Source organism: Kitasatospora sp. NPDC101801, from assembly GCF_044766665.1.
Classification (GTDB): Bacteria; Actinomycetota; Actinomycetes; order Streptomycetales; family Streptomycetaceae; genus Kitasatospora.
This window is the reverse complement of record NZ_JBIWML010000001.1, coordinates 339,757-396,045: the sequence shown is the minus strand read 5'-3', so window position 1 is coordinate 396,045 and position 56,289 is coordinate 339,757. Positions and strand designations below refer to the sequence as shown.

Below are 56,289 nucleotides of genomic sequence, written 5' to 3'. Positions count from 1 at the left end.
GCCGCTGCCGATCACCCTGGCGCACCGGCTCGCCAAGCGGCTGTCCGAGGTCCGCAAGAACGGTCAGATCCCGTACCTGCGCCCCGACGGCAAGACCCAGGTCACCATCGAGTACGACGGCGACAAGGCCGTCCGCCTCGACACCGTGGTGGTCTCCTCGCAGCACGCCAGTGACATCGACCTGGAGTCGCTGCTCACCCCGGACATCCGCGAGTTCGTCGTGGAGCCGGAGCTGAAGCGCCTCGCGGACGACGGCATCAAGCTGGTCACCGAGGGCTACCGCCTGCTGGTGAACCCGACCGGCCGCTTCGAGATCGGCGGCCCGATGGGTGACGCCGGGCTGACCGGCCGCAAGATCATCATCGACACCTACGGCGGCATGGCCCGCCACGGTGGCGGCGCCTTCTCCGGCAAGGACCCGTCCAAGGTGGACCGCTCCGCGGCGTACGCGATGCGCTGGGTGGCGAAGAACATCGTCGCCGCCGGCCTCGCCTCGCGCGCCGAGGTCCAGGTCGCGTACGCGATCGGCAAGGCCGAGCCGGTGGGCCTGTTCGTGGAGACGTTCGGGACCGAGACGGTGCCGGTCCTGAAGATCCAGGCCGCCGTGTCGGAGGTCTTCGACCTGCGTCCGGCCGCGATCATCCGGGACCTGGACCTGCTGCGGCCGATCTACTCGAAGACGGCCGCGTACGGTCACTTCGGCCGGGACGACGCCGACTTCACCTGGGAGCGCACCGACCGGGTCGAGCAGCTGAAGAAGGCCGTCAACGCCTGATCCACCGTGAGGCGGCGGTCATCCCGGACGGGGTGGCCGCCGCCTCTCGCGTCCCTGTCGGCCGGGTCTGGTAGATGTTGGAGCGATGAGCACAGACGACGCCGGTGAGCAGCTGGCCTTCATCCGGGACACGGTCCGCCGGGCCAAGCCCCGGACGTGGCGCGGTGCGCTGCTGGCCGAGGAGCTGCCGGTGGCCCGGGTGGTGGTCGACAAGGGGCTGCTCAGCCTGGACAAGTTCTTCGACTACGCGGTGCCCGCGAACCTCGCCGACGAGGCCAGGCCCGGGGTCCGGGTGCGGGTCCGGTTCGGCGCCCGGGTCGGGGCGGGCGGTCGGCGCGAGGGCGGCGAGCTGTACGACGGCTTCGTGGTCGCCCGGCTGGCCGCCTCGGACTTCCCCGGCGTGCTGGCCCCGCTGGCCCAGGTGCTGTCCCCGGAGCCGGTGCTGACGCCGGCTCTGCTGACGCTCTGCCGGACGGTCGCCGACCGGTACGCCGGGTCGCTGGCCGACGTGCTGCAGCTGGCGGTTCCGCCCCGGCACGCCAAGGCGGAGGCCGAGCCCTCGCCCGCGCCGCTGCCGGCGCCCGCCCCGCCGGCGGTCGGGAGCTGGGACCGCTACACCGACGGAGCGGAGTACTTGACGGCGCTCGGGGACGGTCGCGCGCCCCGGGCGGTCTGGACCGCGCTCCCCGGGCCGACCTGGCCGGAGGAGATCGCCCGCGCGGTGGCCGCCACCCTGGCCGGTGGCCGGGGCGCGCTGGTGGTGCTGCCCGAGGGCCGTTCGGTGGCCCGGTTGGACGCGGCGCTGACCGAGCTGCTCGGGGAGGGGCGGCACGTGGCACTGGCGGCCGACCTCGGGCCCAAGGAGCGGTACCGCCGCTGGCTGTCGGTGAGCCGGGGCTCGGTGCGGGCCGCGATCGGCACCCGGGCCGCGATGTTCGCCCCGGTCCGGGACCTTGGCCTGGTGGTGGTCTGGAACGACGGCGACGGCAGCCACAGCGACCCGCGCGCCCCGCACCCGCACGTCCGGGAGGTCGCGCTGCTGCGCGCCGCCGAGGAGGGCGCGGGGGTGCTGCTCGGCGGGCTGTCGGTGACGGTCGAGGGCGCCCAGCTGCTCCGTACCGGCTGGGCCCGGCCGCTGGCCGCCCCCCGGGAGACGGTCCGGGTGGTGGCCCCCAGGGTGCGTACCGTGACCGACCTGGACCAGGGGCGGGACGCCGCCGCCCAGTACGCCCGGCTGCCGCGCCCGGCCTGGGAGGCGGCGCGCGAGGCGCTCACCCGGGGCCCGGTGCTGATCCAGGTGCCCCGGCGCGGGTACGCGCCCCGGCTGGCCTGTGCCCAGTGTCGGACTCCCGCGCGCTGTCGGCACTGTGAGGGTCCGTTGGCGGCCGGTTCGGCCGGGGCGGTGCTGGAGTGTGCCTGGTGCGGCAAGCCCGAGCCCGAGTGGCACTGCCTGGAGTGCGGGTCGTTCCGGCTGCGGGCCCAGGTGGTGGGCGCCAAGCGGACGGCGGAGGAGCTGGGCAAGGCGTTCCCCCGGGTGCCGGTCCGGACGTCCGGGAGGGACTCGGTGCTGTCGGTGGTCTCCGGGGAGCCCGCCCTGGTGATCTCGACGCCGGGGGCCGAGCCGGTGGCCGAGGGCGGCTACGCGGCCGCCCTGCTGCTGGACGGCTGGGCGCTGCTGGGCCGGCCCGACCTGCGGGCCGGCGAGGAGGCGCTGCGGCTCTGGATGACGGCCGCGGGCCTGGTCCGGCCCGCCGGCGAGGGCGGCACGGTGGTGGTGGTCGCCGAGCCCACCGCACGGCCCGTGCAGGCGCTGGTGCGGTGGGATCCGGCGGGGCACGCCGCGGTCGAGCTGGAGGAGCGGGCGCAGCTGCACTTCCCGCCGGTGTCGCGGATGGCCTCGGTGACGGGGGCTCCGCAGGCGGTGCAGGATCTGCTGGCGCTGATCCGGCTGCCGGAGGGGGCCGACGTGCTCGGGCCGGTGCCCGCGCCCGGTGTACGGGGCCAGGAGTGGGAGCGGGCCCTGCTCCGGGTGGCGCCCGGTCAGGGGGCGGCCCTGGCCGCAGCGCTGAAGGCGGCTCAGATCGCCCGGGTCGCGCTGCGGTCGCCCGACCAGGTCCGCATCCGCATCGACCCCCCGGACATCGGCTGACGCTCCGGCACACGGTGCACGACCGGGGGGTCGGGGCTGTGCGGGTGTGCGGCTTCGCCGTGTGGGTGACGCCGGTAGTCGGGGCACATGGTTCGGAAGTCAGGGGCTCGGGGAACTGCGACGCCGGCCCCGGGGCGGGTTGAAGGTGCGGGTGTGGTTGACCCCGGGCGGGGCTGAGGTCTGCTTCAGGTGCGGGTTCAGGCGAAAGTGCCTGACCTTTCACGTGGTGATCACGCTCCGGAGGATGGCGTCGCAGTTCCCCGAGCCCCTGGGCCGTAGCCCTGAGCGCCCTGCTGAAAGGCCGGCGTCGCCCATGCGGCGGAGCTGCACAACAGCACAGCCCCGAGTCCCTTCAGGTGCGGAGGGGGAGGCCCGGGCGTTCGGGTTGGCGGGCCGGGGGGATGGCGCGGGTGAGGGGTGGGAGTTCGTCCTCGGGTTCCGGGCGGGGCTGGGTCGGGAGGGTGGTGGAGAGGAGTTCGCCGGTGGGGCGGCGCATACCGTAGCGGCGGTGGACGGCCTGCTTGGTGACGCCGAGGGCGGAGCCGACCGAGTCCCAGGAGAAGCCGAGCGCGCGGTCGAACTCGACGGCTGCGGCGACCAGGGTCTCGACGCTCTCCCGGAGTTCCTGGGCGAGCCGCACGGTGGGGGCGGGGGCCCGGCCGTAGACCACGAAGCCGGCCGAGGTGCTGGGCCGTCGTGGACGGTAGACGTTGCCCAGTTGGGCGGTCAGGGTACGGAGGGCGTCGACCTGTCGCCGGACCCGTTCGATGTCCCGCACCAGCAGGTGCAGGCTGGCCCGCGCCCGGGCGTCGTGGTTGATCTGCTCGGCCATGGCCTCTGGTGCCACCTTTCCCTCGTCTTTCCGGACCGGGTCGTCGTACGGCCCGGTCAATCCCACTTGACCAACGCCCGAGGGAGCGGGGGGTCACGCGCAAGGAGCAGACGGGATATGCCAGAAGCCCGGCCGAACGGGCAGGTGGGATTGCATAGACTGGGCCCCGGCCGTTGTCGATCGACCCTCAGGAGACCCTCGGTATGGCGATCCAGCCGATCCGGATGTTCGGTGACCCGGTGCTGCGGGCCACCGCCCGGCCGGTGACCACCTTCGACAAGGAGCTGCGGCGCCTGGTGAAGGACCTCACCGAGACCATGCTGGACGCGCCGGGTGCGGGTCTGGCGGCGCCTCAACTGGGCGTCTCGCTCCGGGTGTTCACGTACCACGTGGACGGGGTGGTCGGGCATCTGATCAATCCGGACCTGTCGCTCAGCGAGGAGGAGCAGGACGGCCCCGAGGGCTGCCTCTCGCTGCCCGGGCTGCGGTACGACACCAGGCGGGCGTTCGGCGTGGTGGCCAAGGGCTTCGACATGTACGGGGAGCCGGTGACCGTCGAGGGCACCCAGTTGCTGGCCCGCTGCATCCAGCACGAGACCGACCACCTGGACGGCATCATCTTCATCGACCGGCTGGACCGCGAGCAGCGCAAGGCCGCGCTGAAGGCGATCCGGGAGGCGGAGTGGGGCGAGCCGCCGGTGGTGAAGGTCTCCCCGCACTCCACCTTCGGCTCGGCCCGCTGACGCCGTCCGTCGGTCCCCGTTCAGACGCTGACACCCGTTCAGATCCACCGAAAGGCCCCGCCCCCATGCGCCTCGTCTTCGCCGGCACCCCCGAGGTCGCCGTTCCCGCCCTGGACGCCCTGCTGGCCTCGGACCGGCACGAGGTGGTCGCGGTGGTCACCCGCCCCGACGCGGTCTCGGGCCGGGGCCGCAAGCTGGTGGCCAGCCCGGTCGCGCAGCGGGCCGAGGCGGCCGGGATCGAGGTGCTCAAGCCGGCCAAGCCGAGCGACCCGGAGTTCCTGGCCCGGCTGACCGAACTCGCCCCGGACTGCTGCCCGGTGGTGGCGTACGGTGCGCTGATCCGCCCGGGCGCGCTGGAGATCCCCCAGCACGGCTGGGTGAACCTGCACTTCTCGCTGCTGCCCGCCTGGCGCGGTGCGGCGCCGGTGCAGCACGCGGTGCTGGCCGGGGACGAGGTGACCGGCGCGTCGACGTTCCTGATCGAGCAGGGCCTGGACTCCGGGCCGGTGTTCGGCATCCTGACCGAGGAGATCCGCCCGACCGACACCAGCGGCGAGCTGCTCGGCCGGCTGGCGCAGGCGGGCTCGCGGCTGCTGGTGGCGACCATGGACGGGATCGCGGACGGTGCGCTGCAGGCCGTCCCGCAGCCGACCGAGGGCATCACGGTGGCACCGAAGATCAACGTCGAGGACGCCCGGATCGAGTGGGCCCACCCGGCACTCCGGGTCGACCGGCTGGTGCGCGGCTGCGCGCCCGCGCCGGGTGCCTGGACCACCTTCCGGGGCGAGCGGCTCAAGCTCTCGGGCCCGGTCAAGCTGGTCACCGACAGTGCCGAGCTGCCGCCGGGCGAGCTGGCCGTGGTCGGCAAGAACAGCGTGCGGGTCGGCACCGGCAGCCACGAGATCGAGCTCGGCGAGGTGCAGCCGCAGGGCAAGAAGCCGATGCGGGCGGCCGACTGGGCCCGCGGCGTCCGGATCGAGCCCGGTGAGCTGCTGGGGCTCTGACGTCGCGGTGCCGGGGAGGTTTTCGGGGTCGGGCCGGTCCGGTCCTACACTGACGGTCTGACTCCGCAGCACATTCCGAGGCACCCGAGGCACCGCATGAGCACTCCCAGCAGCACCCCCAGCGCCAAGCGCCCCGCGCGTCCGCACCGCCGCCCGAAGAAGGACCCGGCCCGGATCGTCGCGTTCCGCGCCCTGCGGGCCGTCGACGAGCGGGACGCGTACGCCAACCTGATCCTGCCCTCGTTGCTCCGCGAGGCGGAGCAGAAGGGCATGGACCGCCGGGACGCGGCGCTGGCCACCGAGCTGGTGTACGGCACGCTGCGGCTCCAGGGCAGCTACGACGCGATCATCGAGGCCTGCATCGACCGGCCGCTGCGCGAGGTGGACCCGCCGGTGCTGGACGTGCTCGCGCTCGGCGCGCACCAGCTGCTGACCACCCGGATCCCGAGCCACGCGGCGGTCTCCGCCACGGTCGAGCTGGCCCGGGTGGTGCTCGGCGACGGCCGGGCCAAGTTCGTCAACGCGGTGCTGCGCAAGATCAGCGCGCAGGACCTGGACGCCTGGCTGGCCCAGGTCGCCCCGCCGTACGAGCAGGACGCCGAGGACCACCTCGCGGTGGTGCACTCGCACCCGCGCTGGGTGGTCTCCGCGCTCTGGGACTCGCTCGGCCGCTGGCAGCCGGACGCCTCCGGCCGGGCCGCGGTGGAGGACCTGCTGCGGGCCGACAACGAGCGCCCCGAGGTGACCCTGGTGGCCCGGCCAGGACGGTCCACGGCAGCCGAACTGCTGGACGCCAGGCCGGAGTCGGAGCCCGGCCGGTGGTCCCCGTACGCGGTCCGGCTCGCCGAGGGCGGCGAGCCCGGCGGGATCGAGGCGGTCAAGGAGAACCGGGCCGGGGTGCAGGACGAGGGCAGCCAGCTGGTCGCGCTCGCGCTGGCCGCCGCGCCGGTCGAGGGCCGGGACCGGCTCTGGCTGGACGGCTGCGCCGGGCCCGGCGGCAAGGCCGCGCTGCTCGCGGCGCTGGCCGCCGAGCGCGGCGCCGCGCTGGTCGCCTCGGAGAAGCAGCCGCACCGGGCCCGCCTGGTGGCCCGCGCGCTGGACGGCAACCCCGGCCCGTACACGGTGATCGCCGCCGACGGCACCAAGCCCGCCTGGGCCGACGGCACCTTCGACCGGACCCTGGTGGACGTGCCCTGCTCCGGTCTCGGCGCGCTGCGCCGCCGCCCGGAGGCACGCTGGCGCCGCCGTCCCGACGACCTGGCCGGGTTCGGCCCGCTCCAGCGCGACCTGCTGCGCGGGGCGGTCCGGGCCACCCGGATCGGCGGCGTGGTCGGCTACGCGACCTGCTCGCCGCACCTGGCCGAGACCCGCGCGGTGGTGGACGACGTGCTGCGCGACACCCCGGGCCTGGAGTGGATCGACGCCCGCCCGCTGCTGCCCGGGCTGCCCGGTCTCGGCGAGGGCCCGGACGTGCAGCTCTGGCCGCACCTGCACGGCACCGACGCGATGTACCTGGCGCTGTTCCGCCGCACGGTCTGACGAATTGACGGTCCGTCGGGAAGGAATGCTGGACAGACCGGTGGCGGCCGGGTGAGGGTGGCGGACATGGAGTTCACCCACCTCGGCCGTACCGGCCTGTCCGTGTCCCGACTCTGCTTGGGCACGATGAACTTCGGCCCGCACACGACGGAGCCGGACGCCCACGTCATCATGGACACCGCCCACGAACTGGGCATCAACTTCTTCGACACCGCCAACGTCTACGGCTGGGGTGAGAACAAGGGCCGTACCGAGGAGATCCTCGGCAGCTTCTTCGCCCGGGGCGGTGGCCGCCGTGAGAAGACCGTGCTGGCCACCAAGCTGTACGGCGACATGGGGGAGTGGCCCAACGAGGGCAAGCTCTCCGCGCTCAACATCCGCCGGGCGGTCGACGCCAGCCTCAAGCGGCTGAACACCGACTACATCGACCTGTACCAGATGCACCACGTCGACCGTGCGACGCCGTGGGAGGAGATCTGGCAGGCGATGGAGGTGCTGGTCGCCCAGGGCAAGATCATCTACGTCGGCTCCAGCAACTTCGCCGGCTGGCACCTGGCGCAGGCCCAGGAGACCGCCAAGGCGCGGAACTTCCTCGGCCTGGTCAGCGAGCAGTCGATCTACAACCTGCTGGAGCGCACCGTCGAGCTGGAGGTCGTCCCGGCCGCCCGGCACTACGGCCTCGGCCTGATCCCGTGGTCCCCGCTGCACGGCGGCATCCTCGGCGGCGTGCTGCGCAAGGAGCGCGAGGGCCTGCGCCGGCTGGAGGGCCGGGCCGCCGAGGCGGTGTCCGCCAAGCGCGAGCAGATCCAGGCGTACGAGGACCTGGCGGCCGAACTCGGCCAGGAGCCGGGCGACATCGCGCTCGCCTGGCTGCTCTCCCGCCCGGCGGTGACCGCCCCGATCGTCGGCCCGCGCACCCTGGAGCAGCTGCACGCGGCGGCCCGGGCGCTGGAGGTGACGTTGGACCAGAAGACCCTGGACCGGCTGGACGAGATCTTCCCCGGCCACCGGACGGCGCCGGAGGACTACGCCTGGTAGACCGCCGTTCCGGTCGGCCGGGCCCCTGCCCGGCCGACCGGACGGGGCGTCAGCTCCGTGCGGCGGTGAAGGCGGTGATCAGCTCGGCGAACGCGTCCGGTGCGGTCACGTTCACGAAGTGGTCGGCCCCGGCCACCGTCACCCGGTGCGCACCGGGGAGGCCCTGGGCCATCCGGTCCGCGCAGCGGTGGGTGAAGGCGAGATCGTGCTCGCCGACCGCGACCAGGGCCGGCCCGGCCAGCGCGGCGAGCTGCTCGATGCCCGGCCGGGCGGGCGTCAGTGGCTCGGCCGGGTGGCCGAGGTGGAAGCCCGGCGAGTCCGCGCAGATCCCGGCCAGCCAGGCGCGCTGCCCGGGGTCCAGCCGGGCGCCCCAGACCGCCAGGTCCGCAGGTCGGTGGCGCCCGTGTTGAGCAGCGCCAGGTCGGGCCCCGCGCCCTGCTGGGCGTACCGCAGCCGGCCGCCGGGCACCTCCGCGTACCGCACGTCCTGTTCCGTCATTCCCCGACCCTTCGTCAGCACCGTGTCCGTGACCCGGGCAGCAGAACACGGCGCGGTCGGCGTTCTCCACCGAATGGGCAGTGCGTCGCCCTGCGGGCGGACCGGTCCCCGGTCGTCCGGCGGGCGGCGCCGGCGCCGGGAGTGGGTGAGGATGACCGGATGAAGCCGATCACGCATCAGGTCCCGTACCACGCGCAGTGGGAGTCGCCCGAGCTGGTGCCCGGGATCCTGGCCGGGACGGCGCTGGCGGTGGACGACCCGCTCTGGGCGCGGTCCGGTGCGGCGGACCAGGAGGAGTACGAGTACTGGTCCTGGCGGCTGTGCGGGGTGGCCTGCCTGCGGATGGCGCTGGACTACTGGTGGGGCATCAGCCCGCCCGCCGTCCGGCTGGCCGAGGAGTGCCTCGCGGCCGGCGCGTACGTGCGCCACCCGGACGGCCGCCTGGACGGGCTGATCCACGTGCCGTTCGCGGCCTACGTGACGGGTCGCTGGGGACTGTCCGCCGAGGCGGTCGCCCCGTTGCCGACCGAGCGGATCAGGGCGGAACTGGCGGACGGGCGGTTGGTGATGCTCTCGGTCCACCCGTCCATCCGCACCCTGGACCCCGATCCGCCGCGTCCGGGCGGGCACCTGGTGCTCGCCGTCGGCGCGAGCGACGGCGAGCTGCTGATCCACAACCCCTCGGGCTTCCCGGACGGTTCGCAGAGCTTCGCGCCGGTGCCGTGGTCCGCGCTGCCGCGCTACTACGCCGACCGGGGGATCGTGCTCGGCGGGCCCGACACGCCCGGCTGAGGGGAGGTCAGAGTGCGGCGGGCAGGCTGCGCAGGACCAGCCCCACTCCGACGGTCAGTACCAGCAGCGCGGTGAGCAGTCCGCTCCACGGTGCCAGCCGGCGGAGCCGGGCGGTCAGGGTGCCCTCCGCCGCGCCGGCGATCCGCTCGCCGACCCGGACGAAGAGCAGGCCCGCCGCCGTCAGGGTGGCGGCCATGCCCAGGCCGTAGGCCAGCACCAGCGCGACCCCGAACATGGTCCGCCCGAGCGCGACGGCACCCAGCAGCACCACCAGCGCGGACGGGCTCGGCACCAGGCCGCCCGCAATGCCCAGGCCGATCAGACCGGTCCGGCCGAGCGGTTCGGCGTGGTGGTGGGATCCGAACAGGCCGTGCCGGTGGTGGTCGTCGTGGTGCTCGTGGTGCTCGTGGACGGGGGCCTCCAGTACCGCGAGGGCGCCGTGCTGCGCCGGGTCCTTCGGCGGGTGCGGGTGTGAATGCGGGTGCGGGTGGTCGTGGTCGTGGTCGTGCGGGTGGTGGTGGTCGTGAGGGTGCGGCCCTGCGGCGGCGGGTCGGGTCCGGCGGCGGACGTCGCGCAGCAGCAGCCCCCCGACCGCCGTCACCAACAGGCCGCTGAGCACGCCGAGCCGCCCGAGCAGCACGTCGCCCGCCAGCGTGGAGAACCCGGTCAGCAGCAGTCCGAGCCCGAGCACGCCCGCCGTGTGGGTGAAGGTGACGGTGGCTCCGACCGTGACCGCGTCCCTGACCCGACCGCGCCGGCCGGCCAGGTAGACGCCCATCGCCGCCTTGCCGTGCCCGGGGAGCAGCGCGTGGCCCGCGCCGAGGACGGTGGCCAGCAGGACGGCGAGCAGGCCGACCGGGACGGTGAGCCGTTGCACCGTGCCCAGGTCGGCCAGCCGGCGGTCGAGTGCGGCCAGCCACCCGGCCGGGCCGCCGGTGGGAGTGGCGGCGGACAGGCCGGCCACGGCCGAGCCGCTGCCGGGGGTCGCGGTGAACCGGGCTTCGAACACCCCGCTCGGGGCGTCGAGCAACTCCTGTGGATAGTCCCGGAGTTCACGCGAGGGGGAGACCTCCGGCACGTCCGTGGGGTCGAGCCGGACGTCGACGCCCCGGGCGGTGATCTCGTTCCACCCCACCCGGGCCGGGTCGGCGCCGCTGCGGACCCGGAGCTCGGTCCCGTCGGCGGCCACGGTGAGCGGACTGTCGAGCGTGCAGTCCAGCCGGGCGGTGCGCAGCCCGGCGGCACCGTCCGCGTAGCCGTAACGTGCCGAGCCGACCCGCCAGTTCAGCGGCGCACCGGCCGGGCCGGCCCGGACCTGGAGCCGGGCGGCGGTGGCCGCGCACTGCTCGGTGGCCCAGCTGCCGCGTTCGGCCTCGTCCACCGTGCCGTCGGCGTTCCGGTCCACCCGGCTCTGCTCCTGGAGGGTGGGGATCTCCGCCTGGTCGGTGACCGCCAGCACCTCGATCCGGTCCTGGTGCACGGTGAAGCCGAGGTGGTGGTTGACCGAGAAGTTGCCCAACGGGTGGGCGGCGGCGGTCGGTGCCGTCCCCGCCAGCAGCCAGAGCGCGCCGCCCAGGGCGCCACCGGCGCGGGCGAGCAATCGGGAAGGGGTCACGCACGGCCTCCGGGGGCGGGGGATGAGTGGGGTGACGGGCGGTCCGGGCAGCGGACTTGACGCTCCGTCGGCACCGGTACTCTGCCGCACCGCTCCGGCCGGGCCGGTCCTCGACAGACCGTCACCGGGGCCGAACGGGTGAGCCGGGTCGGCCGTGCGGGTGACCCGGCCGAGCCGCCCCGTGCCGGGGCACGAAGGAGTGGTGCGGAGCGGGCGACCGTGCCCGCAGTAGAGCTTCCGCTGATCCGTCCCGCCATCGAAAGCGAGTACCACAGCACCATGAAGTCCCAGTTCAGAACAGTCCGCGTGTCCTCCACGGCCCGAACGGCGGCCGTCCTGACGGTGCTCGGACTGGCCCTGGCCGGCACCGCCGTGACCGGTCCCGGCGCCGGGGTCGGCAGCGCGTCCAGCCACCGCGAGGCACCGCTGATTTCCGGTGACCCGCAGACCGACAACACCGACGTGTACGCGTTCACCAGCCCGGACAAGCCCGACACGGTGACGCTGATCGCCAACTGGCTGCCGTTCCAGGAGCCCAACGGCGGGCCGAACTTCTACCCGTTCGCGGACGGTGCGCACTACGACATCAACATCGACTCCCGGGGCACCGGCCGGCCGGACCTCACCTACCGCTGGACCTTCCGGACCGAGGACCAGCGGGGCACCGACACCTTCCTCTACAACACCGGCGTGGTGAACAACCTCACCGACCCGACCCTGAAGGTGCGGCAGTACTACACGCTCCAGGAGCTGCGCCCGGACTGCGATCCGGTCACCCTGATCGAGCGCGGGGTGGTCGCGCCGTCCCGGACCGGCGCCGCCTCGATGCCCGACTACGGCCGGCTGCGCGACCAGGCCACCGTCCAACTGCCGGGCGGCGGACAGACGGTGGCCACCCAGGCGGCCGACCCGTTCTTCCTCGACCTGCGGGTCTTCGACCTGCTCTACGGGGGCAACCTCAAGGAGACCGGGCAGAACACCCTGGCGGGCTACAACGTCAACTCGGTCGCCATCCAGCTACCCAAGAGCCGGCTCGCGCTCGGCGGCGACGCCACCCGCAACCCCGTCATCGGGGTCTGGAGCAGCACCGAGAAGCAGAGCATGAAGCTCACCCCCGGCGGCCGGCAGCCCGAGGGGCCGTTCGTGCAGGTGTCGCGGCTGGGCAACCCGCTGGTCAACGAGGCCGTGGTGCCGGCCGGGCTGAAGGACGCGTTCAACGCGCTGCCGCCGTCCGAGGACCACAACCAGCCGGCCGTGGTGGCCAAGGTGCTGGACCCGGAGGTGCCGAAGCTGGTCGAGGCGATCTACGGGATCAAGGCACCGGCGGCGCCGCGCACCGACCTCCAGGAGATCTTCCTGACCGGTATCGCCAAGGCCACCGGCGGTCCCTACCAGGTGGACCTCAACTCGCAGTTGCTGAACCAGGACATCGACCCGGGTGCCTTCGTCCCGGCCGAGGAACTGCGGCTGAACATGTCCACCCCGTCCACCCCCGTGCCGGACCGGCTCGGGGTGCTCAACGGTGACTTCCAGGGCTTCCCGAACGGCCGCCGCCTGAGCGACGACGTGATCGACATCGCGCTCCAGGTGCTGGAGGGCGCCACCCCCGGCAAGCTGATCGCCCCGCTCGCCGCCGGAGACGGTGTGAACGCGGCCGACCGTCCGTTCGGGACCAGCTTCCCGTACCTCGCGGTCCCGTACGCCAAGGCCGTCAACCAGGCCAACTGACCGCAGCGGGCGGGTGGTTCACGCCATCCGCCCGCCTCCCCGCAGGCTGCGCCCCGAGGACACCGATGCGACGACTTCCCCTGCTGCTCACCACGGTCGCGCTCTGCGGCGGTCTGGCCTTCGCCGCGCTGGGAACGGAGGACGGCGGCGCACCGTCCGCCGCGCCCAGGGGGGCCCTGCCCGCGCCGGGACCGGCCGGTGCGGACGGTTCGCCGGAGCGGGTGATCTCCGCCACCCAGCAGCGCCTGCGTCAGTTGCCCGGCGACTCGTCGGCCTGGGCCAGGCTCGGCGGTACGTACGTGGAACAGGCCAGGCTGACCTCGGACCCGTCCTACTACCCCAAGGCCGAGGAGGCGTTGCGGCGTTCACTGGCCCTGGCGCCCGAGGCCAACGCGGACGCGCTGACGGGTCTGGGCGCGCTGGCGAACGCCCGGCACCGGTTCGCCGAGGCCAAGGAGTTCGCCGACCGAGCGATCGCGGTCTCCGCCTACCACTGGCAGGCGTACGCCGTACTGGCCGACGCCCAGACCCAGTTGGGCAACGACACCGAGGCCACCGCCGCGGTGCAGGCACTGCTCGACCGGCGGCCGGGCACGGCCGCGTTCACCCGGGCCGCCTACGACCTGGAGCAGCACGGGCAGACCGATCGGGCCGGCCTGGCGCTCCGGCAGGCGCTGGCCGGGGCGGCCAACGACGCCGACCGCGCCTTCTGCCTCCACCAACTCGCCGAACTGGAGCAGGACTCGGGCCGCCCCGAGGCCGCGCTGGCCGGTTACCAGCGGGCGCAGGACGCCGACCCGCAGTACACGCCCGCGCTGGCCGGGCGGGCCAGGGCGGAGGCGGCGCTCGGCGACACCGAGGCCGCGCTCCGGGACTACGGCGCCGCCGTCGGCCGGGTGCCGCTGCCGCAGTACCTGCTGGACCTCGGGGAGCTGTACGAGTCCCTGGGTCGAACCGAGCAGGCCGGGCAGCAGTACGGACTGCTCGCCGCCGAGCACCGGTTGGCCGCCGAGAACGGGGTGGTGGACGATCTGGCGCTGGGTCAGTACCAGGCCGACCACGGGGACCCGGCGGAGGCGGTCCGTTTGCTGCGGGCGGAGTGGCAGCGCCGCCGGAGCGTGCTGGTCGCCGACGCGCTCGGCTGGGCGCTGCACCGGCAGGGCGCCGACCGGGAGGCGCTCGGGCTGGCCGAGCAGGCCGGCCGCACCGGGTGGCCGAACGCCCGGTTCCGCTACCACCAGGGCGAGATCGAACGGGCGCTCGGGCAGCGGGACGCCGCGCGGACCCACCTGGCGGAGGCGCTCCGGATCGACCCGCACTTCTCGCCGCTGTACGCCCCGCAGGCGCGGGCCGCGCTCGACTCGCTGGGCACGGCGGGCGGTGGCTGACGGACGGTCAGTGGACTGACGGTGGGCCAAGTCCCTGGTCAGGGCGGTACGGAGTACGCGTTTTCACTCGTGCGGGTGAACCCGGCCGAGTGCGCCAATCCGTGGTGCCGGTGGGGTCGAATGCTGCTCGCGTGGGCCCGTGAATCGTGCGGGCCCCAGAACCGGAGACGGGGAATGATGGGCGCACAGCACATCGACACCCGACTGCTCGAAGAACTCACCGAGCAGTCACAGGACTTGAACAGCGATGCGGTGAAGATCACCCGCAGCGCGCTGACCGACTTCGCCGCCGGCGCCGAGCCCCGGCCGGCCGGTTGGTGGCGGCGCGGCGGAGCGGTGGCCGGCCTGGCCGGCGCGTTCGCGCTGCTGGGCGGCACCCGGGCGTTCGCGGCGACCGCGACGGCGGACGACATCATGGCGCTGCAGACCGCGGCCTCGCTGGAGAACCTGGCGATCAGCGTCTACCAGACGGCGGCCACCCTGCCGTTCATCAAGGACGGCAACAAGACGGTGGCGGCCTTCATCGCCAAGACCACCGAGCAGCACCAGGCCCACGCCAAGGCGTTCAACGCCGCCGCGACGCAGGCCGGTGGCAAGGCGCAGACCAGCCCGGACCCGAAGTACAAGGCGGTGGTCGACCAGACCCTGCCGACCATCAAGACCCCGGCCGACGTGGTGAAGCTCGCCATCACGCTGGAGGACGTCGCCGCCCAGACGTACACCAAGAACGTCGGCCAGGTCAGCAACGGCGACCTGCGCAAGCTGTTCGCCTCGGTCGCCCCGGTGGAGGCCCAGCACCGGGCCACCCTGCTCGCGGTGCAGGCCCTGCTGGCCGGCAACGCCGCCGACCTGATCGCCATCCCGGTCGACCCGGCCAAGCTGCCCGCCGCGGCCGGCAGCGTCGGCTTCCCGGACGCGTTCTACCCGACCAAGGACGCCTCGCCGATCAGTGAAGGGGCCGTGAAGTGACCGCGACCAAGGGCGGCTGGGACCTCCCCATCAGCGAGCGCGAACTGACCTCCCTGACTGGGGAGATGGAGCAGGCACACCGCGAGACCCTGCCGCTGCTGCAGAGCAGTGCGGTCGACCTCGCGGCCGAGATCCGCAGCCGCCGGGCGGCCGGGCCCGAGGCGGTGAACCCGGACCGGCGCCGGTTCCTGTTCGGCACCGGCGGGGTGGCGGCGGCCCTGGTGCTGGCGGCCTGCTCCAGCGGGACGTCCGACTCGAAGAGCAGCTCCTCGCCGTCCATGAGCGGCTCCTCCGCCGCGGCGAGCGGGCAGTACACCGGCGACCTGAAGGTGGTCGCGCTGGCCACCGCGCTGGAGAACCAGGCGGTCGGGGCCTACCAGGCCGCCCTGGACGCGGCGGGCGCGGGCAAGCTCGGCACCGTCCCCCCGGCGGTGGGGAACTTCATCACCACCGCGATGGCCCAGCACGCCGACCACGCGAAGGCCTGGAACGCGGTGCTCACCGGTGCGGGCAAGGCCGCCATCACCACCGTCCCGCTCTCCAACCAGGCCGAGGTGACGGCCGCGCTGGGCAAGGCGACCGACGTCGGGGCGGTGGCCAAGCTGGCGCTCCAGCTGGAGGACCAGGCGGCCCAGACCTACCTGTTCGCCACCTACAACGTGACCAGCCCGGCGGGGATCGCCACCGCGGCCACCATCGCGCCGGTCGAGGCGATGCACGCGGCGATCCTCAACTACGTGCTCGGCCAGTACCCCGTCCCGAACGACTTCCTCCCGGTCGACAAGGCCGCCAGCCCCAGTCTGCTGACGGTCTGACCTTCAGGTGTGTGCCCGGAGCTGCTCCCCACGGCCGCTCCGGGCACACACCGGCCACCTCTGGAAAGGAACCCCCATGCACACTCCCCGGCTCCGTCCCGTCCTCGGCGTGCTCCTGCTCGCCCTGACGGCTGCCGCCTGTTCCAGCGGTTCGGGGGGTGGGTCGGCCTCCGGTACGCCGACGCCGGTGGTGAGTTCCTCCGCCGCGAGTCCCAGCGCCGCGAGCTCGTCCGGCGCAAGTGCGTCAGCGTCCACGTCCACGGTGAGTCCGTCCGCGAGCGGTTCGGCGCAGGCCGCGGTGCAGGTCACCATCAAGGAGTTCACCTTCGGCCCGGACAACTTCACGGTCGGCCCGGGCGCGAAGGTCACGGTCGTGAACCAGGACTCCACCGCGCACACGCTGACCGCCACCGGCCAGGGCGGCTTCGACAGCGGGACGATCGGCGCGGGCAAGACCGTGACCTTCACCGCCCCGACCAAGCCCGGGAGTTACCCCTTCATCTGCAGCCTGCACCAGTTCATGAAGGGCACCCTGACGGTCGCCTGAGGCCCGGGCGGCACCGGCAGCGGGAGCCGACCGGGCAGCCGAGCCCGGAGCGGGCCCGCGCGCCGAGGCCGGGCCGGCCCGGGGTCGCCGCATGATGGGAGGGTCCCGTACGCCGTGGAAGGAGCCCGCCCGTGCTGCTCGAACGTCTGGCCCTCACCTCCCGCGCGGTGGCGGCCGAGCCGGCCAGGAACGCCAAGACCGCCCTGATCGCGGAGTGCCTCGCCGAGCTCGGCCCGGCCGAGATCCCGGCGGCGGTGGCGCTGCTGTCGGGCGAGGGACGGCGGGCCGGGGTCGGCTGGGCGGGGGTCCGGGAGCTGCCGGAGCCGGCCGGGACCGCGACCCTGGGGGTGGCGGAGACCGAGGACCTGCTGACCCGACTGGGCGAGGTGCACGGCAAGGGCGCGCAGGCGGAGCGGAAGCGGCTGCTCGGCGAGCTGTTCGGGCGGGCCACGACGGTCGAGCAGGAGTTCCTCCGGGCGGTGCTGGTGGGCGAGTTGCGGCAGGGAGCGCTGGACGCGCTGATGGGTGACGCGGTGGCGAAGGCGGCGGGCGTCCCCGCGACGGTGGTCCGGCGGGCGCTGATGCTGCGTGGCTCGGCCCGGGTGGTGGCGGAGGCGGCGCTGACCGGCGGGGCACCGGCGCTGCGCGCGTTCGGGCTGCAACTCGGACGCCCCGTACGCCCGATGCTGGCCGCCTCGGCGCCGGAGCCGGCGGCCGCGCTGGAGAAGGTGAGCCCGGCCGCGCTGGAGTGGAAGCTCGACGGCATCCGGGTGCAGGTTCACCGGGACGGCGAGCAGGTCTCGGTCTTCACCCGCAGCCTGGACGAGATCACCGCCCGGGTCCCCGAGGTGGTCGCGGCGGCCCGGGCGCTGCCGGTCGAGCGGGCGGTGCTGGACGGTGAGGCGATCGCGCTGGGACCGGACGGCAGGCCACGCCCCTTCCAGGTCACGGCCGCGCGGACCGCCTCCCGGCAGGACCCGGAACGGCTGCGGGCCGAGACCCCGCTGAGCGTGTTCTTCTTCGACCTGCTGCACCGGGACGGCACCGACCTGATCGACCGTCCGGCCGCCGAGCGCTGGACCGCGCTGGCGGAGGTCGTACCGGAGCCGCTCCGGGTGCCCCGGCTGACCACGGATCAACTGCCGGAGGCGGAGCGGTTCTTCGCGGACGCGCTCGCCCACGGCCACGAGGGCGTGGTGGTCAAGGACCCGGCCGCGCCGTACGCGGCCGGCCGCCGGGGCGCGGGCTGGATCAAGGTCAAACCCCGGCACACCCTCGACCTGGTGGTCACCGCCGCCGAGTGGGGCAGCGGCCGCCGCCGGGGCTACCTGAGCAACCTGCACCTGGCCGCCCGGAACGAGGGCGAGCCCGGCCTCGACCCCTGGGTGATGCTGGGCAAGACCTTCAAGGGCCTGACCGACCAGCTGCTCGGCTGGCAGACCGAACAGCTGCTGGCCCGGGAGACCCACCGGGACGCGTACACCGTGTACGTGCGGCCGGAGTTGGTGGTGGAGATCGCCTTCGACGGGCTGCAGCGCAGCCCGCGCTACCCGGCCGGGCTGGCGCTGCGGTTCGCCCGGGTGCTGCGCTACCGCGAGGACAAGCCGGCCGGGGAGGCGGACACGGTGGCCACCGTCCGGGCGTTGGCGGGCCGGTAGTGGTCGGGGGTCGGTGGCCGGGGGTCAGCGGGCCGGGACGATGCCCGTCAGCCACTTGAACGACGGGACGACCAGCGGCTTCCAGGTCGAGGTCAGGTGCGCTCCGGTGGTCTCGACCGGGGTGACGGTGGTCGGGCTCTTCGCCGCCCGCTGGAGGGCGGTCGCGTCCTCCAGACCTTCGCCCTTCCTGCCGGACACCCAGAGCGCGACGTTCGGCGGGGTGGCCGCGTGCGCGAGCAGGTACAGCGGGTTGGCGGTCTCGTGCAGCTTGGGGTCCTTGGCGGTCAGTGAAGTGGACTCGCCGATCGGGTCGTTGTACCCGGACATGCTGATCGCGGCCCGGTAGCGGTCGGGATGGGCGAGGGCGAGGCGGGCGGCGCAGTGCGCCCCCGCCGAGTAGCCGGCCAGCGCCCAGCGGTCCGCGGTCCGGTCGGCCCGGAAGTTGTCCAGGACCATCTGCGGCACGTCACGCGAGAGCCAGGTCTCGGCGTTCACCTTGCCCGGGATGTCGGCGCAGCCGGTGTCGGTGCCGCCGAGCAGGTTGACCCGGGGTGAGACCAGGATGAAGGGCGTGACCTGGCCGGACTTCATCAGCGGTTCGAGCTGGGCGACCACCTCCATGGTGCCGAACCAGGTGCTGGACGCGCCCGGGTAGCCCGCGAGCAGCTCGACCACCGGGAAGGTGCGGTCCTTGTGAGCGGGGTCGTCGTACTGCGGCGGCGTCCAGACCAGCACCTCGCCGTCGACGCCGGAGAGCCGCCCCTTGAGGTCGGTCTGCTTCACGCTCCGGGGCACCGCGTCCGAGTCCGGGGCGTGGAAGGACTGGATCACCTTGGCCGGCGGGGAGGCGGAGGCGGCGGCCTGGTCGCCGCCGAGGCCGCCGTCCTTGGGCGGCACGGGGACGGCCCGGACGTGGTTCGAGGTGCCCAGCAGGTCGCCCCAGCTGTCGTAGATCAGGTTCTCGTTGTTGACCACCACGAAGACCATGGCCACGGCGGTGGCCTGGCAGAGCAGGACGGTGCCGAGGTAGGACAGCGCCCGGAGCGGGCCGCGGCGTCGTTCGGCGGTTCTGATCCGGCCGAAGACGACTCCTCTGCCACCCCACTGTGCCATCGCCAGCGCGAGGGAGGCCACGAACAGGACGATCGTGAGGATGAGGACGGGCGTGTCGGTCAGGTTCATCGCGTTCTGGTACCCAGCTCCCGTGCCATCCGGGGCGGTGCGCCCGGTGACATGAGTGACTGCCGTGAACGTCTGTTCGGTTGCCCATTCCTGAGAGAAACCTGGGAGTCCGTTTGGGTGGGTGCGCCTCGGGGTGCGGTCCGGGTCGGTTCGGGGAGCGCCCCCGATGACGGCTGGTCAGGCGCACGTCAGGGTGGGAACCATGATCTTCTATCGGCGGTTCCTGGTCACCGGGGCGTGCGTGACGATCGGGCTGGTGACCCCGGTCGGCGGCGGCTTCGTCCGACGGTGGCGCCCTCGGGGGCACCACCATCGGACGAGGGGTCAGCTGCTGACCGGGAGGCCGATCGGGTTGAGCTGGGGGAGTTCGGCCCGGCAGGCGGTGGCGATCGGGGTCAGGGCGGCGGCCAGCTCATCCAGCTCGGCGCGCCGGAAGCCCGACCAGACCCGGGCGGCGGCCAGGTCGGTGACGGCCTCCAGCGCCTGGTGGCGGTGCCGGCCGTCGGTGGAGATGGTGCCGTCCTGGTTCAGCCAGCCCCGGGTGGTGAGGCGGGCGGCGGCGGCCTCCCACTCCTCGTCGGTCCAGCCCCGGAACGGCTGGAGCTGCTCGCGCCGGGTGTCCAGTGCGCAGCGCAGTACCAGCGCCTCGCAACCGGTCAGGCCCTCCGCGACCAGCGCCGCGACGTGGCCGTCGCCCCGGTGCTCGCGCAGCACGGTGGTGGCGTGCCAGAGCCGGGCGAGCGCGCCCTCGGGGCGGGGGAGTGCGAGGTTGGCGGCGGCCAGTACCCGCCCACAACAGTCCAGCCCGTCCACCGCCCGCTCCAGCAGCGTCACCGAACGGTCGATCAGATCGGGCTTGACGGTCTCCAGTACGCGTTCCAGGGTGGCCACCGCCCCGGTCAGCCGGGCCTCCAGCGCGGCCTCCGGGGTGGCCCGGGACCAGACGTCCGGCAGCGCCCGCTCGACCATCTGCGGCGCGAAGTTGAAGAAGGCGGCGATCACCGGGGCGGCCTCCACCGGACCGAGCGGGGCCGACCGGCCGGCGAAGTACCCGCGCCAGCTCCCGCGCAGCCCGGCCGCCTCGTACGCGGCGCGGCCCTCGGGGGCGAAGTAGGTGAGCGCGTGCACCGGCTCGAAGAGCCACCACAACGCGCGGGCGGGATGCACCATCTCGGCCATCTGGAACCTTTCCGGTCACGGGCAACGGCGCTGGTGACCCTAGCGCGCAACGGCTGTGACGCGGGTCACGCGGTGGTCTCACCATCCACTTACCGCCACCGGCAGGGGAGATGATGTACCCGGACGGCAGCTCCGGCCGCCCGCACCGAGTGTGAAGGTTCCCTCAAATGGCGCAGATCAACCCCAGCATCCTGTCGGCCGACTTCGCCCGCCTGGCCGAGGAGGCGGAGGCCGTCCGAGGCGCGGACTGGCTGCACGTGGACGTGATGGACAACCACTTCGTCCCCAACCTCACGCTCGGCATCCCGGTGGTCGAGTCGCTCGCCCGCGCCACCGCCACGCCGCTGGACTGCCACCTGATGATCGAACAGCCGGACCGCTGGGCCCCGCAGTACGTCGAGGCGGGCGCCGGTTCGGTGACCTTCCACGCCGAGGCCGCCGCCGCGCCGGTCCGGCTCGCCCGGGAGATCCGGGCCAAGGGCGCGCGGGCCTCGATGGCCCTGCGGCCGGCCACCCCGATCGAGCAGTACGAGGACCTGCTGCCCGAGCTCGACATGATCCTGATCATGACGGTCGAGCCCGGCTTCGGCGGCCAGGCGTTCCTGGACATCATGCTGCCCAAGATCCGCCGCACCCGGGAGCTGATCTCCAAGCACGGCCTCGACCTCTGGCTCCAGGTGGACGGCGGCGTCTCGGCGGCCACCATCGAGCGCTGCGCCGAGGCGGGCGCGGACGTCTTCGTGGCGGGTTCGGCGGTGTACGGCGCGGCCGACCCGGCCGAGGCGGTCCGTTCGCTGCGGGCCAGTGCGGAGGCCGTCACCGCCACCGCGCCGTGGGCCTGCGCGCACTGACCCACCGGTGGGGCGGGGCTCCGCTCCGTCCTGCTCTGCCCCGTCCTGCTTTGCCCCGGGCCCGAACTGACGCATGATCGGATCGTCAACGGTGTCGTCCGGACGGAGCGCGTCAGCCCATGAGCAACCTCGACCTCGATCCCACCCCGACCAGGTGCGGCGGGGAGGCCGACACCGGCCCGGTCAAGGAACTGCTGACCGGCCGTCAGGTCCGGCTCGGCGAATCCACCGAGGTCCGCCGGCTGCTGCCGAACCTGGGCCGCCGGATGGTCGGCGCCTGGTGCTTCGTCGACCACTACGGGCCCGACGACATCGCCGACGAGCCCGGCATGCAGGTGCCGCCGCACCCGCACATGGGCCTGCAGACGGTCAGCTGGCTGCACGAGGGCTCGGTGCTGCACCGCGACAGCCTCGGCAGCCTGCAGACCGTCCGGCCCCGCGAGCTCGGCCTGATGACCTCGGGCCGGGCCATCTCGCACTCCGAGGAGTCCCCGCGCGAGCACGCCCGCCTGCTGCACGGCGCCCAGCTCTGGGTCGCCCTCCCCGACAGTCACCGGCACACCGCCCCGGCCTTCGAGCACCACGCCGACCTCCCGACCGTGGACGCGGCCGGCCTGCACGCCACCGTCATCCTCGGCGCCCTGGACGGCGCCACCTCCCCGGGCACCACGTACACCCCGCTGGTCGGCGCCGACCTGACGCTTCGGGAGGGGGCTCACCACCGGCTCCCGTTGGAGCCCGGCTTCGAGTACGCCGTGCTGTCGATGACCGGCTCCGTGGACGTGGACGGCGTCCGGGTCGAGCCGGGATCGCTGCTCTACCTGGGCTGCGGGCGCCGCGAGCTCCCGCTGCTGGCCCGGACGGACGGCTCGGTGCTGCTGCTCGGCGGCCTGCCGTTCGAGGAGCACCTGGTGATGTGGTGGAACTTCATCGGCCGGTCGGACGAGGATGTCAGGCAGGCGCGGGAGGAGTGGATGTCCGGCACCCGCTTCGGCGAGGTGCACGGCTACGACGGTCGTCGGCTGCCCGCTCCTGAGCTTCCCCCACTGCCCCTGAAGCCACGGGGAAGAGTGCGTTGAGCTGCGGCAACGTGTTCAGGGTGGGTGACGGTGAGCAGAGGGAGGATCACGATCGCGATGGCCGGGGGTGGAGCGTTCTGGGTGGGTTGGAGTGCCTCGGATGCCGGTTCCGCTGAGGGGTCACGATTCTCACGTTTGGTCATCTGCGGCCAGGTTCAGTCAGACTGATGCTGACGCAATGCTGACTTTGCTGAGTGATCACCCGATGACCCGACACTTTGTCAGCCGCGCCGCGTGCTTCCGGAACAGGCGAGCTGGTGCATTCCCCGCCAACCCACTACCGGGGCGCGTCGGGGCAGTGCAGCGGTGCGGCCTGGGGCTCCTTCGGTCTCGGAGTGCACGCCGCAGTCCAGCGGACTGGACCACGGCGCTCAGCGTCGCGCGGAGCCGCCGCCGACCGCGCGGGTGTCCGTGCTCGGGCTCGCCCTGTACGTCTACACCGTGGGTCTGGAGTCCGGGCCCGCGTTCTTCCGTGAGCTGAGACCCGAACTCGCGGTCACGGCCGGGGCGGTGGTCGCCCTGGTGGTCACCGCTGTGGCGGTCGGCCTGCTGGGGAACCGGGTCTTCGGGATCAGCGGACCGGACCTGGCGGGCGGCTTCGCCGGGATCGGCACCACCACCCTGGGGCTGGCGGCGGCACAGGCGGCCTCCGCCGACCCCGCGCAGCCGGCCGTCGGGTACGCCATCGGCTACCCGCTGGCGGTGGTGGTCACCATCCTGTTCATCGCCGTCCGCTGGTGGCCGGGGCGGCGCGATCCGGGCGAACCTGACTCCGCGCCAGATCGGTCTGCTGCTCTTCCTGGCGTGCGTCGGCCTGACCTCGGGCTACGCCTTCCGGCAGAACGCGTTCTCGCTGTTCGGTCTGAAGCTGCTGGTGGTCCTGCTGATCAGCGCGCTGCTGAGCTACGCGCTGATGGTCCGGGGGCGCGCCTGCTGGGCCAGAGTCGGCCCCGGACGATGGGCCTGCTGGCCGGCTACGTGGGGAACCGGGCGATCACCGCGTACGCCAACACCCGCTCCTCGGACGCCCGGGTGAGCACGGGCTACTCGACCTTGTTCGCCCTGGCGATCCTGGTGAAGATCGTCTGCATCCAGCCGATCGTGGGCCTGTGACGAGGACGGCGGAGGACGAGCGGGCCCCGGGGGCACCGTGCCGGGCCGATCCGGAGGCGGGCCGAACGGCCTGATTCGTGCCGAACGCCGGACAGCGCGGGACCACGGGTCCATACTGGCGACACCTGGCGACGCCTGCGCTGAGCTCCGAATTCGCACTGTCACCAGGGGGGTTGATGCCGCAACGGGGGGTTGGCGCACACTCATGACGACTGCGGAACCATCCGGCAGTGCCTGGTCCATGAGGCCGTGGGGGCGCGACGCGGAACGCCGCCGGCTCATTCGCGCGCTGGCCGAGCCGGTGGTGGCCGAGGTCGCCCCGAAGGAGCTTCCGCTCTTCGAGCGGCGGGCCCGGAGCCACTTCCGTCCCCGACTGCGGCGCCGCAGGCCCTTGTCCATCGACATCGTGGGGCTGGCGACCGACGTGGTCACGCCCGCAGCGCTGTCGGCGGCGGCCGGAGTGTTCGGGACGATGTCGGCCCAGTGGATGAGCCGACTGGCCTCGCGCCTCACGAACCGGGTGCCGCGGCGTCGACAGCAGGCCGAAGTGGAGCCGCCCGAGCCCGCCGCACCGGCCCTGCCGCCGGCGGCAGAGGCGCCCGCACCGACCGCGGCGGAGCTGGTCCGCTGGCGGGCGGCGGCCCTGTCGGGCGCCCTGCGCCACGTGTCCGACCGGCAGCGGGCGGAACAGATCGCCGACTCCGTCCTGGCCGAGCTGGTCCGCGTGTTGGCCGCGGGCCCCTCGGAGGTCGCGGCCCTCGGCCCCGGTGAGCCCGCTCCAGGCGGAGGCAGCAGCCCGGCCGGGGACGCGGACGGAGACGGGAGCGGTCCGGCGGCGGACGGGGGCTGACGTGTTCGTCCGGGCCCTCCTCTTCGGTGTCGCCCTGATGGCCGCGGCGGTCACGATCGCCTTCCCGGCCACCACCAGCCGGGAGGACACCGCCGGCACGGCGTACAGCATGTGCTGGCCGGGTGCGGTCAGGCAGTTCCAGCTGACACTGCCGATGTCCCCGATCGAGCGCGAGATCCTGCTCCAGGTGCCGGTCTGGCCCCCGCGACAGGTGGCGGGAGAGGAGGGACCGGCCCTGCAGCAGTACCTGGAGCAGCAATGCCCCACGCCCCCGGTGCCCCGGGGCGAGTTCCGGGTGGGCCTCGCGCTGGGGATCCTGGGGGCGGGGGGCCTCGTGCTGTACTGGCTCGGCCCGTACTGGCAGATCCTCTTCCACCGCCTGCTGAGACTGCGACCGGGAACCGGCTACCGGCCGGACCTCGCCGAGGCGGTGTTCCGGTTGGCGGACGAGGCCGGCGTCTCCGTCCACGGGGTGTGGCTGAACCCGAACGACTACACCTCGAACGCCGTGGCCTTCGGACACTGGCGGCGGCGCCACATCGAGCTCGCCACCGGCATGGAGCGTCGCTTCGACGAGGATCCGGTCGGCTTCGAGGTGGTCGTCCGCCATGAACTCGGCCACATCCGCCACCGCGACCTCGACACCACCCAGGGCATCACCGCCCTGTGGGGCGCCTTCCTGGTCCTGCTCGTCGCCGCCTTCGGCTTCGCCGTGTCGGGTGACGCCGGGGACGGTGCCTACCTGGGGCGGCTCTCCTTCCACCTGGCCATGCTGGCCTGTCTGCTGTACGCGGCCCGCAACGCCTTCCTCCAGTCCAGGGAACTGCACGCCGACGCGTTCGCCGTACGGGGCAGCGCCGACCGAACGGGTCAGGAGGAAGAACGGCGGCGCAGCCTGGACACCTTCTTCGTCGACCTGGCCGCCGGACGCGACGGCGGCGGTCTGCCGTTCGGCACCCACCCCGCCCTCCGGCGCCGCCGGGCGGCCCTGCGCCACCCCGCCCTCGCCGGGGAACTCAGCTTCTGGGACGCCGCGTTGACCGGCTGTGTCGCCCTGCTGGCCGTGAACCTGCTGCTCGGCGACAGCTTCGAGATCATGCTGACCGGGGGGCGCCTGGGCTTCCTGGAGGTCCGCACACTGCGCCCGGTCTACACCTGGCTCGCGCTCCCCCTGCTCCTGCCCACCGGCGCGGTCCTCGGGGCCGGCATCCGGCACACGGTCACCGCGTGGGGCGGTGCACGCGGTGGACGCGCCGTGACGGGGCGGCTGGCGCTGCTCGCCCTGGGCCTGTTCGCGGGGTTGTGCGCCGGGGTCGCACTCCACCCGAGCCAGACGTACGGGAGCCGGAACGAGCAGTTGCGAACCATGTGGTGGAGTCCGCTCACCGACTCGCCCGGGCTCGGCCTCGCACTGACAGCGGCCCTGTCGGTCCTGGCGCTCGCCCTGTTCGGCCTCGCCTGCGACGCCCTGTGCGGACCGCGGGCCGCGTCCTGGTGGGCGGGTGCGTACGGAGTGTTCGTCACCGCCGCCTGGTTCCCGACGGCCCTCCCGGGCGGAAGCGTCCCGTACGTCCGCGGCGTGGTGATCGGGGGCGCCCTGCTCGGCGGCGCGTTCCTGGCGTTTCCGCGCCGCCGGCCGGGCCGGGCGCCCGGCCCACTGCTGCTGCTCCCGCCGGAGCCGGGGAGACGGACCGAGGCCCCGTCCGTCAACGGGTCTCGACTCCTGCTCGCCCATGCCGTCACCGCCGCCGCCACGGTCGTCACCGCCATCGCGGCGGCCCACCTCCTGGCGGAGGCCACCGACTCGCCGCCCGCCCTGGTCGCGGCCCTCGGCCTGGTCTGCTGCGCAGGCGTCCTGACCGGTGCGGCAGCCGCCCCGCACGACGTCGAGTTCCGGCGTCGCATCCGATACGCCACGGCCTGCCTGATCGTCAGTGCAGCCGGAGCCGTGCTGGAGGGGCTGGGGGGCGACCGGCAGGGTCTGCTGCTCGGCGCGGCCGCGGCCGGCATCGCGCTGACCGGCCGGAACACGGCGTCCGCCGTCTACTCCTTCCGCCAGCGCCGGGCGACGGCCTCGCCGGCAGCCGCCCCGTCCGACGTCGCCCCCCAGGCGCGTCCGACCGGTCCACACGGCACACCGGGCACGCCCGGACCCGGTGGCCGGCCTGCCTGATGGCCCCGAGGCCGCCGAGGGTTTCACCTGCCCAGCGAGCCGGACTGCACAGGGTGTCCGACGGGCCGAGGTCTCGAAGAAGTGGTTCCGTCTGCGCGACACCCACGGGGTGAATGCCGGGCCGGGTGTTGAGGCCCCAGAGGATCTCCTCCCCGACGGTCCACTCGACGAAGTGCCGACCCGGCGCCTCGTGCGGTTCGCCGCGCCACACCACCACGGCGCGGCCGACCGGTGTGTGGACCCGGACCATCACCCGCTCCGATCATCCACCACCGCCCAACGCAGTCGCAGGCCAGGACAGGCAGGCCGGTCACGATCACCTGGCAATCGGTCAAGATCGCATGTCAGAGGACAGCGGGCCGTCGGCGGGGTGCTGGCCTGGTGGTGGTGCGTCTGACCGTTGACAGGCGAGCCTGGCCGCTCGCCAAGCGATGTTGACTATCGGTGGGTTCTTGCCACCGGATCTTGGTCGGTGGCCCGGGAGTGGTGCACGCGGGTCGGTGGCGGTGTCCGTGGGTGGAGGGCCTGGGCTGTCGTCGGATCAAACGTGTCGCTCCGGGGTGGAGTGGGTGGTTAGGCTCGCGCGGTGGAGTTGGATGAGGCACTGGAGCCGTTGCGCCGGGTGCTGCTGGAGCGGCGCGTCCTTGGTAGTCCGGAGTCGGTCGTTGCGGCGGTTGAGGCCGCTTGGGCGGCGCTGGCCGGCGGGGTGGACACCCCGAGTCTGTGGGAGCTCGGCGTGCTGTCCGACGGGGAGGTCCTGGAGGCGCGCCGGTTGCTGGGTGAGGTGGAGCAGGAACTCTGGCCGGTGTTGCGGCTGCCCGACACCATTGACGGCCGTGACCGGGCGCTGGCCCGGTACTGCCTGCGGGACCTGCTGGATGGCCGCCTTGATCCTCTGGCGGCCGCCGAGCGGATCGGCTTCGAGCTTTGCCCCGCCGACGACCCCGACTCGCCGCTGCGGCCAGTTCGCGGATGGCTGTACCGGGCGGAGGACCAGCAGGAGCACTGCGGCAGGCTGACGAAGGAGCTGGTGGCCGAGCTGCACGACCTGGCCTCCCAACTGCTGGCCGGCCCGCTGTCCTGACAGCCGGCCCCGAGAGCGCGCTCGGGTACCGGGAGGTCACCCTCACCTGACAATCGGTCAAGATCACGTGTCAGAGGACAGCCCGTCTGTTCGCTGACAGGTGATCTGACCGTTTGCCAAGTGAGGGTGACAGTCAGGGGGTTTCTGTCACTTGATCTTGGCCGGGGTCTGACCGTCTGACCGGGGTGGCGCGCTCTGAGGCGGGAAACCTGTCGCGGTCGCACCGGGTTCTCCGGGATGCTCGGCCCATGCGCATCACCTTCGACGGAGTCACTCCAGTGCCACGGATGCTGCTCCTCAGCGAGTTCCAGCTCAACTCCGACTTCCAGGTCATCCTGGACCGGGCGGTGTTCGTCGCGGCGGGCGACCGCGTCTCGCACGAGGGCGGCGCCGTCGTGGTGACTCGCCCGGCCGGTGAACACCGCAGGCACCCGGCCGGCAACAGCTACTGGATCTGCCGCTGACAGTTGGGCGGTCACACTCGCCTGGCAATCGGTCAAGGTCGCCTGTCAGAAGGCCGCTGCCCGCCTTCCGGCTGCTGCCGGCCCGTCAGGCTGCTGCCTGTTGCTGCCTGCTGCGGGACCGTCAGACCGCCGTCCGGGCGCGGCCGGCCGCCACCGCCGGGCCCTGGGCAGCCTGCCTCGGGCTGCTCCTGGTCGCCGTGCCGGGTGCCGGGCTGCTGCGCCTGGTGGTCGACCCCGACCCGCCCGCCGCCCCGGCGACGAGTTGCTGCGCCTGCCCGCTCAGTCCTGCCGTTCGAGGTCTCCGGGCTTCCAGCTGCCGTCGAAGGCGGCCTGCTCGGGGCCGTAGATCCGGAAGTAGGTGAACCAGCCCCGGCCGGGTGCGGTCCGGATCCACCGGCCCTCGGCGCCGGTGGGCTCGTCGGGGCCGAACCACAGGTCGACGTGGTCGGCGCCCTCGGGCTCCAGCTTCTCGAACAGTGAGCGCAGCGCGGCCCGGCCCTGCTCGGTGACCACCTCGGAGCGGGTCTGCGCGTCGTAGAGGGTGATCGACCAGAACAGCGAGTACGGCACCGGCAGCGGTACCCGCAGGCGGTAGGTCCGCCCGCCGTCGAGGTAGGCGCCGTCGGCGTCGCGGTGGCCCAGCCAGTACAGCGAGCCCGCCCCCGCGCCGCGGCGGAACATCGCCGGGGAGGCGACGATCGCCTGCGCGAACCAGCGGTCGCGCGCCTCCACGTCCAGGGAACCCCCACGCTCGAAGGTGCCGTTCTCCGGCCGGAGGCCGACCCACTCCCAGCGGCGGTCCGGCCAGGCGATCCGGTCCTCGCGGCGGGAGGCGAAGGCGGAGACCAGCAGCTCGTCCCGGCCCTGCCGGGCGGCGTCGGTGAGGACCCGGGCCATCCGCTCGTCCGGCGCGAACGGCCGACCCGCCTCGATGCCCAGCTCCGCGAGCAGGCCGAGCATCGGGCGCAGCTCCTCGACGGCCGGCTCGGAGTCGACGACGGAGTGCAGCACCCGCCAGTACTCGAGGTTGTCCTCCCAAGCGAGCGGGGTGCTGTCCATCGCCTGCTCGTCACGATCGAGAAAGGTGAAGGCCGGCGGGTCCGCCCGCCGCTCCCACGAGTACACCTTCACCTGCCGGATCAGGGCATCCGCCTTCTCCAGATCGCCACCCAGTGGCAGCACCCGCAGCGCGAACAGCACCTGCCAGGTGTCACTGCGCACCACCTCGTACCCCTCGGCGTCCGGTTCGCCCTCGTGGCCCGGCGGGAGCAGCAGCACCTTGCCGCCGCGCGGGCCGTTGCGGCCGGGCAGGCCGAGGTCGACCAGCCAGCGGTGGTGGTGGTCGTCGAGCATGCCGACCAGCGGCCCCGGCGGCAGCTCGACCACCAGCGGCCCGGCGCGCAGGTCCAGGCCGCCGCCCAGATAGGGCGTGTCGGAGTTGAGGGTGTACCCGACGCGGATCGGCCCGGCCACCACCAGCGGGGCCGCCTCGTTGTCCACCCCGCCCGCCGCCCGGGTCCCGCGCAGGATAGCCTCCAGCGAGACCGTCGGGTAGAAGAAGCGGTACGCCTCCACCGCCCGGTGCCGGTCGCTGCGCTCGTACGAAGCCGCCGCGCTCTCCACCGTCGGATAGCCGCCCACGAACTCCACGTGCTCCGCCATCGCTCGCTCCTCTTCCCCACGTGCCAGACCGCCGTGGCCACTCCAGTCACCCTTGTGGGAGAAAGGCTGTCCGGCTACCGGTGCCCGCCGGACGGGTGACGGAAGGCCAGCTATGTCAGGTCGGTGTCAGGTGGGGCGGGCACAGTGGTGTCACGCCGAAGGGGCAACGCACCGCCCCGGAGGTTTGGGAGAGGTGCCCGGAGTGGCTGATCGGGTGCCTGGCCGGTGACGGTCGAGCAGGGCCTCTCGGGGTCCGCGCAGGTTCGAATCCTGCCCTCTCCGCCCAACCGCCGCCCGGTCCCGGCCGGCGGACCGTGCTGGCTTGGGTCCCGGGCGGGTCGGTGCCGTGCGCGACCGCAGGGCGCGATCAGGGAGTTGACCGCGCCCTGCGGTGTCGTAACCCGCACCCGGGCGTACGCGACGTCCGCAGTGCAGCGCGTCGCGGCTGCCGAGGCAGTCGCCGGTTCAGGCTGCGGAGTGCCAGCCGAGTGCGGGGGCGAGTCGGGTCGCGATGTCGGTGAGGATCTGCACGTAGTCCTGGTGGTCGAAGCTGAAGGGCAGTGCGAAGACGACCTCGTCGACCTCCCGGAACGCGGCGTGGGCGTACAGCCGCTCGGCGATCTCGGCGGATGTCCCCACCAGGTCCGGCGCGAACATCGTGCGGGCCGGTCCGTGCGGGGTGGCCGTGCGGGGGAGTCGGTTCCGGGCGTAGTCCAGGTACTTCGCGCGCTGCTCGGGTGAGGCGCTGTCGGTGGGGATGACCACCAGGCCCTGGGACACCCGGGCGCGCGGGCCGTCGGGGTGGTGGGTGCGGAAGGTCTCGATCTGCGAGCGCTGGATCTCAGCGAAGTCCTCCGACTCCTCCGCCCGCACCACGTTGCTGGTCAGCAGGTTGAGGCCCTGCTCGCCGGCCCACCGGGCCGAGCGCAGGCTCCCGCCGCCGTACCAGATGCGGTTCGCCAGGCCGGGTGCGACGGGCTGGACCCGGTCGGAGTACACCTCGATGCCCTCGACGCCGCTGAAGTCGGTGGCGGGCTCGCCCTTGACGAAGCGCAGCAGCCGTTCGACCCGCCGGTAGCCGAACTCCTCGGCCTCGGCGGTGTCCGGGTAGAGCGCGGGGGCGACCTGGTCCCAGTGGCGGGGCTGTCCGACGCTGAGGCCGGGGTTGAGCCGGCCGCCGGACAGGAGGTCGACGGTCGCGAGGTCCTCGGCCAGGCGCAGTGGGTTCTCCCAGCCCAACGGGATGACTGCGGTGCCCAGTTCGATCCGGCGGGTGCGTTGCGAAGCCGCCGCGAGTACGGCGACGGGGGAGGAGATCCCGTACTGGAGGTGCCGGTGGCGCACCCAGGCGCCGTCGAACCCCAACTGCTCGCCGAGCTCGATGATCTGGAGTGTCGACTCGTGCCCGCGGCCGGGGTCGGCGGGGTCGAACAGTCCGATGGTCAGGAAACCCAGCTTGCGAAGGGGCTGCGAAGGCGAGGGCACCGGGGTCCTCCGTTCTCCGCGACGGGCCGGACGAGGTACGGCGCGGTTCGACTGGCACGGCCCGGCCGATCACCGGGCGCCCGGCCACATTCACACGCGCCGGGGAGACGATCAAGAGGCGGACCGGAAAGGCCATCGGGGGCAATACGCCTGTGACATCCCCGCAGCAGCCCGCCCGCGCTGCCCGCCTCCTGACCGGAAGGAACCTGACGTGCCGACGCACCGCCGGCGGGCCGTCAGAAGCCGGGCCGGGTGGCGGAGCGGTCCTGTGCAGGGGTGCGCAGCCGGGCCGCGGCGACCTCGTGCAGGTGGATGGCGAGGTCGTACGACTCCGCGAGCGCGAGCTGTGCCTGTGCCCCGGCGGGGTCGGAGTACGCGCTCCCGATGCTCCTGGTGGGGTGCGGAGTGGTGAGCCAACCGCGGCCGGCGGGACCGACGTTCCTGAGGTCGACGAGGTAGTCGCGGTAGTGCACCCGATCCATCGTCGCCTCGGTGCTGCCGGGCTCGGCGGGGCCAAGGGTGAAGGGGCGCACGGTGCCGTCGTCCCCGGTCGCGTTGAACGAGCCCCGGTCGAAGGTCGTGCCGATGCTGACGTAGCGTCCGCCGAGTGCGTCGCGCAGGAAGCTCCCCTGTGACTTCGGGTGGGTGTCCGGGGTGTAACTCCTGAGTGTGACGTGCCCGTTGTGGGCCGACAGCAGCACCTTGTCCCCTGTCTTCCGCTGCCACCAGAGCACGTTCTCGGCCATGACGGAGTCGCGGTAGCGCATGCCGGCCGCCACTCCCTGCGGGTCGTCGTAGTCGTAGGCGAACAACTTCGTCATCTGGTCGATCGCGGTCGCGTGCTGGACGGCCCAGGTGTACGCGTCGTCGCCGTCCGCGACCGGGCGTCCGGAGGGCTGCTGCTCGAGCAGGCCGAGCGCCTCTGCGCTCCGCTCCGCGAGTGCCTTCCGTTCGGCGAGCGGGCGTGCCAGGTAGGCGGTGATGTAGGTGTCCGCGTCGGTGGTGGGGCGCAGCTCCCGGTAGAGCTCGGCGATCCGGGGTGCCTGTGCCGGGTGGGTCGCGGCCGCGTACGCGTTCACCCGGTCGTACAGCTCCGGGCCGGCGAACGCGTTGTCGTCGCCCATGAACTGGACCGGATCACCGGGGTGTTCGATGTTGTAGGCGCGCATCCATTGCAGCAGGCCCCGGTACTCGGCGTTGTTCCACACCGCGTAGGTGTTCTGGAACTCCTCGTCCATGATCTGCTGCAGGTTGCCCCGGCCGTGCAGCACGTAGTCGTTGAGGCGCAGTCCACCGCTCCAGCCGGTCTCCAGCGCGAAGGTGCGGAAGCCCTGCTCCTCCACCAGGTAGCGGAAGACCCGGTGCTTGAGGGCGAAGAAGTCGTGCGAGCCGTGGGTCGCCTCCCCGAGCCCCACCACCTCGGCGTCGCCGGTCATCCGCCCCAGCGGACGCAGGTCGCCGAGACTTCCCTGCGGTTCGGCCGTCCGCAGCGGGTGTGCCGCCCGTTCGAGGGCGGCCGGCACCGACCAAACGGCGGCGGACGAGGCTCCGGGCGCTGCGGCGGCAGGCGCGGCAGCGGGTACGACGGCGGCCGTCGTACCGATCGCGACGAGCAGGGCCAGGGCGGGGGCGGACTTGTGAATACGCATGCCGTAAGCCTCGCCGAGGCCCGGCGCCGGTGACCATCCGTCATACCCCCTGATCAACTCGGGGGTTAACCCCACCACTCGCCCCGGACGAACCCGCTGGTCGCAGGCGTATGACCCACGCTGAGTGGGTCTGCCCCCTGCCTCGTTCGCGGCGGTGCGGTTGATGGGCCGTCGGGTGATCCACTCCGGATCCGCCGCGATAGGGTCGACGCATTCCTCGAAAGCAGGTGCGAATGATCGTCTCCCTCGGCGCGGTCGCCGGAGTCGCCGCGATGGAGCTGGGCATGGCCCTCATCCCGGGCCCGAACATGATCTATCTGGCCTCGCGGTCGATCACCCAGGGCCGCCGGGCCGGGCTGATCTCGCTGGCCGGGGTGGCGGTCGGCTTCCTGGTCTACCTCGGGGTGGCGACCGCCGGCCTGGCCACGATCTTCGCCGTGGTGCCGGCCGTCTACACCGCTCTCAAGTTCGGTGGCGCCGGCTATCTGCTCTACCTGGCCTGGCAGGCGGTCCGGCCCGGTGGCACCTCGGCGTTCGCACCCAGGGAACTGGCCGTCGATCGACCGCGTCGGCTGTTCACGATGGGGCTGGTGACCAATCTGCTCAACCCCAAGATCGCCATCCTGTACGTGTCGCTGCTCCCGCAGTTCATCGACCCGGCCCGGGGGCACGTAGCCGCGCAGAGCTTCCTGCTGGGCCTCGTGCAGGTCACGGTCGGGATCACCGTCAACTGCGCGGTCATGCTGGCGGCCGGTACGATCGCGGGCTTCCTCGGCCGGCGGCCCACCTGGCTGCGGGTCCAGCGGTACCTGATGGGCACCGTACTGGCGGGGCTGGCCGTACACATCGCCGCCGACCGGTCCAAGGCGCTCGTCCCGGCCTGACCGGTCCGGAGCCGGGAGGCGTGGGGCACGCTGTCATCCGGGGCTCTGACCGGAGCCCCGGACGACAGGTGGCTTGTGCGGTGGGTCAGTTGACGCTGACCGCGCTCCAGGCGGCGGCGACCGCCTTGTACTCGGTGCTGGTGGCGCCGTAGAGGTCCTTGGCGGCGTTCAGGGAGGCCGTGCGGGCGCCCTTGTAGTCCGTGGTGGACGTCATGTAGACGGTGAGCGCGCGGTACCAGATCTTGGCGGCCTTCTGGTTGCCGATGCCGGTCACGGTCGAGCCGTTGCAGGTCGGGCTGTTGTAGGTGACGCCGTTGACGGTCTTGCTGCCGCTGCCCTCGCTGGCCAGGTAGAACCAGTGGTTGCCCACGCCCGAGGAGTTGTGGACGTCGAGCTGGCCGACCTTCTTGGTCCAGCAGTCGGCGGACGAGCCGTCCAGCGACGGCTTGTCCATCCGGCGCAGCCACGGCGGGGTGGACTGGTCGCTGAACAGGTAGTCGGGGGTGTCGATGCCGTTGTTGGCGTACCACTCGACCATGGTGCCGAAGATGTCGCTGGTGGCCTCGTTGAGTCCGCCGGACTCGCCGCTGTAGCGCAGGTTGGCGGTGGCGCTGGTGACGCCGTGGGTCATCTCGTGGCCCATGGTGTCGAGGTCGACCTGCTCGGGGTCGGTCACGCCGTCGCCGTCACCGGTCATCATGCAGAAGCAGCTGTCGGACCACTGGGCGTTGTCCCACTTGGTGCCCACGTGGACGAAGACGGTGGCGCCCTTGCCGTCGTTCTTGATGCCGTTCCGGCCGAAGGTGTTCTTGTAGTAGTCGTACGTCCAGGCGGTGTTGGCGTGGGCGTCGACCGCGGCGGTGGCGCGGGCACCGGTGAACTTCTTGCCGTCGCCCCAGACGTTGTCCGCGTCGGTGAACAGCGTGCCGGAGCTCGCCTTGATCGAGGACGAGGAGAGGTTGAGCGCGTCCCTGGTGACATGGCCCCGGGTGGGGTCGATCAGGGCGTAACCACCGTTCTGCGCAGTGGTGTTGATCGAGACGTCGCCGGTGTACTCCGAGTGGCCGGTGCCGACGGCCTGGTGTTCGGCGGCATAGCTCTCGATCTGCTCGCCGGTCGAGGCGTCGGTGACGACGACCTGGCCGACCGGCTGGCCGTGCTCGCCGACACCGGCGACGGTGGTGCGCCAGGCGAGACGGGGGGATCCGGTGGCGGCCCAGATCACCAACTCCGGCGTGCTGGTGGCGGATTCGATGCCAGGGGCCGCGCGCAGCGCACTGCCGGCACTGGCCTGCGCGGGGACGGCAGGGACGGTCGACCTGACCTTGGGGTCATGGGCGTTGGCCCGGGAGGAGTCCTTCATGCGGCCGTGTGAGTCCTGGTGTACCACCAGGTCACCGCCGACCACCGGCAGGCCCTGGTAGGTGCGGTCGAACCGGACGTGCTGGCTGCCGTCCGCGTCGATCACCACGTCCTTGACCTGGAGATCCTGGCCGGCGCCGAAGCCGAAGTCCCCTGCGTGGTGGCCGACGTTGGCCCGGGCGTTGGCGATCGCCGCGTCGCGGCCGGTGGCGGCGGTGGCCGAACCGGTCTGGACGCTGATGGCGACGAGGGCGGCGGTGACCGCTATTGCTCCGGCCGTGAGGTGACGGCGCTGGGATGAGGTGGGGCTCATGCTGACTCCAGTCGAGGGGAACTGCGAGTGGATTTGCCTCGACAGAGCTTGACGATGAGCTGACAAGAAAGCCATGCGTCGGATCAGATCTTGATGAATCTGTAGCCAAGCGCGATCCGATATGTCCAAGTCGCTGACCTGTTGCGACGCTTGGCGATCGGTGAGGCCGAGGAAGGGGGACTACCTCGCGCCCGGGTTGGGCAGGACGACTCCGCGTCACCGGGCAGCTCCGGCCGTATCACGCGCAGGAGTTCCGGCGGATCGACTGGTTGGTGGACGACACCGCGACGGTGCTGCGCAAGCTGCGGGCGGCGGACAGCCAGCCCGGGGTGCTGGACACCCTGCTGGGCCGGGAGTACTTCCTGCACGGCGGTTGCGCGGAGGACGAACTGCGCGGCAGGCCGGGCGATTTGATCGCCACCAGGGACGGCGCGGTCTGCCGGGCCACCGTCGACGGCGCGGTGTGGATACCGCAGCTGCGCCCGCGCCGGGAGGCCGGCGGGCCACCCACCTTCAAACTGCCCGCCGCCCGGGTGCTGGGCCCCGCGCTGGTGCTGGCGGGCGTACCGGAGGTGCCGGTCACGCCGTCGGAGGCGGCGCGGCGGGACACCTGGTCGGAGATCCGCTACCGCGAGGAACAGGGCGTCGGGTATCTGGAGTTCGGGTTCCCCGGTGGGGCGATGAGTACGGGTCAGTGCCGGCGGTTGTCGGCGGCGTACCGGGAAGCGGTGGCGGGATGGGTTCGCAGGCGGTGGTGGACTGCGCGCTGTACGAGGACGGGCACCGGCTGCCCGGCCGGGTGGAGCCGGCCAAGGCCCTGAAAAAGACGGCGGAGCGGCCGGGCCGGTTCGTCTGGCTCGGCCTGTACGAGCCGACGGCGGCTCAGTTCGCCGACATCGCGAACGCCTTCGAGCTGCACCCGCTGGCGGCGGAGGACGCGGTCTGCGCCCATCAGCGTCCGAAGCTGGAGCACTACGGCGACACGCTGTTCCTGGTGCTGAAGACCATCGTGTACGTCGAGCACGACAAGCTGACGGCCACCAGCGAGATCGTCGACACCGGGGAGATCATGGTCTTCGCCGGACCGGGTTTCGCGATCGTGGTCCGGCACGGCAGCGCACCACCGCTGACCGAGGTGCGGAAGGACCTGGAGCGCTCGCCCGAACTGCTGGCGCTCGGCCCGACGGCCGTGCTGCACGCGGTGGCGGACCACGTGGTCGACCAGTACCTGGAGGTGGCCACCGAGTTCGAGCGGGACGTGGAGGAGCTGGAGACCGCGGTGTTCTCCCCGGAGCGTACGAACGACGCCGGGCGGATCTACCAGCTCAAGCGCGAACTGATGGAGTTCAAGCGCGCGGTGGTGCCGCTCGGACTGCCGCTGCAGCAGCTCTCCGACAAGGCGCTGCCCCAGGTGCCGGCCAAGATCACGGCGTACCTGCGCGACGTCGCCGACCATCACACCCAGGCCGCCGAACGGATCCTGGCCTTCGACGAGTTGGTCACCAGCATGCTCGGCGCGAGCATGGCCCGGATGTCGCTCCAGCAGAACACCGACATGCGCAGGATCAGCGCCGGGGCCGCCCTGGTGGCGGTGCCCACCATGGTGGTCGGCGTCTACGGCATGAACTTCGACCACATGCCCGAACTGGCCTGGACGTACGGCTACCCGGCGGTCCTGCTGGCCATCGCCGCCGCCTGCGCACTGGTATTCCGGGCCTTCCGCCGCAACAAGTGGCTCTGACCTGCCGGCCCGAGCCGCAGTAGGAGCCGACCGGCTCAGTGCGGGGTGCGGGCCAGCAGCCCGGTGAGCTGGACTTCGAGCATCTCGCGCAGGGTGGAGGTGAAGTCCATCCGCAGGGCGGCGAGTTCGGGGTCCTCCCGGTAGGCGGTGAGCATCGCGGGGGAGGGCTGGGCGTGCGTCCAGACCGCACCGGTGAGCATGACGGCGGCGGCCACGAACCGGAACGCCCCGGGCTCGTCCAGTTCGGGGAGCTGACGGCGGACGGAACCGACCAGGAGGCCGACGTTGGCCAGCGCGGCGCGCTTGTACTCGGCGGCGACCTGCGGGGAGACGTTGCGTTCCAGGACGGCGGCCTGAGCGCCGATCAGGTCGCACAGCACCGGTTGCCGGGCCAGTGAGGATGCGATCAGCGCGGCGAGGCGGTCGGCGCGCTCGGTGGCGGGCGCGCCGGGGTCCGCGGTGCCGGCGAGGGCGGTGTCGAATTCCGTCAGCCAGTCCCGCAGGGCGACGTCGAGGAGCTCCAGCAGGACCGCTTCGCGCGACTCGAAATAGCGCAGCACGTTCGACTTGGCGAGCCCGACCCGTCGGCTGAGTTCGTTGAGGCTGACCTGGGCCACCGGCATCTCGGTCAGCATCGCCGCCGCGGCGTCCAGGATCGCCCGTCGGCGTATCTCCCGCTGCTCTTCGCTGCGCGCGCGCTGGAACGTCGTCATGTCGAGAATTCTACAGACCCCCGGTCTGTTGTTAGCAGACCGGGGGTCTGCTAACTTTGGGAACGAGAACAGACCGGCAGTCTCTTAATCTCCCCGAGGAGCTCCCATGTACGACGTTCCCGACCTGACCGGCACCTTCGCCGTCGTCACCGGCGCCAACAGCGGCACCGGCCGGGAGGCGGCCCGGCGCCTCGCCGCAGCCGGCGCCCACGTCGTGATGGCGGTGCGCACCGTCGCTAAGGGCGAGGCGGCGCGCGCCGAGATCCTGGCCGAGCACCCCGGCGCGCACCTTGAGGTCCGCCGGGTCGACCTGGCCGACCTGGCCTCGGTCCAGGAGTTCGCCGACGGGATCGTCGCCACCGGCACCCCGCTGGACCTGCTGGTCAACAACGCCGGGGTGATGGCACCGCCCACCCGGATGACCACCGCCGACGGCTTCGAGCTGCAGTTCGGCAGCAACTTCCTGGGCCCGTTCGCGCTCACCGTCCGGCTGCTGCCCGCCCTGCTGGCCGCCGGCGCCCCCCGGGTGGCGACCATGAGCAGCGGCACCGCGAACATGGGCCGGATCGACTTCGCGGATCTGCAGTCCGAGCGCCGCTACGGCCCGATGCGCGCGTACGCCCAGTCCAAGCTCGCCGACCTGATGCTGGCCCGGCAGCTCGCCGACCTCGCGGTCGAGCGCGGCTGGGCGCTGACCAGCACCGCCGCGCACCCGGGCTACACGCGCACCAACCTGCAGACGGCGGGGGCGAGCCTGGGCCGCGACAAGCCGAAGCGCTCCCTGCTCACCTCGCTCGACTTCCTGCCCACCCAGGGCGTCGAGCAGGGCACCGAACCGCTGCTGTACGCCGCCGCCGACCCGCGCGCCGAGCAGGGCGCCTACTACGGCCCGAGCAAGCGCTTCGGCCTGGTCGGCCCGACCGGTCCCGCCCGGATCACCAGGCGGGCGCTGGACGCCGAGAGCAACGCCCGGCTGTGGGCCGAGGCCGAGCGCCTCACCGACGTCCGCCTGCCCGTCCACGTCGCCTGACCCCTCCCGTCGATCCGCCCCCACCCAGGAGTGACCCCGTGAACGTTCTGCTCTTCGGCGCGACCGGAATGATCGGCCAAGGCGTCCTGCGCGAGTGCCTCCTGGACGACCGGGTCACCCAGGTGACCGCCGTCGTCCGGACGTCGCTCGGCGTCGAGCACCCCAAGCTGCGCACGCTGGTGCACGGGGACTTCACCGACTTCTCGGCGCTCGCCGCCGAGTTCAAGGCCGTCGACGCGTGCTTCTTCTGTCTGGGGGTCTCCTCGGCGGGCAAGCGCGAGGACGAGTACCGCACGATCACCCACGACTACACCTTGGCCGCCGCCCGGGCGCTGCCCGACCGCCCGGACCTGACCTTCGTCTACGTCTCCGGCGAGGGCACCGACAGCACCGAGAACGGCCGCTCGATGTGGGCCCGCGTCAAGGGCCGCACCGAGAACGAGCTGCTCGCCATGCCGTTCCACGCCTACATGTTCCGCCCCGGCTACATCCACGCGCAGCACGGCGAGCAGTCCCGCACCCCGCTCTACCGGCGGCTGTACCCGCTGCTCTCGCTGCTCCACCCGATCCTGCGACGCGTGGCACCCACGCACGTCACGACCACCGAGAACATCGGCCGGGCCATGCTCGCCGTCGCCGGAGCGAACGGAGCCGGCGAGCGCATCCTGCACAGCCCCGACATCAACCGGGCTGCGCTGCAAGAGGGTTACTGACAGGGCGCGGTCCCGGCCCCGACGGGCTCGGTGCCACCAGGTGTAGTGCCAGGGCCCGGTAGGGCTGCCGAGCCCGGCGGGTCGGCCCGGTGGGCCGGGCGTGGTCCGGGGGCGCCCTTGGTGCACCGGGGGTATGCAGGAGTCATGGACGTTCGGCGGCCACTCGCGGATCTCCGGTGGACTCGGCAGCAGAGCCGTGCGCTGGTGGTCATCCCGCTCGTGCTGATCGTCGTCATCTCGGTGGTGGACGTCCTGGCGCCGCCGGAGGTCCACCTCGGGCCGCTGCTGGTCGCCGCCCCCGCGATCACGGCCTCGTTCGCCGGGCCACGGACCACGGCCGGCGTCGGGGCGCTCGCCGTACTGGCCCAGACCGTGGTCGCGGCGCTGCGGACGACGCTGCTGGACCTCAACCACTCGGTCCAGATCGCCTCGCTGACGGTGATCTCGGCGTTGGTGACCCTGTTCGCGTACGTCCGGGAGGAGCACGACCGTAAGCTGAGCCAGCTGCGGTCGGTGGCCGAGGCCGCGCAGACGGTGGTGCTGCGGCCGCTGCCGCACCGGATGGGCCGGCTGCGGATCGCCTCGGTCTACCTCGCGGCGGAGGCCGAGGCGCAGATCGGCGGCGACCTGTACGCGGCCGTCCGGACCGGGCAGGGCACCCGGTTCCTGGTCGGGGACGTCCGGGGCAAGGGCCTGGCGGCGATCAGTGACGCCTCCCTGCTGCTCGGCGCCTTCCGGGCGGCGGCCTACCGGCAGCCCGACCTCCCCGCCCTGGTCACCCACCTGGAGGGGGCGGTCTTCGGCGCTCGGGAGGTACCCGGGGGTCCGGCCGAGGAGGACGAGGACGGTCCGGTGGACGACTCGACGCAGGAGTCGTTCATCACCGCGGTGGTGCTCGACATCCCCGACGCCGGGGCGACGATCCGGCTGGTCGACTGCGGACACCCGCCGCCGCTGGTGCTGCGCGGCGGCCGGGTCAGGTCCCTGGACGTCCGCCAGCCGGCCCCGCCGCTCGGGCTGACGGGCCTGCTCGGCGCAGGTTTCGTGGTCGAGTCCTTCGCCTTCGAGCCGGGCGACATCGCGCTGCTCTACACGGACGGGGTGATCGAGGCCCGGGATCACGCGGGGGCGTTCTATCCGCTGGCCGAGCGGCTGGCCGGCCGTCCGCCGGCCGATCCGCAGACCCTGCTGCGGCGCCTGTCCGCCGACCTGATCGCCCACGCGGGCGGGCGGCTGGGCGACGACGCGGCGATGGTGGCGATCGAACGGCTCCCGGCGGAGCCCGGGAGCCCGTGACGGCGCGGGCCGGCCGGGCGGCTGCGGAAGGGCGGCACCAACCGGTTGAGGGTGGTGCCGCCCCGGCGGACGGGCTGTCAGGCCGTGACCTGCTCCGGTTCGGTCAGGAACTCCTCGCGGATCTCCCGGGGGCCGAACGGCCAGGTGCCCTCCTTCCTGGCCCAGATCGCGAAGGCGGCGCAGCCGGTCGCGACCCAGGCGAGCGACCACTCGATGGGGTGGAAGCCGGGGGCGTTGCGGTCGGCGTAGCCGTAGATGACCAGCCAGCCGATGGCGGCGACCACGCTCGGCACGGGGTAGAGCCACATCCGGTACGGCCGTTCGAGGCCGGGCTGGCGGCGGCGCAGCACCGAGAGCGCGACGAGTTGGGAGAGGGCCTGGACGATCACCATCACCGTGGTGAGCAGGTTGATCAGGATGCCGAGCGGCGGGTGTGCGGCGGTGGTGCCGATGTGCCGGCTGAGCAGGAAGCCCGCCGCGGTGACGCCGCCCATGGTGAGCAGGCCGAGGACCGGGAACTGGTGCCGGGGGTGCAGCTTGCCGAAGGACCGGAAGAACACGCCGTCGCGGGCGGCGTCGTAGGGCACCCGGGAGCCGCCGAGCAGTCCGGTCAGGACCGAGGCGAAGGCGGTGATCAGGATCAGCACGGTGACCACGTCGGCGGCGCCCTCGCCCCAGGTGCGCTCCAGGACGGCGGAGGCGACCGACTTCGAGGCGATCGAGTTCGGGTCGAGCATGTCGTGCCAGTCGATCGCGCCGAGCACGCCGATCTGGAGCATCAGGTAGATGCCCATGATGCCGACGATCGAGAAGACGATGGAGCGCGGCAGCACCCGGCCGGGCTGCTTGATCTCCCCGCCGAGGTAGGCGGCGGTGTTGTAGCCCAGGTAGTCGTAGATGCCGATGGTGAGTCCGGCGGCGAAGCCGATCCAGAACTGGCCGTGCGTCAGCTCGATGGCGTGGGCGGGCCAGGTGAAGGCCCGGCTGGGGCTGAAGTGGGTGAAGCAGGCGACGATCACCACGACCACCGAGGTGATCATCACGCCCCACATCACGGTGGTGAGCCTGGCGATGTTCTCGACCTTGCGCCACAGCAGCAGGACCACCAAGGCGCAGAGCGCGACGCCGACCAGGTCGCCCTGGCCCTTGGTCAGGTCGGGCCAGAGGTAGCCGAGGTACTGGACGAAGCCGACCACGCCGGTGGACATGATCAGCGGGATGAAGATCATCGCCGTCCAGACGAACAGGAACGGCATGAGGCGCCCGGTGCGGTACTGGAACGCCTCCCGCAGGTAGACGTAGCTGCCGCCGGCGCCGGGCAGGGCGGCGCCGAGCTCGGCCCAGATCAGGCCGTCGGCCAGGGCGAGGACGGCCCCGGCGATGAAGCCGATGATCGCCTGGGGCCCGCCGAAGGCGGCGACCATCAGCGGGATGGTGACGAACGGGCCGATGCCGCACATCTGGCTCATGTTGATGGCGGTGGCCTGGAACAGGCCGATTCTGCGGGTAAGACCTGGGGACACCGGGGCCTCCGAGCGGGGCGTGGGGGATGCGGGCGGGCCGGGAGCCTGCGCGGGGGTTCAAGTTAGGGAGTTTTACTATCTTCGTCAAGGTCTTCGCCGGAAGGGCTGGTTGGGGGTCGCGGGGGTCCTGTCCGGTGTGCGGGTGATGGTCCTGGTCTGCGGCAACTGTCGGGTCCCGTGCGGGCCGGTGGGCAGTGCCCGGTAAATCGGATAAGCCATCCGGATCTGCTACGGTGAGGTCAACCGGATAGATAATCCGGATGGGCGGAGGTCGGGCGATGCGACGGACAGCGGTGGTCACGGCGGGGACGGGCGGAATCGGACTGGAGACCGCCCTGGGTCTGGCCGCGACGGGCCTCGCGGTCACCGTCGTCGGGCGTGACGGGCAGCGCGGCGCCGGTGCGGTCGAGCGGATCAATGCCACGGCGCCGGCGCACCCCGCCCGGTTCCTGGCCGCCGACCTCGCCTCGCTGGACGCGGTCCGCGCGCTCGCGGCGCGGATCACCGCCGACGGTCCGCTCACGGTGCTGGTCAACAACGTCGGGGCGATGTTCCCGGACCGCCGGGACTCGGTGGACGGGATCGAGGCGACCTTCGCCGTCAACCACCTCTCGCCGTACCTGCTGACCGAACTGCTGCTGCCCGCGCTGCGCGCCGGTGCGCCGAGCCGGGTGGTGAACGTGACCTCCGGCGCGACCGGCCTCGCCAAGCGCGTCTTCGACGCGGTCGAACCGCCCGGCGGCTACTACGGCTTCCACTGGTACGGCCGCGCCAAGCTCGCCAACCTGGCCTACGCGCTGGAGCTGGCCGCCCGGCTCGACGGCACCGGCGTCTCGGTCTTCGCGGCGGACCCGGGCGGTGCCGCGACCGGGATGACGGACGGCACCCTGCGCGATCCGAGGATCGTCTCGCCGGGCCTGCGACTGCTCTGGCCGCTGGTGCGGCGGAAGTTCGAACGCTCGACCTCGGGCCCGGCGTCGGTGGCCGCCCGGTCCTCGGTCTTCGCCGCGACCGACGACTCGCTGGCGGGCCGGACGGGCCTGGTGATCGGGCCGGGTGTGCGTCCGGTGGCCGCGTACCGTCCGGCGGCCGATCCCCGGATCGCCGAGGCCGTCCGCCGTCTCAGTGAGCGCCTGGCGCCGGCGGTGGCCGGCTGAGGAGGCCCAGGGATACGGATGGGCCATCCAGTTAGACTGCGACCATGACGACCGCACCCCTGCGCAAGGATGCCGCCCGGAACTGGGAGCGGATCGTCGCGGTGGCCCGCGAACTGGTGGACGCCGGCGCGCCGTTGCAGCTCAACGACGTCGCCCGGCGGGCCGGGCTCGGCGTCGGCACCGTCTACCGGCACTTCGCCGGCCCCGAGGCGCTGCTGGAGACCGTCGCCACCCCCTGCCTGGAGGAACTCGCCGCGTACGGGAAGCAGGCGCTGTCGGAGGAGGACCCCTGGCGTGCCCTGGCCGGGTTCCTGGCCCGGACCGTGGAGGCCCAGGTCACCGACGCCTCGCTGTCCACGGTCACCGCCGCGCCGACGGACGCGCTGCCGCGCACCGCCGAGCTGAAGCGGGCCCTGTGGTCGAACGGCGCGCAACTGCTCGAACGGGCCCGGGCCGCCGGGGTGGTGCGCGAGGACCTGACCGACGGGGACCTGGTGCCGCTGATGTGCGGCGTCGCCTACGCCGCGACCGTCCACAGCACCCCGGCCACCCGGGTGGAGACCGCCCGCCGCTATCTGACGGTCCTGCTGGAGGGGTTGGGTGCCGTGCACCCCGACGCGGGGACAGTGGGCGGCCGCCACCGCCGGCCGCTGCCCCCGACCTGGGCAATGTCCTCGACCGGCACGGAAGTCAGCGCGGTGGCGGGCGGTCACTGCGGCAACCGGGCCGAACCGACCGTGTTCGTCACCGTGGACGGAGCCGTCGAGGAGTGACGGTGGTCCGGGACTCCGGACGGTGAGGTCGCTCCCGCCGCCGTCCAGGTCTCCAGCGGCTTCGGCGGCTTCGGCGTTCAGAACGCGGCCGGGGGCCTGGGCCGGACGGGTCAGGGCGCGGGCCGGTCCGGGCGGGGCGTCGCGGGGTTCGGGGTGTCGGCGGTTAGCGTGCTGCGGGGGTCGACCGACCGACGTTGACGGAGTGCCATGACCTCGGACCAGCCCGCACCGCAGGTGACCGCCCGTCAGGTGCTGCGCAACCCGAAGGTGTGGATCTTTCCCACCGTGATCGTCGGATCGGTGGCGCTGCTGCTGTCGCTGCTCTACCTGGGCGGCATCATCAACCCCCGGGCCGACCTGCACCGGCTGCCGATCGGCCTGGTCAACTCCGACGCCGGCGGCGACCTCGGCGGCAGGCCGGAGAACCTCGGGCGGCAGATCACCACCGGTATCGCCGCCGCGCCCGACCCCGCCGAGGAGGTCTCCTGGCGGGTGCTGAGCCGGGCCGACGCGATGGACCAGCTGTCCGCCGGCAAGCTGTACGGGGTGCTGGAGGCGCCGGCCGGCCTGACCACCGCGGTGGCCGCCCTCGGTGCGGCCGCCCAGCCGGACCCGGTCAGGCCGACCCTGCTGGTGCTCACCAATCCCGGGGTGGGCAGTCTGGCCTCCTCGCTGGCCTCGTCGATCTCCCAGGCGGCGGCCCACCGGGCGTCCCAGCAGCTCGGCGGCACGCTCACCGCACTCCCGGCGGCCCAGGGCGGCGGCAACGCGGCCCGGTTGCTGCTGGCCGACCCGCTGGCGGTGACGGTCGAGGTCGGCCACCCGATCGGGGCGAACAGCGGGCTCGGGCTGACGGCCTTCTACTACTCGCTGCTGCTGGTGCTCTGCGGCTTCCTGGGCGCCAACATCATCAGCAACGGCGTCGACGTCTCGCTCGGCTACGCGGCCAGCGAGCTGGGGCCGCTGCGCACCCAGCTGCCGCTGGTGCCGATCACCCGGACCAGGACGCTGGCGGTCACCAGCGTGATGTCGGTGGTGCTGGCGGTGCTGACGTCCAGTCTGGTGATGCTGGCCACCGTGGTGATCCTGGACATGGACGCCTCGCACCTCCCGCTGCTCTGGGTGTTCTCGGTCTGCGCCAGCGCGGCGGTCGGGCTCGGGGTGCAGGCGCTGGTCGCGGCGTTCGGCGGGATCGGCCAGCTGGTCAGCATGTTCGTCTTCATCGCGCTCTCGCTGCCGTCCTCGGGGGCGACCGTCCCGCTCCAGGCGCTGCCCGCGTTCTACCGGACGCTGGCGGTGTTCGAGCCGATGCGGCAGCTCGGCGACGGGGTCAGGTCGATCCTGTACTTCGACGCGCAGGCCGACGCCGGTCTGACCAGGGCCTGGGTGATGATCGCGATCGCCACCGTCGCCGCGCTGCTGTTCGGCTTCGGGATGACCACCTACTACGACCGGCGCGGCCTGCACCGGGTGCACCCCGAGGCGGGTTGAGGCACCGGCACCACCCGGTCGGCCCTGGCGTGGTGGCCCCGGCGCGGTATCGGCAGTTGCATGGAGAGTGACCGAGTCCCCCGTCGATCCGGGAGCCACCATGTACCAGATGTGGGCCGAACACGACCCGGCCGTCGAGCAGCCCTCGCTGCTGTGGCACGTCGTCACCAAGGACGACAGTGCGAAGTCGCTGTGCGGGCGGCAGCTTGGGGCGCCGTCGGCCTCCGGCAACGACCAGGTGCTGGCGGAGAGCTTCTGCGGCCCCTGCATGACCTCCGTCCGGCAGGCGATGACGACGGCCCAGTCCGGGATGGCCGAACCCGCCGTCGGCTGACCGGGCGCGTTCAGCGCGCCAGTTCGGTCAACCGCCGGGTGGTCTCGGCCAGTTCGGGGCGTCTTCCGGGCTGGGCGGCCAGCCGGTCGCGCAGCCCGCGCAGCTCGTGGGCGACCAGCGCGGGCAGCCCGGGGGTGGCGCTCTCCAGGGCGGGGCCGAGCAGTGAGATCGCGCTGTCCGGTTGCTGGGCGCAGACCAGACAGTCGGCGATCCGGACGGTGAACAGCAGGCGGGAGGACGGCAGTTGGTGCGGACCGAGCAGGCGCAGCGCGGTCCGGGCTGCGCTCACCGCGCGCAGCGCCAGCCGGGGGTCGTCGACGGCGGCCGCGACGTCGCGCAGGGCGGCGGCGGCGCCGGCCTCCACCCGTAGCTGCATCGAGGCGATCGAGAGCCAGGGCGCGTCGGACTCGTCACGGGCGCCGATGTGGTCCAGGTGCAGCCGGGCCCGGCCGACGTGCCGGACGGTCTGCCGGACGTCGCCGGTCAGCGCGTGCGCGCGGGCCTGGCTGACCTGGGACATCGCGGCGGCCCAGTGCCGCCCGGGGGCCACCCGGTTGATCTCCCGGGCGTAGCCGAGCGCGGAGCCGGGGTCGCCGTCCAGCCGGGCCAGGTTGCCCATGTCGCTGAGCGCGGCCACCTGGGTGGCGGGGTCGTCGGCCAGTTCGGACCAGCTGAGGGCGCGGTCGAAGCAGGTCATCGCGGTGGCGTTGCGGCCCTGCTGCATCCGCAGCACGCCCGCCGCGTGGGCGTACTCGGCCGCCAGCCGGACCAGCGGGCGCCGTCGGCCGGCCGGGGTGCCGGGCAGCCGGGCCAGCACGGCCCGCAGGGTGCGCTCGACGGCGGTGGCGGTGTCGGGGTGGCCGTGCGCTTCGCCGGCGCGCAGGTGGGCGGCCAGCAGCCCTGCCAGCGCGTGTGCGGTGTCGGCGTCCAACGGCGGTGCGGTCAGCGGGTCGGCGGCGCAGAACGCCAGGTGCAGCGCGGCCAGGTCGGGGGGCGAGGGCACCGCGCAGCCGACCGCGCCGTGCAGCGGGCAGAGCATCCCGTAGTCGGGCAGCCGGGCCGGTGGGCGGCCGACCAGCAGGGGCAGGGGGAGTGGCGGCAGGTCGGCGGCGATGCCGGGCAGCGGCGGCCGGGTGAGCCCGGCCGGGACGGGCGGCCCGGCCTGTTCGCCCTGCTCGGCCCGGTGGCAGGTGGCGCTCAGATCCCCTGCCGCACCCAGGAGTTGGTCGAGCTGGTCGGCGACCCGGGGGGTGGGCCTGCGGGTGCCGTGTTCGAGCCGGCTGACCGCCGTGTGATCGTAGCCGATCTCGGTGGCGAGCTGGGCCTGGGTGAGCCCGGCCCGCCGCCGCCAGTGCCGCAGCCGCGCGCCGAAGGTCCGCCAGGAGTCGGCCGCCGGGGCGTCCGTCGTGGTGTCCGCCGGCGGGGTCGGCGGGGCGGTCGGCGGGGCGTCCTCGACCAGGGTGGCGCCGGTGTCGGTGCGGTGCACGGTCAGCCTCCCCGAGTCCCTCGCGAGTCCGTCGCGATCCCTCCGCGTACCTGGACGGTACTGGACGAGCACCCCCTCCGTACATGACGTGGTCTCAACCTCTTTGGGAAAACCGCAGCTTGACAGAACTTGCCAACTGCACGGAGGGCCGGCGGGAGCCGTTGACCGTGCCATGACGGCGTGTGAGGGTTCCGGCACCCGAACGCTGACACCCGCTCAGTCGCCCCCCGCTGCGGCCGGTGGAGCGTGCCGTCGGCATGCCGTCCGCGTTCGAGGACCCCCACGTCCGAGGAGCCTCGCAATGAGACGAAAAATCCTGACGGCAGGTACCACCCTGACCGTCCTGGCCGGCCTGCTCGCCGCCACCACGGCCGCGCAGGCCGCGCCGACCCCGGCCCCGACCGTCGCACCGCCGAGTGCGCTGGCCGTCGCCGTCTCCGCCGCCGACCAGGCGGCCGCGGCGGGTCTGGACGCCTTGGCCAAGGGCCCGGGCGAGAGCTTCGAGCGGCACGCGGTGACCCCGTGGCTCGGTGGCCTCTACTCCGTGGCGTACGAGCGCAGTTACCGCGGCCTGCCGGTGGTCGGCGGTGACGCGGTGGTGCTCGCCGACGGGCAGGGCCGGGTGCACAGCACGCAGTCGGCGTCCGCCGTCGCGGTCGGTGCGCTGTCGACCACGCCGAAGGTGACCGCCGCGACCGCCGAGCAGACCTCGCGGGCCCAACTCCCCACCGTGGACGGGGTGCAGTCCAGCCGCCTGGTGGTCCGGGTGAAGGACGGCCGCTCCACGCTGGCCTGGGAGACCGTGCTGACCGGCCGGACCGCCGCCGCGCCCAGCACCCTGCACGTGTTCGTGGACGCCCGCTCGGGCGCGGTGCTGGACAGCTACGACGATGTCCGGGCCGGCACCATCAACAGCAAGTGGAACGGCACCCAGACGATCAACACCACTGCCTCCGGCGGTACGTACTCGCTGCGCGACCCCGGCAGGCCAGGGCTGAGCTGTGCCGACTACTCCAGCGGTTCGGTGTTCTCCAAGTCCAGCGACAGCTGGGGCACCGGGAACGCGACCAGCAAGGAGACCGGCTGCGCCGACGTGATGTTCGCGGCGCAGAAGGAGTGGGACATGCTCCGCGACTGGCTCGGTCGCAACGGGCACAACGGCAACGGCGGCAGCTGGCCGGTCAAGGTCGGCCTGAACGACGTCAACGCCTACTGGGACGGCTCCTCGATATCCATCGGCCACAACAACGCCAACGAGTGGATCGCCGCGATCGACGTGGTGGGCCACGAGTTCGGCCACGGCATCGACCAGTACACCCCCGGCGGGGCCGCGAGCAACGAGTCCGGTCTCGGTGAGGCGACCGGCGACATCATGGGCGCGCTGACCGAGGCGTACGCCAATGAGAGCGCCCCGTACGACGCCCCCGACTACACCGTCGGCGAGATGATCAACCTGGTCGGCAACGGCCCGATCCGGGTGATGTACAACCCCTCGCAGGTCAGCGGCAACCCGAACTGCTACTCGGCCTCGATCCCGAACACCGAGGAGCACGCGGCGGCCGGCCCGTTGAACCACTGGTTCTACCTGCTGGCGGAGGGCTCCAACCCGGGCGGCGGCAAGCCCACCAGCCCGACCTGCAACAGCAGTTCGGTGACCGGGCTGGGGATCCAGAACGCCGGGAAGATCTTCTACGGTGGCATGCTGCTGAAGACCAGCGGGATGACCTACAAGAAGTACCGGACCGCGACCCTGACCGCGGCCAAGAGCCTCGACCCCAGCTGCGGCTACTTCACCAAGGCGAAGGCGGCCTGGGACGCGGTCAGCGTGCCGGCCCAGGCCGGTGACCCGACCTGCACCCCGTCCGGCAACCCCGACTTCGGGCTGACCCTCGGTCAGACCTCCGGTTCGGTCCAGCCCGGCGCCTCCACCAACGCGACGGTCAACACCTCGGTGGTCTCGGGCGGCGCGCAGACGGTCAACCTGACCGCCTCCGGTGCGCCGGCCGGTGTCACGGTGTCCTTCAACCCCTCCTCGGTGCAGGCCGGTTCGTCCTCGACGGCGACCTTCACGGCTGCCGCCACGGCGGTGGCCGGCAGCTACGTCATCACGGTGACCGGTACCAGTGCGGTCAGCCACACCGCGCAGTACACCCTGACGGTGGGCGGCGGCGGCAACCCCGGCGGCACCCCGCCGGACATCGACGTGGCCCAGGTGCAGGCGCACCTGACCCAGCTGAACACCATCGCCTCGCAGAACGGCGGCAACCGCCGGGCCGGCTCGGCCGGGCACTCGCAGTCCGTCGCCTACCTCAAGGCCAAGCTGCAGGCCGCCGGTTACACCGTCTCCGAGCAGAGCTGCACCTCCTGCAGCTACGTCTCCAACAACCTGATCGCGGACTGGCCGGGCGGCCCGGCCGACCAGGTGACCATGTTCGGCGCCCACCTGGACAGCGTGGCGGCCGGCCCCGGCATCAACGACAACGGCTCGGGCTCGGCGGTGCTGCTGGAGAACGCGCTGGCGCTCGCCCAGGCCAACCCCACCCTGACCCGGCACGTCCGGTTCGCCTGGTGGACCGGTGAGGAGCAGGGCCTGCAGGGTTCCGCCCACTACGTCGGCCAGTTGAGCTCCGCGCAGCGCAGCGCGATCAAGGGCTACTACAACTTCGACATGGTCGGCTCGACCAACGCGGGCTACTTCATCAACAACCTCAACTCCGCGACCTCGGCGCCGATGAAGGCGTACTGGGACTCGCTGAGCCTCCAGCCCGAGGAGAACGTCGAGGGCCAGGGCCGCTCGGACGACTACTCGTTCCAGCAGGCCGGCATCCCCACCTCCGGCTACGCAGCCGGCGCCAGCGCCGTCAAGTCCGCCAACCAGGCCGCCAAGTGGGGCGGTACGGCCAACCGGGCGTACGACTCCTGCTACCACCAGTCCTGCGACACCTCCGGCAACATCAACGCCACCGCGCTGAACCGCAGCGCCGACGGTGTCGCCTACACGCTGTGGACGACCTCGGTCGGCGGCACCACCACGCCGACGAACGACTTCTCCATCGCGGCGAACCCGACCACCGGTAACGCCACCCCGGGCAACTCGGTCAGCACGACCGTGTCCACCGCGGTCACCTCGGGCAGCGCGCAGACGGTCAGCCTGACCGCCTCCGGTGTGCCGGCCGGTGTCACGGTCACCTTCAACCCGTCCTCGGTGCAGGCGGGTTCGTCCTCGACGGCGACCTTCCAGGTCGGGGCCTCCACCGCCGCCGGTACCTACAGCATCACGCTGACCGGCACCGGCTCGGCCACCCACGCCACCACCTACTCGCTGGTGGTCGGCAGCGGCCCCGGCACCGGGACCTGGGCGGCCGGCACCACGTACAAGGCGGGTGACGTCGTGACCTACAACGGCGTCAGCTACCGCTGCATCCAGGGTCACACGGCCCAGACCGGCTGGGAGCCGCCGATCGTGCCGGCCCTCTGGCAGCGCCTGTGACCCATTGATACGTGCCGCGGCTCGTCGAGGGGGACGAGCCGCGGCACCGTCATGCCGCGGGCCGGTCAGCGGGTGTCGCCGCCCCAGTCCCACCGGCGCGGGTCGCCGGGGCGGGGGCGGTAGCGGGCCCGGCCGCCCGCGCCGTACGCGCCGATCTCGGTCGGCAGTGCGGCGCCCACCGCGAGCTGCTCGGCGCTCCAGCCGGTGACGTCGAGCAGCAGGCCGTCCAGCGGCCCGGCCACCAGCTCCCGGTAGACCCGGCCGGGGCGGGGCCCGGCGTCCTCGTGGTCGCTGCCGTAGACCCGGCCCCGGAGCAGTTCATCATCCATACCGGACAGTTTCCCGGCCCGCACTGACAGCCGGACCGGCGCCGGCCGGGCCGTGCTGCGCCACCGGTCACCGTACTAGCCTGGTCCGCATGGTGGATCTGGGTGGGGCAGTGCAGCGGACGGCGGACCAACTGGCCGAGGGCCGGGCCGGGGTGGTGGTGGCCGCGCTGGCCGACGGTGCGGCGGAGCTCCGGGCGGTGGGTGTGGCGACGCTCGACACCGTCTTCGAACTCGGCTCGGTCAGCAAGGTGTTCACCTCGCTGGCACTGGCCGCGCTGGTCACCGAGGGCCAGGTCGAGCTGGACCAGCCGCTGGCCGAGCTGCTCCCGGAGGCGGCCGGGCTGCGGCGCAACGGCATACCGGTGACCCTGCGTCAGCTCGCCCAGCACACCTCGGGGCTGCCCCGACTACCGCACGGCATGCTGCTCCCGGCCCTGTTCCGCCCGGGCCGCCCCGATCCGTACGCCCGGCTCACCGAGCCGGTGCTGCTCGGTACCCTGCGGCGGACCAGGCCGGGCGCGGTGCCGGGCAGCCGGTTCCGGTACTCCAACCTCGGTGCGGGGCTGCTCGGCCTGGCGCTGGCCCGGCGGGCGGGCACCGACTACGAGGGGCTGATCGCCGACCGGATCACCGGTCCGCTGGGCCTGGCCGACACCGCCGTCACCCCGGCCGACCCGAGCCGGCTGGCCCAGGGGCACAACGGCGGTGGCCGCCCGGTGCCGGGCTGGCACCTCGCCGCCCTCGCGGGCGCGGGCGGGCTGCGGGGCACGGCGGGTGACCTGGCCGGCTTCCTCCGGGCCCAACTGGAGCCCGAGCAGAGCCCGTTGGCGGCGGCGATCGCGCTCAGCCGGACCCCGGAGCACCGGCTGAACCCGTTCTCCTGGATCCACCTGGGCTGGATGGGCCAGCGGCTGCACCCGCGGCAGGGCGGACACCTCCAGCTCTGGCACAACGGCGCCACCGGCGGCTTCGCGTCCTTCGTCGGCTTCGACCCGGAGCGCGGCACCGGGGTGGCGGTGCTCAGCAGCACCCAGCGTTCGGTGGACAGCGCGGGCGGGGCGCTGCTGACCGAGCTCTCGACGGCGGTCGGCTGAGCGGGCCGGGGGTCAGGACGTGCGGTAGCGCCAAGTGCCGGGCGGGGCCTGGTAGTCGGGCAGCCAGCTGGCCAGGACCTGGGCCGACGGGTAGAACATCGGCTCCGGCAGCGCGTCCACCGGCACCCGCTCCCAGCCCGCGCAGGCGTGCGGCTCGGTGACCAGCGCGGGCAGGTCGCACGGCGGGGCCAGCACGGCGGCGGTCAGCCGGGCGTGGCCGAGCCCGTGGTCCAGCAGGACGGCGAGCACCCGCATCCGCTCGGCCGGCAGCACGATGCCGGTCTCCTCGGCCAGCTCCCGGGCGGCGGCCTGCTCGAAGGACTCGCCCGGGTGGTCCACCTTGCCACCGGGCAGGCTCCAGGTGGGCGGTTCGCCGGGCGTGATCCGCCGGCCGATCAGCACCCGGCCGTCGGTGCTCGGCACGATCACGCCCGCTCCCAGCAGTGGCGCCACGGCGGTCAACTCCTACCAGGGGGAAGGGGCGTAGTCCTTGAGGAAGCAGCCGTACAGGTCTTCGCCCAGCTCGCCGCGGACGATCGGGTCGTAGACCCGGGCCGCGCCGTCGACCAGGTCGAGCGGGGCGTGGAAGCCCTCCTCGGCCAGTCGCATCTTGTCCGGGTGCGGGCGCTCGTCGGTGATCCAGCCGGTGTCCACGGCGGTCATCAGGATGCCGTCGGTCTCCAGCATCTCCTTGGCGCTGGTCCGGGTGAGCATGTTGAGCGCGGCCTTGGCCATGTTGGTGTGCGGGTGGCCGGCGCCCTTGTAGCCGCGGCTGAACTGGCCCTCCATGGCGGAGACGTTCACCACGTACTTGCGCCGTGCCCGGGACGCCGCCATCGCCGGGCGCAGCTTGCTGACCAGGATGAACGGGGCGGTGGAGTTGCAGAGTTGGACCTCCAGCAGCTCGATCGGGTCGACCTCGCTGACGGTCTGCACCCAGCTGTTGGAGTCGTGCAGGTCGGGCACCAGGCCGCCGGCGTCGATCGCGGTGCCGGCCGCGATCCGCTCCACCGAGGCGGAGCCGCTGACCAAGGCCAGCGCGGTGACGTCCTCGGCGCTGATCAGCTCGCGGTGGCCGCCCTGGCCGGGCAGTGCGGGGCGGTCCACGCTGCCGCTGCCGAAGCTGCCGATCACGGTGGCGCTGGGCAGCTCACCGGCGGGCAGCGGGGCGTTCTCGGCCAGCACCAGCTCGCGGTAGGCGGCGGGGGAGCGGCGCACGGTCTGCGCGGCGTTGTTGATCAGGATGTCCAGCGGCCCGTCGGCGGCCACCTCGTCGGCGAGCGCGACCACCTGGGCCGGGTCGCGCAGGTCGATGCCGACGATCTTCAGCCGGTGCAGCCAGTCGGCGCTGTCCGGCATCGCCCTTAAGCGGCGGATCGCGTCGTTGGGGAAGCGGGTGGTGATCGTGGTGTGGGCGCCGTCCCGCAGCAGCCGCAGCGCGATGTACATCCCGATCTTGGCCCGGCCGCCGGTGAGCAGCGCCCGACGGCCCGTCAGGTCGGCGTGGGCATCCCGGCGGGCCCGGTTGTCCTTCGCGCAGGACGGGCAGAGCTGGTGGTAGAACGCGTCCACCTCGCTGTAGCGCTGCTTGCAGGTGTAGCAGGAGCGCGGGCGCTCGAGTATCCCGGCGATCTCGGTCGTGGTGACGGTGGTGAGGCCGAAGGCGCCGGCCGTCTCGTCGTCGATCCGGCCCGGCGCACCGGTCGCGGTGGCGGCCGTCACGGCACGGTCGTGCGCGGTCTTCCGGGCCCGGGTCTCCTGGCGGCGGCGCTGCTTGAGGGTGCGGAACACCCCGCCGACGGCCTGCCGGACGGTGATCGCGTCCGGGTGGTCGACGTCCAGCCGGTCCAGTTCGGCGAGCACGCTGAGGCAGAGCTCCAGCCGCTCGGGGTCGATGCCCGGGCCGTACTCGATCTGCTCTTCGGTGCCTTGGGTCTCGCCCGCCATTACCGCACTGCTTCCTCTGCCGCCCTGCCTGGTCACCCAGGAACTCTACGGAGTGCGGAGCGGGCGGCCAAACCTCGGCCGAAAGTAATGCTCTCAATGCACTTGTGCCGGTTACCGACCGCTCCCTAAGCTGGGTAAGAGATGGAAGGCCGGTCAGGCCATTACCGAGGGAGCGGGCATGAACGACTGGAACGCCTGGCAGCGCAGCTGGGACCGCCAGCAGGAGTGGTACCTGGCCGACCGCGAGGAGCGGTTCCGGGTGATGCTCGACCTGGTCGAGGCGGTGGCCGGTCCGGCGCCCCGGGTGCTGGACCTGGCCTGCGGTACGGGCAGCATCAGCGAGCGGCTGTTCGCGCGGCTCCCGGGGGCGGTCAGCGTCGGGGTGGACCTCGACCCGGCCCTGCTCGCCATCGCGCGCGGCCACTTCGCCGGGGAGCAGCGGCTCACCCTGGTCACCGCCGACCTGCGCGACCCGCAGTGGGCGGCCGCGCTCCCCGAGGGCCCGTACGACGCCGTGCTGACCGCCACCGCGCTGCACTGGCTGGGCACCGACGATCTGCTCCGGCTCTACGGCGACCTCGCCGGGCTGGTCCGCCCGGGCGGCCTGTTCCTGAACGCGGACCACACCCCCGAGCCGGGCATCCCGCTGCTGCGCGCCGCCGACGACGAGTTCCAGCAGCGCCGCCGTGAGCGCGAGTCGGCCGAGGGGGTGCTCGACTGGCAGGGCTGGTGGGCCGCCGCGGCCACCGACCCGCTGCTCGCCGAGCCGGTCGCCGCCCGCTCCGCCGTCTACCGTGACCACAAGGACTGCGAGGTGCACCCGGCCGACTGGCACACCGCCCGCCTGGTCGAGGCCGGGTTCCGCGAGGCGGGGGTGGCCTGGCGCTCCGTCAGCGACTCGCTGGTGGCGGCGGTCCGCTGAGTCCGGCCGTTGCGCCGTCAGGGCGGCATCCGGGAGCGCCTCACGTGCGGTGATCATATCGGTACTTAGTGTGACGGACTGTCAGGGTCGGTCGAGGTACGGAGTGACTGTGGGCTCTCTCGTGAGTGCGGGGCGCTACCGGATGCCGGGGGCGGTGGCCGTCACGGCGGTGCTGGCGCTGGCGGCCACCCTGCTCGGGGTTCCACCGGCGGCGGCGGCCGGGCCGGTGATGACCCTGAGCAAGTCGGTGGAGGGGGCGCCCGACCCGCTGGTGCCGGGGTCGGCCTTCTCGTACAAGCTGACCCTGTCCTGCTCCTCGCTCAGCGTCTCGTGCGTCAACGCCCACATCGAGGACGTGCTGCCGGCCGAGTTCGACCTGACCGCGCTGCCGCCCTCCACCCCGACCCAGCAGGTCAGCTACGACCCGGCCACCCGCAAGCTGCGGATCGACTTCCTCAGCCCACTCGCCGCCCCGCCCAACCCGGCCGGCTCGGTCGGCCTGCCCGCCGGGACCACGGCGGACGTCTCGATCGGCATGCGGGTCCCGGCCACCGGGCCGCTGGAGGACGGCGACTCGGTCACCAACACCGCGACGGCCACCGCCGACAACGCCAGCCAGGTGATCGGCAGCGTCACCCAGACCGTCACCATCGCGAAGCTCCTGGACGCCAAGGCCACCAAGTCCTGGCAGCCGGGCTCCGACGTGGCCCAGAGCGACGGCGTCTCCACCGTCACCCTCGGCGCCGCCAACACCTCGGCCAGCGTGGACGGGGTGAGCAGGCTGGACGTGCAGGACGACAGCGCCGCCGTGTACGAGAACTTCGACCTGG

Annotated in this window: 48 protein-coding genes, 1 tRNA gene and 1 pseudogene (2 of these 50 cut by a window edge); 35 read left to right on the top strand and 15 right to left on the bottom strand. The window is 73.0% G+C overall.

Annotated elements, in window-relative coordinates:
• Positions 1-775 carry the 3' portion of a methionine adenosyltransferase gene (gene metK, locus ACIRPK_RS01700; protein ID WP_403031430.1) on the top strand. The gene continues 434 nt to the left of window position 1, outside the view, so the window shows 775 of its 1,209 coding nt (coding positions 435-1,209); its start codon lies off the left edge, out of view; it ends in the stop codon at positions 773-775.
• 85 nt (positions 776-860) lie between these two features.
• On the top strand, positions 861-2,924 hold the full coding sequence (locus tag ACIRPK_RS01695) for a primosomal protein N' (protein WP_403031427.1): 2,064 nt from the start codon (positions 861-863) through the stop codon (positions 2,922-2,924).
• A 352-nt stretch (positions 2,925-3,276) separates the two neighbouring features.
• On the opposite strand, the gene ACIRPK_RS01690 is transcribed toward ACIRPK_RS01695, so the two are convergent.
• A complete protein-coding gene (locus ACIRPK_RS01690; protein ID WP_403031424.1) occupies positions 3,277-3,756 on the bottom strand; it encodes a hypothetical protein in 480 nt (159 codons plus the stop codon).
• A 203-nt stretch (positions 3,757-3,959) separates the two neighbouring features.
• On the opposite strand from ACIRPK_RS01690, the gene def reads away from it, so the two are divergent.
• From def to ACIRPK_RS01670, 4 genes are all read left to right on the top strand, one after another.
• A complete protein-coding gene (def, locus tag ACIRPK_RS01685; RefSeq protein ID WP_403031421.1) occupies positions 3,960-4,499 on the top strand; it encodes a peptide deformylase in 540 nt (179 codons plus the stop codon).
• 65 nt (positions 4,500-4,564) lie between these two features.
• The gene (fmt, locus tag ACIRPK_RS01680) at positions 4,565-5,503 is read left to right on the top strand and encodes a methionyl-tRNA formyltransferase (protein ID WP_403031418.1); all 939 of its coding nucleotides are present in this window, start codon (positions 4,565-4,567) and stop codon (positions 5,501-5,503) included.
• A 96-nt stretch (positions 5,504-5,599) separates the two neighbouring features.
• Complete coding sequence (locus ACIRPK_RS01675) at positions 5,600-7,042, top strand: RsmB/NOP family class I SAM-dependent RNA methyltransferase (protein WP_403031416.1); 1,443 nt, start codon at positions 5,600-5,602, stop codon at positions 7,040-7,042.
• A 66-nt stretch (positions 7,043-7,108) separates the two neighbouring features.
• On the top strand, positions 7,109-8,080 hold the full coding sequence (locus ACIRPK_RS01670; RefSeq protein ID WP_403031414.1) for an aldo/keto reductase: 972 nt from the start codon (positions 7,109-7,111) through the stop codon (positions 8,078-8,080).
• Between the two features lie 49 nt (positions 8,081-8,129).
• Here the strand turns inward: ACIRPK_RS01670 and ACIRPK_RS01665 are convergent, their stop codons facing one another.
• Positions 8,130-8,648, bottom strand: coding sequence for an alpha/beta fold hydrolase (locus tag ACIRPK_RS01665; protein WP_403031411.1), 519 nt, complete (start codon positions 8,646-8,648; stop codon positions 8,130-8,132).
• An 89-nt stretch (positions 8,649-8,737) separates the two neighbouring features.
• On the opposite strand from ACIRPK_RS01665, the gene ACIRPK_RS01660 reads away from it, so the two are divergent.
• Positions 8,738-9,370 (top strand): C39 family peptidase, encoded by a 633-nt coding sequence (locus ACIRPK_RS01660; protein WP_403031408.1) that lies wholly within the window; start codon positions 8,738-8,740, stop codon positions 9,368-9,370.
• Positions 9,371-9,377: 7 nt separating this feature from the next.
• Here the strand turns inward: ACIRPK_RS01660 and ACIRPK_RS01655 are convergent, their stop codons facing one another.
• Entirely contained in the window at positions 9,378-10,985 is a 1,608-nt protein-coding gene (locus ACIRPK_RS01655; protein ID WP_403031405.1) for a high frequency lysogenization protein HflD, read from the bottom strand.
• 279 nt (positions 10,986-11,264) lie between these two features.
• Between ACIRPK_RS01655 and ACIRPK_RS01650 the strand changes: the two genes are divergently transcribed.
• The 6 genes from ACIRPK_RS01650 (at position 11,265) to ACIRPK_RS01625 (ending at position 18,090) form a co-directional block, all read left to right on the top strand.
• On the top strand, positions 11,265-12,713 hold the full coding sequence (locus ACIRPK_RS01650; protein WP_403031402.1) for a DUF4331 domain-containing protein: 1,449 nt from the start codon (positions 11,265-11,267) through the stop codon (positions 12,711-12,713).
• Positions 12,714-12,778: 65 nt separating this feature from the next.
• On the top strand, positions 12,779-14,101 hold the full coding sequence (locus tag ACIRPK_RS01645) for a hypothetical protein (protein WP_403031399.1): 1,323 nt from the start codon (positions 12,779-12,781) through the stop codon (positions 14,099-14,101).
• Between the two features lie 174 nt (positions 14,102-14,275).
• Positions 14,276-15,070, top strand: a complete 795-nt coding sequence (locus ACIRPK_RS01640) for a ferritin-like domain-containing protein (protein ID WP_403031397.1) — start codon at positions 14,276-14,278, stop codon at positions 15,068-15,070.
• Complete coding sequence (locus ACIRPK_RS01635) at positions 15,067-15,885, top strand: ferritin-like domain-containing protein (RefSeq protein WP_403031394.1); 819 nt, start codon at positions 15,067-15,069, stop codon at positions 15,883-15,885. The genes ACIRPK_RS01640 and ACIRPK_RS01635 overlap by 4 nt, the downstream gene beginning before the upstream one ends.
• Before the next feature lie 76 nt (positions 15,886-15,961).
• On the top strand, positions 15,962-16,432 hold the full coding sequence (locus ACIRPK_RS01630; RefSeq protein ID WP_403031391.1) for a cupredoxin domain-containing protein: 471 nt from the start codon (positions 15,962-15,964) through the stop codon (positions 16,430-16,432).
• Positions 16,433-16,563: 131 nt separating this feature from the next.
• Positions 16,564-18,090, top strand: a complete 1,527-nt coding sequence (locus ACIRPK_RS01625) for an ATP-dependent DNA ligase (protein ID WP_403031388.1) — start codon at positions 16,564-16,566, stop codon at positions 18,088-18,090.
• 24 nt (positions 18,091-18,114) lie between these two features.
• Here ACIRPK_RS01625 and ACIRPK_RS01620 read toward each other — a convergent pair whose 3' ends face one another.
• Together ACIRPK_RS01620 and ACIRPK_RS01615 are read right to left on the bottom strand one after the other, a co-directional pair.
• Positions 18,115-19,272, bottom strand: a complete 1,158-nt coding sequence (locus ACIRPK_RS01620; RefSeq protein ID WP_403031385.1) for an alpha/beta hydrolase — start codon at positions 19,270-19,272, stop codon at positions 18,115-18,117.
• A 324-nt stretch (positions 19,273-19,596) separates the two neighbouring features.
• Positions 19,597-20,451 carry a hypothetical protein gene (locus ACIRPK_RS01615; protein ID WP_403031382.1) on the bottom strand — a complete coding sequence of 285 codons (855 nt, stop codon included), beginning with the start codon at positions 20,449-20,451 and terminating at the stop codon, positions 19,597-19,599.
• 167 nt (positions 20,452-20,618) lie between these two features.
• Here ACIRPK_RS01615 and rpe point away from each other — a divergent pair, with 167 nt between their 5' ends.
• The 7 genes from rpe to ACIRPK_RS01580 all read left to right on the top strand — a co-directional run bounded on the left by rpe (position 20,619) and on the right by ACIRPK_RS01580 (position 28,065).
• Positions 20,619-21,302, top strand: coding sequence for a ribulose-phosphate 3-epimerase (gene rpe / locus ACIRPK_RS01610; protein ID WP_403031379.1), 684 nt, complete (start codon positions 20,619-20,621; stop codon positions 21,300-21,302).
• A gap of 119 nt (positions 21,303-21,421) precedes the next feature.
• Positions 21,422-22,381: a pirin family protein gene (locus ACIRPK_RS01605; protein ID WP_403031376.1), complete on the top strand. Its 960-nt coding sequence runs from the start codon at positions 21,422-21,424 to the stop codon at positions 22,379-22,381.
• A 405-nt stretch (positions 22,382-22,786) separates the two neighbouring features.
• The gene (locus ACIRPK_RS01600; RefSeq protein ID WP_403031374.1) at positions 22,787-23,494 is read left to right on the top strand and encodes a hypothetical protein; all 708 of its coding nucleotides are present in this window, start codon (positions 22,787-22,789) and stop codon (positions 23,492-23,494) included.
• 241 nt (positions 23,495-23,735) lie between these two features.
• Positions 23,736-24,344 (top strand): hypothetical protein, encoded by a 609-nt coding sequence (locus tag ACIRPK_RS01595; RefSeq protein WP_403031371.1) that lies wholly within the window; start codon positions 23,736-23,738, stop codon positions 24,342-24,344.
• A 1-nt stretch (position 24,345) separates the two neighbouring features.
• Positions 24,346-26,517 (top strand): M48 family metalloprotease, encoded by a 2,172-nt coding sequence (locus ACIRPK_RS01590; RefSeq protein WP_403031368.1) that lies wholly within the window; start codon positions 24,346-24,348, stop codon positions 26,515-26,517.
• A gap of 586 nt (positions 26,518-27,103) precedes the next feature.
• Positions 27,104-27,601, top strand: coding sequence for a hypothetical protein (locus ACIRPK_RS01585; RefSeq protein ID WP_403031366.1), 498 nt, complete (start codon positions 27,104-27,106; stop codon positions 27,599-27,601).
• Positions 27,602-27,849: 248 nt separating this feature from the next.
• A complete protein-coding gene (locus ACIRPK_RS01580) occupies positions 27,850-28,065 on the top strand; it encodes a hypothetical protein (RefSeq protein WP_403031363.1) in 216 nt (71 codons plus the stop codon).
• 279 nt (positions 28,066-28,344) lie between these two features.
• On the opposite strand, the gene ACIRPK_RS01575 is transcribed toward ACIRPK_RS01580, so the two are convergent.
• A complete protein-coding gene (locus ACIRPK_RS01575) occupies positions 28,345-29,727 on the bottom strand; it encodes a DUF1254 domain-containing protein (protein WP_403031360.1) in 1,383 nt (460 codons plus the stop codon).
• 187 nt (positions 29,728-29,914) lie between these two features.
• Here ACIRPK_RS01575 and ACIRPK_RS01570 point away from each other — a divergent pair.
• Positions 29,915-30,009: transfer RNA gene (locus tag ACIRPK_RS01570), tRNA-OTHER, on the top strand.
• Positions 30,010-30,192: 183 nt separating this feature from the next.
• Here ACIRPK_RS01570 and ACIRPK_RS01565 read toward each other — a convergent pair.
• Positions 30,193-31,212: an LLM class flavin-dependent oxidoreductase gene (locus tag ACIRPK_RS01565; protein WP_403031357.1), complete on the bottom strand. Its 1,020-nt coding sequence runs from the start codon at positions 31,210-31,212 to the stop codon at positions 30,193-30,195.
• Positions 31,213-31,448: 236 nt separating this feature from the next.
• Complete coding sequence (locus tag ACIRPK_RS01560) at positions 31,449-32,861, bottom strand: erythromycin esterase family protein (RefSeq protein ID WP_403031354.1); 1,413 nt, start codon at positions 32,859-32,861, stop codon at positions 31,449-31,451.
• Positions 32,862-33,097: 236 nt separating this feature from the next.
• Here ACIRPK_RS01560 and ACIRPK_RS01555 point away from each other — a divergent pair, with 236 nt between their 5' ends.
• A complete protein-coding gene (locus ACIRPK_RS01555) occupies positions 33,098-33,745 on the top strand; it encodes a LysE family translocator (protein ID WP_403032695.1) in 648 nt (215 codons plus the stop codon).
• An 85-nt stretch (positions 33,746-33,830) separates the two neighbouring features.
• Here the strand turns inward: ACIRPK_RS01555 and ACIRPK_RS01550 are convergent, their stop codons facing one another.
• Complete coding sequence (locus ACIRPK_RS01550) at positions 33,831-35,420, bottom strand: M4 family metallopeptidase (RefSeq protein ID WP_403031351.1); 1,590 nt, start codon at positions 35,418-35,420, stop codon at positions 33,831-33,833.
• Positions 35,421-35,641: 221 nt separating this feature from the next.
• Here ACIRPK_RS01550 and ACIRPK_RS01545 point away from each other — a divergent pair.
• Positions 35,642-36,154: pseudogene (locus ACIRPK_RS01545) on the top strand (hydrogenase maturation protein); the annotation flags it as partial.
• Positions 36,155-36,156: 2 nt separating this feature from the next.
• Complete coding sequence (locus tag ACIRPK_RS01540; RefSeq protein ID WP_403031348.1) at positions 36,157-37,161, top strand: magnesium and cobalt transport protein CorA; 1,005 nt, start codon at positions 36,157-36,159, stop codon at positions 37,159-37,161.
• A gap of 35 nt (positions 37,162-37,196) precedes the next feature.
• Here ACIRPK_RS01540 and ACIRPK_RS01535 read toward each other — a convergent pair whose 3' ends face one another.
• On the bottom strand, positions 37,197-37,874 hold the full coding sequence (locus ACIRPK_RS01535; protein ID WP_403031345.1) for a TetR family transcriptional regulator: 678 nt from the start codon (positions 37,872-37,874) through the stop codon (positions 37,197-37,199).
• 106 nt (positions 37,875-37,980) lie between these two features.
• Here ACIRPK_RS01535 and ACIRPK_RS01530 point away from each other — a divergent pair, with 106 nt between their 5' ends.
• The 3 genes from ACIRPK_RS01530 (at position 37,981) to ACIRPK_RS01520 (ending at position 40,913) form a co-directional block, all read left to right on the top strand.
• A complete protein-coding gene (locus tag ACIRPK_RS01530) occupies positions 37,981-38,904 on the top strand; it encodes an SDR family oxidoreductase (protein ID WP_403031342.1) in 924 nt (307 codons plus the stop codon).
• A gap of 38 nt (positions 38,905-38,942) precedes the next feature.
• Complete coding sequence (locus tag ACIRPK_RS01525) at positions 38,943-39,617, top strand: NAD(P)H-binding protein (RefSeq protein ID WP_403031339.1); 675 nt, start codon at positions 38,943-38,945, stop codon at positions 39,615-39,617.
• A 144-nt stretch (positions 39,618-39,761) separates the two neighbouring features.
• On the top strand, positions 39,762-40,913 hold the full coding sequence (locus tag ACIRPK_RS01520; RefSeq protein WP_403031337.1) for a PP2C family protein-serine/threonine phosphatase: 1,152 nt from the start codon (positions 39,762-39,764) through the stop codon (positions 40,911-40,913).
• A gap of 77 nt (positions 40,914-40,990) precedes the next feature.
• On the opposite strand, the gene ACIRPK_RS01515 is transcribed toward ACIRPK_RS01520, so the two are convergent.
• Complete coding sequence (locus ACIRPK_RS01515) at positions 40,991-42,436, bottom strand: APC family permease (RefSeq protein WP_403031334.1); 1,446 nt, start codon at positions 42,434-42,436, stop codon at positions 40,991-40,993.
• A gap of 278 nt (positions 42,437-42,714) precedes the next feature.
• Between ACIRPK_RS01515 and ACIRPK_RS01510 the strand changes: the two genes are divergently transcribed.
• The 4 genes from ACIRPK_RS01510 to ACIRPK_RS01495 all read left to right on the top strand — a co-directional run bounded on the left by ACIRPK_RS01510 (position 42,715) and on the right by ACIRPK_RS01495 (position 46,191).
• A complete protein-coding gene (locus ACIRPK_RS01510) occupies positions 42,715-43,593 on the top strand; it encodes an SDR family NAD(P)-dependent oxidoreductase (RefSeq protein ID WP_403031331.1) in 879 nt (292 codons plus the stop codon).
• A 44-nt stretch (positions 43,594-43,637) separates the two neighbouring features.
• Complete coding sequence (locus ACIRPK_RS01505; RefSeq protein WP_403031328.1) at positions 43,638-44,366, top strand: TetR/AcrR family transcriptional regulator; 729 nt, start codon at positions 43,638-43,640, stop codon at positions 44,364-44,366.
• Between the two features lie 207 nt (positions 44,367-44,573).
• Complete coding sequence (locus tag ACIRPK_RS01500; RefSeq protein WP_403031325.1) at positions 44,574-45,857, top strand: YhgE/Pip domain-containing protein; 1,284 nt, start codon at positions 44,574-44,576, stop codon at positions 45,855-45,857.
• Positions 45,858-45,924: 67 nt separating this feature from the next.
• Positions 45,925-46,191 (top strand): hypothetical protein, encoded by a 267-nt coding sequence (locus ACIRPK_RS01495; RefSeq protein ID WP_403031322.1) that lies wholly within the window; start codon positions 45,925-45,927, stop codon positions 46,189-46,191.
• A gap of 10 nt (positions 46,192-46,201) precedes the next feature.
• Here ACIRPK_RS01495 and ACIRPK_RS01490 read toward each other — a convergent pair whose 3' ends face one another.
• Positions 46,202-47,677, bottom strand: coding sequence for a helix-turn-helix domain-containing protein (locus tag ACIRPK_RS01490; RefSeq protein ID WP_403031319.1), 1,476 nt, complete (start codon positions 47,675-47,677; stop codon positions 46,202-46,204).
• Positions 47,678-47,978: 301 nt separating this feature from the next.
• On the opposite strand from ACIRPK_RS01490, the gene ACIRPK_RS01485 reads away from it, so the two are divergent.
• Complete coding sequence (locus ACIRPK_RS01485) at positions 47,979-51,167, top strand: M28 family peptidase (RefSeq protein ID WP_403031317.1); 3,189 nt, start codon at positions 47,979-47,981, stop codon at positions 51,165-51,167.
• A gap of 65 nt (positions 51,168-51,232) precedes the next feature.
• Here ACIRPK_RS01485 and ACIRPK_RS01480 read toward each other — a convergent pair whose 3' ends face one another.
• Positions 51,233-51,496, bottom strand: coding sequence for a hypothetical protein (locus ACIRPK_RS01480; RefSeq protein WP_403031314.1), 264 nt, complete (start codon positions 51,494-51,496; stop codon positions 51,233-51,235).
• A gap of 89 nt (positions 51,497-51,585) precedes the next feature.
• Between ACIRPK_RS01480 and ACIRPK_RS01475 the strand changes: the two genes are divergently transcribed.
• Positions 51,586-52,590: a serine hydrolase domain-containing protein gene (locus ACIRPK_RS01475; RefSeq protein WP_403031312.1), complete on the top strand. Its 1,005-nt coding sequence runs from the start codon at positions 51,586-51,588 to the stop codon at positions 52,588-52,590.
• Between the two features lie 12 nt (positions 52,591-52,602).
• Here ACIRPK_RS01475 and ACIRPK_RS01470 read toward each other — a convergent pair whose 3' ends face one another.
• Positions 52,603-53,043, bottom strand: coding sequence for an NUDIX hydrolase (locus tag ACIRPK_RS01470; RefSeq protein ID WP_403031309.1), 441 nt, complete (start codon positions 53,041-53,043; stop codon positions 52,603-52,605).
• A 12-nt stretch (positions 53,044-53,055) separates the two neighbouring features.
• Positions 53,056-54,537 (bottom strand): SDR family NAD(P)-dependent oxidoreductase, encoded by a 1,482-nt coding sequence (locus ACIRPK_RS01465; RefSeq protein ID WP_403031308.1) that lies wholly within the window; start codon positions 54,535-54,537, stop codon positions 53,056-53,058.
• A 178-nt stretch (positions 54,538-54,715) separates the two neighbouring features.
• On the opposite strand from ACIRPK_RS01465, the gene ACIRPK_RS01460 reads away from it, so the two are divergent.
• Both ACIRPK_RS01460 and ACIRPK_RS01455 read left to right on the top strand, forming a co-directional pair.
• A complete protein-coding gene (locus tag ACIRPK_RS01460) occupies positions 54,716-55,459 on the top strand; it encodes a class I SAM-dependent methyltransferase (RefSeq protein ID WP_403031305.1) in 744 nt (247 codons plus the stop codon).
• A 109-nt stretch (positions 55,460-55,568) separates the two neighbouring features.
• Positions 55,569-56,289: the beginning of a DUF5979 domain-containing protein gene (locus ACIRPK_RS01455; RefSeq protein ID WP_403031303.1), read on the top strand. It continues 5,027 nt past the right edge of the window; the window shows 721 of its 5,748 coding nt (coding positions 1-721); the start codon lies at positions 55,569-55,571; its stop codon lies off the right edge, out of view.

Excerpts from the sequence above, each read along its gene's own strand:
- ACIRPK_RS01540 (WP_403031348.1), top strand. The coding sequence starts at position 36,157 with ATGGGTTCGCAGGCGGTGGTGGACTGCGCGCTGTACGAGGACGGGCAC.
- ACIRPK_RS01480 (WP_403031314.1), bottom strand. The coding sequence starts at position 51,496 with ATGGATGATGAACTGCTCCGGGGCCGGGTCTACGGCAGCGACCACGAG.
- ACIRPK_RS01530 (WP_403031342.1), top strand. The coding sequence starts at position 37,981 with ATGTACGACGTTCCCGACCTGACCGGCACCTTCGCCGTCGTCACCGGC.
- ACIRPK_RS01550 (WP_403031351.1), bottom strand. The coding sequence starts at position 35,420 with ATGAGCCCCACCTCATCCCAGCGCCGTCACCTCACGGCCGGAGCAATA.
- ACIRPK_RS01485 (WP_403031317.1), top strand. The coding sequence starts at position 47,979 with ATGAGACGAAAAATCCTGACGGCAGGTACCACCCTGACCGTCCTGGCC.
- ACIRPK_RS01475 (WP_403031312.1), top strand. The coding sequence starts at position 51,586 with ATGGTGGATCTGGGTGGGGCAGTGCAGCGGACGGCGGACCAACTGGCC.
- ACIRPK_RS01650 (WP_403031402.1), top strand. The coding sequence starts at position 11,265 with ATGAAGTCCCAGTTCAGAACAGTCCGCGTGTCCTCCACGGCCCGAACG.
- ACIRPK_RS01690 (WP_403031424.1), bottom strand. The coding sequence starts at position 3,756 with ATGGCCGAGCAGATCAACCACGACGCCCGGGCGCGGGCCAGCCTGCAC.
- ACIRPK_RS01580 (WP_403031363.1), top strand. The coding sequence starts at position 27,850 with ATGCGCATCACCTTCGACGGAGTCACTCCAGTGCCACGGATGCTGCTC.
- ACIRPK_RS01675 (WP_403031416.1), top strand. The coding sequence starts at position 5,600 with ATGAGCACTCCCAGCAGCACCCCCAGCGCCAAGCGCCCCGCGCGTCCG.
- ACIRPK_RS01605 (WP_403031376.1), top strand. The coding sequence starts at position 21,422 with ATGAGCAACCTCGACCTCGATCCCACCCCGACCAGGTGCGGCGGGGAG.
- ACIRPK_RS01640 (WP_403031397.1), top strand. The coding sequence starts at position 14,276 with ATGATGGGCGCACAGCACATCGACACCCGACTGCTCGAAGAACTCACC.
- ACIRPK_RS01620 (WP_403031385.1), bottom strand. The coding sequence starts at position 19,272 with ATGAACCTGACCGACACGCCCGTCCTCATCCTCACGATCGTCCTGTTC.
- def (WP_403031421.1), top strand. The coding sequence starts at position 3,960 with ATGGCGATCCAGCCGATCCGGATGTTCGGTGACCCGGTGCTGCGGGCC.
- ACIRPK_RS01535 (WP_403031345.1), bottom strand. The coding sequence starts at position 37,874 with ATGACGACGTTCCAGCGCGCGCGCAGCGAAGAGCAGCGGGAGATACGC.
- ACIRPK_RS01595 (WP_403031371.1), top strand. The coding sequence starts at position 23,736 with ATGAGGCCGTGGGGGCGCGACGCGGAACGCCGCCGGCTCATTCGCGCG.
- rpe (WP_403031379.1), top strand. The coding sequence starts at position 20,619 with ATGGCGCAGATCAACCCCAGCATCCTGTCGGCCGACTTCGCCCGCCTG.
- ACIRPK_RS01670 (WP_403031414.1), top strand. The coding sequence starts at position 7,109 with ATGGAGTTCACCCACCTCGGCCGTACCGGCCTGTCCGTGTCCCGACTC.
- ACIRPK_RS01695 (WP_403031427.1), top strand. The coding sequence starts at position 861 with ATGAGCACAGACGACGCCGGTGAGCAGCTGGCCTTCATCCGGGACACG.
- ACIRPK_RS01465 (WP_403031308.1), bottom strand. The coding sequence starts at position 54,537 with ATGGCGGGCGAGACCCAAGGCACCGAAGAGCAGATCGAGTACGGCCCG.
- ACIRPK_RS01560 (WP_403031354.1), bottom strand. The coding sequence starts at position 32,861 with ATGCGTATTCACAAGTCCGCCCCCGCCCTGGCCCTGCTCGTCGCGATC.
- ACIRPK_RS01645 (WP_403031399.1), top strand. The coding sequence starts at position 12,779 with ATGCGACGACTTCCCCTGCTGCTCACCACGGTCGCGCTCTGCGGCGGT.
- ACIRPK_RS01630 (WP_403031391.1), top strand. The coding sequence starts at position 15,962 with ATGCACACTCCCCGGCTCCGTCCCGTCCTCGGCGTGCTCCTGCTCGCC.
- ACIRPK_RS01575 (WP_403031360.1), bottom strand. The coding sequence starts at position 29,727 with ATGGCGGAGCACGTGGAGTTCGTGGGCGGCTATCCGACGGTGGAGAGC.
- ACIRPK_RS01505 (WP_403031328.1), top strand. The coding sequence starts at position 43,638 with ATGACGACCGCACCCCTGCGCAAGGATGCCGCCCGGAACTGGGAGCGG.
- ACIRPK_RS01510 (WP_403031331.1), top strand. The coding sequence starts at position 42,715 with ATGCGACGGACAGCGGTGGTCACGGCGGGGACGGGCGGAATCGGACTG.
- ACIRPK_RS01660 (WP_403031408.1), top strand. The coding sequence starts at position 8,738 with ATGAAGCCGATCACGCATCAGGTCCCGTACCACGCGCAGTGGGAGTCG.
- ACIRPK_RS01500 (WP_403031325.1), top strand. The coding sequence starts at position 44,574 with ATGACCTCGGACCAGCCCGCACCGCAGGTGACCGCCCGTCAGGTGCTG.
- fmt (WP_403031418.1), top strand. The coding sequence starts at position 4,565 with ATGCGCCTCGTCTTCGCCGGCACCCCCGAGGTCGCCGTTCCCGCCCTG.
- ACIRPK_RS01460 (WP_403031305.1), top strand. The coding sequence starts at position 54,716 with ATGAACGACTGGAACGCCTGGCAGCGCAGCTGGGACCGCCAGCAGGAG.
- ACIRPK_RS01520 (WP_403031337.1), top strand. The coding sequence starts at position 39,762 with ATGGACGTTCGGCGGCCACTCGCGGATCTCCGGTGGACTCGGCAGCAG.
- ACIRPK_RS01615 (WP_403031382.1), bottom strand. The coding sequence starts at position 20,451 with ATGGCCGAGATGGTGCATCCCGCCCGCGCGTTGTGGTGGCTCTTCGAG.